We start from the raw sequence: 56,761 nt of genomic DNA on the forward strand, positions 1-56,761 counted from the left end.
TGTCGCTTGCCAGCGTGATGGGACCACCGTGTTGCCACGAGCATGGGACCACTTGGAAGTGTTATCGAGCATGGCGGACCTCGTTTCTGGGGTCAACGGTGACGCGCCCGCGTTGGCGGTAGGAGGGGCCTTCGACGACGAGGGTGTGCGCGCCTGAGGTGAGTCGATCGATGGCGGATTGGGCGAGGAGGGCGTCGGTGGTCAGGCCGAGCCATTCGGCGGGTTCTCGGTTCGACACCCAGATCGTGGCGGCGCGGCGGTGACGTTCGACGACGATCTCGTAGAAGTCGTTGGTTTGGGTGGCGTCGAGGGCCCGCAGCGCGAAGTCGTCCACGATGAGCAGGTCGATGCTGGTCAGGCGTCGGAGCTCGGCCTCGAGGGTGTTGTCGAGCCGGGCCGCCCGCAACCGGGTGAACAGTTTGTCGGCGCGGTGGAAGCCGACGGTCAGGCGGCGACGGATGGCGATGTGCCCGAGCGCGGTGGCGAGGTGGGTTTTGCCGACGCCGACGGGGCCGAGGATGAGGACGCCGGTGCCGGCTTCGGCGAACCGCAGGGTGGTCAGGTCGGACCACAGGTGCCGGTCGTAGGTGAGGTCGGGTTGGTCGTCGAAGGTGTCCAGCCGCATCGTGGGGTCCAGGCCGGCCTTGGCGGCGCGGAGGGTCGCGGAGCGGCCCTCGCGGCGGGTGACCTCGTCGGACAGGACGAGTTCGAGGAACGCGGCGTGGCCCAGCTGTTGCTGGCGGGCCAGGTGGAGCCGTTCGGGCAGGGTGTCGGCCATGCCGCCCAGCTTCAGGGCGCGCAGGGTGCGGGTCAGGTCGACGCCGACCGGGTCGACCGGCGCCGGGGGTCTGGTCATGGTGGTCATCGGTGCTCCTCCTCGAAGAGGGTGTCGGGTCCGTCGTCGCGGACCAGGGTCAACGTGGCGACCGGACCGCCGGCGGTGGGGGTCCGGTGACTGGCAGGGGTGGTCCCCTGGATGGCAGCGGGGCTGGTCCGGTCACTGGCGAAGGCCGTCGGCCGGGTGGCGAACTCGGCGGGTTGGCGGGCGAACCGGCCGCCGGGGATGGTGCCAGTCGGTAGCAGCGGCAGGGTGTCCTCGGTGGCCCGCTCCAGCATGGAGGCGATCTTGGTGACCGACACCACGTCGAGGTCCAGGGCGCGGGAGCAGGCGGCTTCGACCGGCCCGTTGCCGTAGCGGCGGACCAGCCCAAGGAGCCGGTACACCGCGCGCATCCGCGTCCACGGCAGCGGGTCGTCCAGGAGCCGCTCGGCGTAGATCCCGATACTCGACCCGTGGACCGCGCACGTGCTGATCAGGCGGGTCAGGTCCCGTAACGCGTAGCCGGACCTCTCTGCGGGCAGGTCGTCGCGGTCGGTGGATCGGCCCCCCGGCGCTTGGCGGGGGTGGGTCTTGACCAGCCGGCCCCGGTGGTACAGCTTGACCAGTTCCCGGTCGGCGCGCACGTCCAGCTGGTGGCCGAGGTAGGCGCCGGGCACCGAGTAGAGGGCGCGGGCGACCTCGACGTGGAAGTCGCGGTGCACCTTCACGGTCTTGAACACGGGCACGTCATACGCCGGCGGGACGGGCAACAGCACCCCGGCCTCGTGCTCGTCGAACACCTCCGCCGGGCGGGCCTGCAGGGTGCCGTGGATCCGCATCCCGGCCCGCTCGGCGCACCACACCGTGGCGCGTTGTTGGGCTTCCTCCAGGCTGGTGAACACCTCACCGGCCCAGAAGTTGCCGCGGACGTACTGCACCGCCCGCTCGACCTTCGGTTTGTCCTTCGGTGATCTGACGCGGGCCGGGTCGGTGCCGAACCCGGCGTGTTGGGCGTAATCGAGCCAGCCTTGGGACAGGCGCGGGTTCACCGGATCGGGGTCGGTGACGATGGCCTTCATGTTGTCGGGGATCAGCACCTTGAACACACCCTGGAAGAACGCCCACGCCGCTTCACAGCCGGCGATGACCGCCACCAACGTCTGCGAGTACGTCAACCAGACGAACAGGTGCCGCGAGTAGCAGGCGGTGAAGATCAGGGCGTGGACCTTCCGCCGGCGACCGTCTTCGCCGGTCAGGTAGCCCAGGTGTCCGAAGTCGACCTGCAGCTCGACGCCGGGCTCGCCGTCGGCGACCCGCACGGTGGTGTCCTTCACGCGGAACCCGCACCGTTCGGCGGCGAACCGGTGCAACGTCCGATACGGCACCACACACCCCTGCCGCGCCAACAGTTCGTGGACCTTCACCACCGACAACGGCTTGGCGTCCTTGCCGTCACCGGCCAACCACACCGCGATCTGCTCCTGGCGGGCTTCCAGGGCCTCCCACGCCGTCCCGTGCCCGTTCGGGCGGGCCGGACGCACCGCCGACACCACCTGAGCGACCAGGTCGTCATCGACCGCCGTGAACCCCGCGTCCCGCTGCAGACCGGCCTCCTGCGCGGCGGCCACATAGCGGCGGGCCGTCTTGCGGTCCACCCCCGCCCGCTCGGCGACTGTCCGCAGCCCGGCGCCCTCGAGCCAGCCGCGGAGTACTTCCCTGACCTCAACCACACTGACCTCCCTGAATCCCACGCCCGTAGACCTCCATGACGGCGACACCGACACGGCGATCCAACGAGCCGACCCAGGACCCACCGGCAAGACACGCCGGGTGGTCCCATGACTGGCAATCCAAGTGGTCCCATGAACCTGGCAGAAAACCCGCTACCCCGGTCCCATGCTCATGGCAGGCGACAGTCATGCCCTGACCTGCCACGGTCTGGAACCCCGACTGGATCCCGTCCTGCAGCCCCGATTCCTCGTACCCCCGCAACACCGAGCACGTCGCAACGCGCTCGGGATGGTGTCGGAGCGCACCCGCTCCATGCCGCGCGGCCTCCTCAAGAGCGGGATTCGGATCGCACCCGCGGACCGCGCCCTCGTTGACGCAGCACGACGTCGCGAGGTGGCGCCCACGTGTCGACGACGCTTGAAAACGAGGCCATAGCGACGGGGTGGTTTCCAGTGGTGGTTGCAATGGAGCTGACCAAGGGAGGTTCTGTTGTCGACTCGTCGGATCAAGAAGGGGCCGGGCCGGCGGCCATTGTCGTTGGCGCGTCGTCGGTTCATAGAGTTGCTGGCCCAGGGGTGGGCGTTGCGCGCCGCATGCCGTGAGGTCGGGGTCAGCCGCAGCACGGGGAACAACTGGAAGCACGGCAGCAAGGTGAAGTTGAAGGATGGCACGGTGAAGTTCGTGCCGCCCTTGGAGCCGTTGTCGACCCGGGTCATCTCGCCACGGTTCCTGTCGGAGGCGGAGCGGATCACGATCGCTGACCTGGCCAGCCAGGGTCTGGGGCCGACGGCGATCGCCGAGCTGATGGGACGCTCACCCTCGACGATCAGCCGGGAGTTGCGCCGCAACCTGCATCCCAGTGGCCAGTACCGGCCCTTCCATGCCCACGCGGCGGCAGCGAGCCGCCGCCGTCGGGTGCGGACCACGAAGCTGGAAGCAGACACCGAGCTGCACGCGTTCGTGTCGGACAAGCTCCACCAGAAGTGGAGTCCCCAGCAGATCAGCCGCGCGTTACGGCTCGCGCATCCCCACGATCCCGGACGGCGGATCAGCACCGAATCGATCTATCTGGCCTTGTACCGGCCCGGTGTCGGCTTGATGACCGCGCCCTCGCCGTTGCGGACCGGCCGGGACCAGCGTCGTGCCCACTGCCGTCAGGTCCGGTCCCGCCGCCGGTTCGCCCAGCCGATGATCAGCATCCACGAGCGCGGCTTCGACCCCACCGACAGGGGTGAGTCGGGCCACTGGGAGGGTGACCTGATCGTGGGCCCCCACCACCGCTCAGCGATCGGCACCCTAGTCGAGCGCCAGACCCGCTACGTCAAGCTGCTGCACCTCACGAGCCAGGACTCCCTCACCCTGTGCGCCTCACTGGCCGCGGCCCTGGGGCCGTTGCCCGCGGGACTGCGGAACAGCCTGACCTGGGACCAAGGCACCGAGATGGCCCGCCACCTTGAACTCACCCGAGACACCGGGATCCGGGTCTACTTCTGCGATGCCGCGAGCCCGTGGCAGCGTGGCAGCAACGAGAACACCAACGGACTCCTGCGCCAGTACTTCCCCAAGTCCACCGACCTGGCCCAGCACAGCGCCGGCGACCTCGCCCGCGTCGAAGCCGAACTCAACCAGCGCCCCCGACGGATCCTGGAAGACCGCACCCCAGCCGAGCTGTTCAACGCCCTGCTAGCCTCCCAGAATCACCATCCTCCATTGCGATGACTGCTGGAAACCACCGCGTCGGAACGGCCTCGTTTTCGAACGTCGTCGACACCACGAGGCTGCAGGCGCTGACGATGACGGTCCTGCAGCGCAGGATCACCACCTTCGACCGGCTCACCGCACAGATCGGAGCCTGCGGTGACGCCAACACCGGTCCCATCCAGGACGGGATGATCGCCTTCCGCGCGGGCGCTTGGTCTCCTCCGGAGGAAACACTGATCCGGGCAGTCGCAGCCGATCCGCGGCTCCCGGCCATGCACGCCAACATCCGTCTCGAGGACGCCGAAGGTCGTTTCATCGGTACTCCGGACGGCTACTTCACCGATGCCGGCGTCGTCGTCCAGGTGCACTCGCGTGAGTTCCACACGGGGGAGGACGAGAACGGGCAGGACCGGTGGGGCGTCACCGTGCGACGGGACACTGAGTACCAGACCCACGGCCTTGTGGTGGTACAGGTCATTCCCGAAGCGCTCGACGCGGACCTCCCTGGCTTCCTGGACAGGCTCGCGTTGGTCCTGGCAGCCCATCGCGGCCGCGGACCGCGTGGCGTCCGCGTGCGAGCGAGGAACTCCACGCCCGGCGCGGCCGCTCGCCTGCCTGCCTGAGTTCTGTTCGCAGCCCGAGGCGTCCGGTTGTGCCCTCGGGCTAGGCACGCCGTGGGACATTTCCGGGTGGAAGATCCCCAAGAATCCTCGGGGTTCTTCCACCCGGAAATGCATCACTCCTCCAGCGTGCGACGCAACTTGCGCCAGTCACGCCACGCGCCGATGCGTTCGATGGCGTAGCCGACGAGGAGGCCGAGGAGGACGCCGACGATGATGCCGAGCAGCGGTTGCTCCTGGAACAGTGAGCCGGCCGCCAGGCCGATGGAGACGGCGAAGACGGCCCACAGGAGTGTCGCGAACGCGTCGATGATCATGAAGCGCTTGTAAGGCAGGCGCACGTAGCCCGCGACCATGTTGATGGCGATGCGATAGCCGGGGATGAACCGCCCCGAGAGGAGCACCTCCGGCCCCTTGTGGTGGATGACGTGGTGCGCCCGCGCCAGGATCCGTCCCCCCCGCTCACCCCGGAAGATCTTCTCCAACGGGATACTGCGCCCGATCCAGTACGCCGTGTTGTCGCCCGCCCAGGCACCGCCCAGCGCCACCACCGCGAGGAGCCAGAGCTGCACCGGGCCGCCATGCGTGCTCGACAGCGCCGCCATCGCGATCACGATCGACTCGCTCGGCAAGGGCGGGAAGAACCCGTCCAGCCACGTCAGCAGCCCCGTGGCGAGGTACGTCCACCACTCCCCCGCGTGGTCGAGGATGGCGTTCTGAATGAGGTCATAGAACTCCACGGGTCAGGCGCTCATCCGATGGCGGGGATCCATGACTGCAGCATGCCAGAGCGCGCGAGACCCCCTGCGCTCGCGCGGGGGATCACCTACCGCTCCCACCCCCCAACCAACCTTTCCTGAGAGTTTCCCAGCCTTCCCTTTGCTTTTTCTCAGACTTTGCCTAGTCTGGAACGGCGGTCCGGGCCATCCGTCCGGACGTCCCGTGAAAGGAAGAACATGAAGCACAACCCCAAGCGGATGCTCGCCATCGCCGCGTCGACGGCAGTCGCCGTGGGCGGCTCCATCGCCTTCGCCCAGCCCGCGCACGCGGCCTCGGTGTGGGACGCCGTTGCCCAATGCGAGTCCGGCGGCAACTGGTCGATCAACACCGGCAACGGCTACTACGGCGGGCTGCAGTTCAGCTCCTCGACGTGGCGCGCCTTCGGCGGCGCGCAGTACGCACCCTATGCACACCAGGCCACCAAGGCCGAGCAGATCACGGTCGCGCAGCGCACCCTTGCGGTCCAAGGCCCCGGCGCCTGGCCGACCTGTTCCCAGATGGCCGGCCTGACGAAGGCAAACGGCGGCGCCACCGGCTACTCGGCACCTGCCCCCGCGAAGGCCGTGACTCCCACGGAGACGACGACCCAGAAGGCCGAACCGAAGAAGGCCGAGCCCAAGAAGGCCGAGCCCAAGAAGGCCGAGCCCAAGAAGGCCGAGCCCAAGAAGGCCGAGACGAAGAAGGCCACCGCGCCGAAGCGCGCCGCGACCGTCAAGAGCGTCGCCACGACGGGCAAGCGCTTCATCACGGTGAAGGCAGGCGACACGCTGAGCGAGCTCGCCGCCGAGCACGGCGTCAAGGGCGGCTGGCGCACGCTGTGGGAGCGGAACGCCTCCCAGATCAAGGACCCCAACCTGATCTTCGTGGGCCAGACCATCAACCTCTGACCCACGCACCAAGCGCACAGGAGGCCCCCACCGCACCCGGTGGGGGCCTCCTTGCCGTCTGGCGTGTCAGCCCACCGGACGCCGGTGGATCGACTTGTAGGTGAGGTAGGCCGCCAAGCCCTCGGGGCCGTACTCCACCCCCATCCCCGAGTCGTGGCGTCCTCCGAAGGGGGCCGCATGGTTGGACGCGAAGAAGTTGATGCCCACCGAACCCGAGTCCACACGCTCGGCGACCCGCTGGGCGTGCTCCGGATCAGACGAGAAGACGATCCCGCCCAGGCCGAACGGGGTGTTGTTGGCCAGTTCGACCGCCTCGTCCTCGTCGGTGTACTTCAGGATCGTGATGACCGGGCCGAAGATCTCCTCGCGCGCCACGCGCATCTCGGGGGTGACGTCGGCGAGCACGGTCGGCTCGATGAAGAACCCGGGCGAGCGCGTTCCGCCGCCGCTGGCGACCGTCGCGCCCTCCTCCCGTGCCGACGCGATGAAGCCGTTCACGATGTCGAACTGCGCCGCCGAGGCGACCGGGCCGAACACCGTGGCCTGATCGTTCGGGTCCCCCAGCGGACTGGCCTCGATCGTCCGCACGACCATGTCCACGACCTCGTCGTAGCGCTCGGCCGGAGCCAGGATGCGGGTGGAGATGTAGCAGGTCTGCCCGCTGTTGCGCAGGCACGAGCGGACCAGCACCGAGCTCATCGCGTCCAGGTCGGCGTCCGGCAGGACGATCGCGGACGACTTGCCCCCGAGCTCGAGCGTGACCGGACGCAGGAGTTCACCGCAGGCCGCGGCGATCCGGCGACCGACCGGTGTGGAGCCGGTGAAGGCGATCTTGTCGACGTCCGGGTGCCGGACGAGGGCGTCACCCGTCACGCCGTCGCCACTCACGAGGTTCACGACGCCGGCGGGCACACCCGCGGCGGTCGCGGCCTCGACGATGTAGCGGATGGACAGCGGTGTGGTCTGCGCCGGCTTGATCACGACGGTGCAGCCGGCCATCAGGGCGGGGGCCAGCTTGATCACGACGAGGTTGATCGGGAAGTTCCACGGCGCGATGAGGCCGCAGACCCCCACCGGGTCCCGGCGGACCACCGACTCGAAACCGCCCGCCGGGGCCGGTCGGACGTCGTCCGCCTCGAGCAGGGGGGCCAGGCCCGCGAAGTAACGCAGGATGGACGCCGCGTTCGCCGCGCCCCCCGCCGACTCACTGACCGGCTGGCCGTTCTCGCGCGTCACGGTCGCAGCGAGACCCTCGGCTCGCATCTCGACCTCGTCGGCCATGCGGCGCAGGATCTCGGCACGCTCGGCCGGACGCATCCGCGGCCAGGGCCCCGCGTCGAAGGCGTGGCGCGCGGCCGCGACGGCCGCGTCGACGTCCTCACGGCTGCCGTTGGGTGCGGTCCCCCACACCTCTTCCGTGGCCGGGTCGACCACCTCGAGCAGTTCGGTGCCGATGCTGGCGACCCAGCTGCCGTCGATGAAGTGGTCGTTCTCCCGCGTCCACTTCAGCGCATGCGCGCCGGCTGTGGTCATGCCAGCACCTCCGCGAGCAACAGGCGCCGGGAACGCTCCAGGTGGCCGGTACCCATGGCGATGCCGGCCTCGGTGAGCAGCTCGGGGATGATCTCGCTGCCCAGACGATCCATGTACGCCGACGGCGTCAGCTTGAACCAGGAGTGCGCCAGCGCGATGCCGGCATGGTCGAAGCGCCACAAGCGGTCGGCGTCCCGCATGAGCGCGTCCTCCAGGGACAGGGCCTCCGGACGGGTGTCGTGGCCGTCGATGATGGCGCACACGTCCTCGACGAACTCCTCGGGGTATCCGAGGCCGGGCAGGACCTCTCGGGCCACGTTGCAGCCCTGGCGCTCGTGTTCGAAGCGGATCTCGGCCTTGCGCCAGTCACCGCTGAAGCCCTCGGACAGGATCCGGTCCTCGTCGACAAGCGCCCAGCCGATGTCGTGCAGCAGCACGGAGACCCGGACGACGAGCGAGTCCGCCTCGGGGTGGGCTGCACAGAGCCGGTCGGCGAAGGCCATGGAGATGGGCAGGTGGATGTCGTTGTTGCGAGCCCTCACCAAGTGGTTGACCGCTCTCCAGATGGGGTCGAGGTCGTCCGGGATCGTGTCCACGACGATCGGGCTGGTGTCGATGGGGCCCGTCGCCTGGACGGGTGTGGGCGGCAGCGGCGTGCGCATGTCAGTCCTCCTCGACGGACGTGATCAGGGTCTTGAGTGCCACGGAGGCGTCCGCGGCAGCGTCGGCGGGGATGGTCGCCCGCTGGGTGAGTGCCGACTTCACGGCCATGAAGTCGAGCGGGGCGTTGATGCAGTCCGCGGCGATGAGCCGCCCCTGCCGGTAGTACAGGACGCTGTGGCGTCCCTTGGCCGGGTCCTCACGGACGACGGTGGCGTCCGCACCGTTGGACAGGCCGGCGATCTGCAGCTTGAGGTCACCCTGGTTCGACCAGAACCAGGGGATGAGCTCGTACTCCTCGGACCGTCCGGTCACGGAGTACGCCGCCACCTTGGCCTGCTCGACGGCGTTGTTCACGCTCTCGAACCGGATGCGGTCCCCCGCGGGTGCGCCCGGGACGGGGTTGGGCAGGTTGGCCACGTCGCCCAGGGCGATGGTGTGCCCGTCCGAGGCCACCGAGTGCTGGTCGACGCGGATGCCGTTGTCGCACTCCAGGCCGATCCGCTCCGCCAGCTCCGTGTTCGGGATGACGCCGATGCCGACGAGCACGAGGTCGGCCTCGAGCGTGGAGCCGTCGTCCAGTTCGACCGCGCTCACCCGGTCGCCGTGGCCGACGATGCGGGTGAGCTTGCAGCCCAACCGCACGTCGAGGCCCGCCGCCACGTGGTGCTGGTGAAGGTAGTGGGAGGTCTGCTCCCCCACCGCCCTGCCGACCAGGCGCGGGCCGGCCTCCAGGACGGTGACGTCCTTGCCCATCGACTGCAGGCTCAGCGCGGCCTCGAGGCCGATGAACCCGCCTCCGAGGACCACCACCCTCTGGACGTCCGGGACCCGGGCCCGCAACTCGAGGGCATCGTCGGCGTTGCGCAGGTAGAGGACGCCGGGTAGGTCGGCCCCCTCCACGAGGAGGCGGCGGGCACGGGCCCCGACGGCGAGCGCGAGCCGATCGAAGGGGAACGACCGACCCGACATCGAGTGGGCGACGCCGGAGCCGTCCTCGCCCTTCTCCACCCGCAGGATCCGCTCGTTGGGCACGACGGTGATGTTGTGCTCGTCCCAGTACTCCTGGCTGCGGAAGATGAGCGTCTCCTTGCCCACCTTGCCCTGCAGGTAGTCCTTCGACAGGGCGGGACGCTGGTACGGACGGTGGTTCTCCTCCCCCAGCAGGGTGATGGCACCCTCATGTCCCAACGCGCGCAGCGAAACGGCGAGCTGCACGCCCGCCTGTGACGCGCCGATGATCAGGAGCCCGTGCTCGTCGGCCATGTCAGACCTGCGTCTCGGGGGTGGTCACGTGCAGGTCCATGCCCTCGGTGACCTTGATCTGGCAGGACAGGCGCGAGTTCTCCCGGCGATCCACGGAGGTGCCGTAGAGCATCTCGTCCTCCATCTCCTCCACGGGAGGAAGGGAGGCGAACTCGGCCTCGTCCACGAAGACGTGGCAGGTGGCGCACGAGAGGGAACCGCCGCACTCGGCCACGATGCCGGGGACGCCGTTGCGCACGGCGGTCTCCATCACGGAGTCGCCCACGTTGGCCTCGATCGTGCGGCTGGTGCCCTCGGCATCGGTGTAGGTCACGGTTGACATGAGTGTTCTCCTAGATGAACTGGCGGCCACCGTCGACGACGATGGTCTGTCCGGTGATGAAGGTGCTGTCGGGGCCGGCCAGGAACAGGGCCGCGCCGACGATGTCCTCGGGTTCACTGGCCCGCTTGAGGGAACCGCGGTCCACGCCGTAGGAGGCAGCGGCCTCGCCCATGATCCCGTAGCTGGCCTCGGTGAGGGTGAAGCCGGGAGCGATGGTGTTGACGCGGACGCCGCGGCGTCCGAGCTCCTTCGCCAGGACGCGGCTGAGGCCGATGACGCCTGCCTTGGATGCGACGTAGTGGGCCCACTTCTCCGACCCGCTGTACACGGTCGCGGAGGCGAGGTTGACGATGCTGGAGCCGTCGACGAGGTAGGGGCTGCAGGCGCGGGCCATGAGCCACGGGCCCTTGAGGTTGACCGCCATGACGGCGTCCCACTCGGCGGGATCGATCTCCTCCATCGGAGTCCGGTTCAGGGTGGCGTAGATCGCGGCGTTGTTGATCAGGACGTCGATCCGTCCGCCGCCGAACTCCGCGACCCGGGCAGCCAGCGCCTCGGTCGACTCGGTCGAGGTGACGTCCACGCGGCCATGCCAGGCCGGGACGCCGTGCTCCTCGACGAGGCGGGCCGTCTCGGCGACGCCGGCCTCGTTGACGTCGGCGACCGCCACCCGGTGGCCGCGGGCGGCGAAGCCGAGCGCGAACGCCCGACCCAGCCCTCCCGCGGCCCCCGTGACCAGCACGGTGCGCTGATCAGACACCGGCGGGCTCCTCGTCGTGGTGAACCTCGAAGCGCGGCAGGTCGTCCAGGATCTCGACGGTGCCCTTGCCACCGTCGACCCGGAGCATCTGGCCGGTCCGGATGGTGGTGGACGCCGAGCCGGTGCCGGTGACGGCCGGCAGCGCGTACTCGCGGCAGACGATCGCGGCGTGGCTCATCATGCCGCCGATGTCGGTGACGGCCGCGGCGATCTTGCCGAAGATCGGACCCCAGGAAGGCGCCGTGACCGGGGCCACCAGGATCTCGCCGGGCTTGACGTCGGCCAGCTCGTCGGAGGTCATGATGACGCGGGCCGGCCCCTCGGCGATGCCCGGGGAGGCCGCCATGCCCTTCAGACCCGAGCCCTCCTCGTCGTCGGAGAGCCACTGCTCGACCTGCTCGGTGGTGATGCCCCAGAGCATGCGGGTGAACGGCTCGGTGATCGACTCCGGGGGCGTGTTCAGCGCGGGCTGCGGACGACGCGTCTTGAGCGCGTCCACGATCTTGGTGCGCTCCTCGATGATCGGTCGCCAGTGCACCTCACCCAGCGCGCGCGGGGCGCCGACGCCCCACCAGGTGATGTAGTCGAACAGGGCCTCGCGGACCTCGGTGCGGGTGAGGTACAGGATGTCGTCGTCCTCGTCCCAGAAGTTCGCCTCGACGAACAGCTTCGACAGCTCGCGGACCTTGCGCCAGAAGATGCCCATGGTCCAGTGCTCGATGTAGAAGTTGTGGTTCTCGACGTACGGGTACGCGGTGGCTGCGAGCTGGCGCTTGGCATCGAAGGCGTCGCGGGCGTCGTCATCCAGGAGGTCGCGGTACTCCTCGACGATGCGGTCCTTCTCGCGGATGAGCTCCTCGATCGGACGCATGATGTCCTGGCCCTCCTCGAGTCGGCGCAGGTAGTCCTTGATGTAGTCCAGCGGGATCTCGGGGTGGGCGTTCCAGTACTTGTCGTGCCCGTAGAAGCCGTTGCCGACGGTGAAGTTGAACCACGGGTCCTGGGCCTTCTCCCACATGGTCATCCAGACCGGGCCGGCGGCCGAGTGCGCGATGGCGCGCAGGGTGGCCTGGGCGTCCGAGACGTCCTCGAAGTGTTCGTGCAGCTCGAGCTTCTGGGCCAGCAGTGCGAGCTTCTTCAACTCGTCGTCCGGGCGGAAGAGCTCCATGTCGACGCCCTGGACCATCGTCGCGATCGACTGGTCGGGGATGTTGGGGAACACCTCCTTGCAGAAGTTGAAGAAGTCCAGGTAGGCGATGTAGCCGAGGTTGAGGAACTCGAAGTGGTACTGCCAGTTCTGGTAGGCCAGCGCGATGAGCTTCTCGAAGTTGCTCATGATGACCTCGGAGCCGTCCAGGCCCTTGCCGGTGTAGATGTCCTCGATCGGGACCTTCGTCGGCAGCGGCTTGAACTCGATGGCCTCCATCTCGTCGATCGTGGCCTTGACCTTGACGTGCCAGGCCGCCAGCAGGCGCTCCCAGTTCTGGAAGTAGTAGCCCACGCGCTCCTCGAAGTCGGGAACACGCTCGGCGATCTTGTCGGGATCCACCGACACCGGCGACATGTACAGGTAGCCGAGGTGGATGCGGAACTCGATGCCGTTGGCGTTGGGGATCATGAGGTGACGGGAGTTGACCTGGCCCAGGCACTTCACGGCGAACTCGCCGCCGATGGTCTCGAAGGGCTTGAAGACGGTCGGCCAGTGCTGGCTGTCACAGAACCAGAACTTGTCGTCCTCCTCCGCCTTCATCTCGTCCTGGAAGACCAGGTAGTACGGGTAGATCTTCTCCCAGCCTTCGGCGCCGGGCGGCGTCTCGAGGTCGGAAGGCTTCGGGAATGACTTCTTGGTTGCCATGTCGGGAGGTCCTTTCAGGAGTGGTGGAGGGGGCCGTTGACGTCAGGCCACGGGCCAGCGGGGCTCGGCCGGGGTCTTCTTGGTGCCCAGCATCGAAGCGGTGATGCTGCTCATGGAGTACTTCGGGGCCGGCGCTGCCGGAGCGTTCTCCGGCTTCGGCTTGTTGGAGTGGATGGTCTCGGGACGGGACTGCAGGAGGAGGAGGTTCTGGCCCTCGGGCAGGTCGTTGTCCAGTGCCCACTCGATGTCCTGCGGCGACTTGTAGTGCTTCTCGCACCGCTTGGCCATGAGCGCGATGGCCCGGAGCTCGTCGTCGGTGATGCAGCGGACGCTGCTGCGCTCCGGCTCGACCTCGCGCTCGACCAGGCTCTTGGTCTCCGGGTCGGGGACGAGTTCGGCGTGCTTGTCGCCGATGTGCTCGTAGACGGTGGCCAGGGTGACCTTGTCGAGCATGATGTTGTCCGGGGTGACCTGGCCCGAGACCACCATCTCACCGACGCCGTAGGAGGCATCGATGGTGATCTTCGACCGGTCACCGTTGGTCGGGTCCATCGTGATGGCGACGCCGGACCGGCCCGCGTTCACCATCTTCTGGATGGCCACCGCCATCCCGAGGCCCTCATCGGAGATGTTGTTCTTCAGGCGGTAGATGATGGCGCGCGACGTGTAGAGCGACGCCCAGCACTTGCGGACGTGGTGGGTGACGTTCTTCACCCCCGTCAGCCAGAGGTACGTGTCCTGCTGGCCGGCGAAGCTGGCGTCGGGGAGGTCCTCGGCCGTGGCCGACGAGCGGACCGCGACCGGCACCTCGCCCCCGCACTGCGCCATCAGCGCCTCGTACGCGGCGTAGGTGGCCTCGCGGATCTCCTGGGGCATCTCGTACTTCATGATCCCGTCCCGGATGCGGGCGGAGATCTCGTCGACGGTCTTGATGTCCTCGGGATCCACCCCCTTGAGCTCCTCCGCGATGGCCTCCGCGATGCCGGCGTCCTCGATGAACTTCTCGTACGAGGCGGTGGTCACGGCGAAGCCGGGAGGGACGGGCATGCCGGCGGTGGTCATGGAGACCAGCGAGCCGCACTTGCCGCCGAGCTGGGCATGGTCGGGCTCGATGCCGGCGTCGAACGGCCAGGTGTAGGTGGTGTCGATGGTCATGGGTCTCAGGACTCCCAAGTGACGGGCATGGACGTGGGGACGCGGAACGAGAGGTTCTCCAGGAAGTCGATGTCGGCCCCCTCGGCGAGGCGCAGGGTGGGGACCAAGCGGGTGATCTCCTCCGTCGCGATCTTGGCCTGCAGCTTGGCGAGCTGGTTGCCGAGGCAGACGTGGATGCCGTAGCCGAAGGACAGGTGCTCGCGGGCGTTGGGGCGCTCGATGTCGAAGGCCTCGGGATCGGTGAAGTGGCCCTCGTCCCGGTTGGCCGAGCCCATGACCAGCAGCAGCTCGGAGCCCTCGGGGATGGCGACGCCGCCCACCTCGGCGTCCTTCAGGGCCTTGCGGCGCCACGCGACGATCGAGCCGGAGTAGCGCAGGACCTCGTCGATCGCACCCGGGATCTTGCTCGGGTCCGCCACGACGGCCTCCCAGGCCTCTCGGTGCGACAACAGCACCCGGATGGTGTTGGTGATCAGGGTGGTGGTGGTCTCGTGTCCGGCGAACAGCAGGCTGTAGCAGACCGATGCGATCTCGTGGTCGGTGATGGGGTCACCCTCGGCCTGAGCGCGGACCAGGTCGTAGACCAGGCCGTCGCCGTCGGGGTGGGCGTGCGCGTTGGCCACCAGCGCCTGGCAGTCGTTCCAGTAGTCCACCAACTTGTGCGCGTAGGGGATCTGCTCGGAGTCGGTCAGGTTGCCCCACGTCATGGCGGCGCGAGCCTCGGACCACGACTTCAGCTGGTCGATGCGAGCCTGGTCCGTCGGCTCCCCGTAGAGGCTCAGGATGGTGATGGTGGGCAGGTCGTACGCGATGTCGCGGTAGACGTCGGCCGTGCGCTCCGGCTTGGCCAGCATCGTCTCGATCATCCCCACGACGTTCTCGCGGATCATCGGCTCCATGGCCTTGTAGCGACGCGGGGTGAAGGCGCGCTGCACGACCTTGCGCAGGCGGGTGTGGTCCGGTGGGACGCGCGCCGACAGGCCGGAGTAGGCGGTGAAGCCGCCCTCGGCCATGATCTTCTTCGCGGCCTCGCCGCGGTCGCGGACCGGCTTCTGCGCGTTCTCGCTGGAGAAGGTCTCCCAGTCGGTGAAGACGGCCTTCACGTCGTCGTACCGGCTGACGACGTAGAGGTTGGTCCGCTCGTCGAACATGACCGGCTCCTCGTGGCGCAACCGTGCGTAGGACGGGAAGGGATCCTTCATGTCGAACGGCTCGTACCCGTGGTGATCCACCGGGCATGCACCTGCGGGTGCGTTCTGGGTGTCGAGGTTCTGGCCCACGGTCACTCCTTCGTGTCGAGGTTTGCCTCAGCCTGTCTCCTCTTCGCCACGGCAGCAACGGTTGTCTTCCATTGAATGGAAGCGGGTGATTCGGTGAGCTCCTCGGCCAACCGGGCGACGGCCACCAGGCGCCCGGCCACGCCCAGCATCGTCGGCAGGTGACGCATCAGGAGATCTGCCTGGGTCGACTGGACGACCATCCCGATCGACACCCGGACGCGGCCGTCCTCGGAGAAGACCGGCACGGCCAGCGAGGCGGCGCCCACCCGGACCTCCTGGTTGGTGCGGGCGTACCCCTGCTTCCGCACCTCCGCCATCTCCGCGAGCAGGGCCCGGGGACGGATCCGCGTGTGCTGCGTGGGCGCCTCCAAGGGACCATTGACGTACGCCTGCTGGAACCACTCCTCCTGGTACGCGAGGATGACCTTCCCCACCGCCGTCGCGTGGAGCGGGAGCCTCCCGCCGACCCGGGACGCGCGCGGAACCCGGCGCGAGCCGTAGATCCGGTCGATGTAGAGCACTTGGCGCCCGTCGTGCAGCGCGAGGTGCACCGTCTCACCCGTCAGGGAGAAGAGGTCCTGCAGGTGCGGACGTGCCGCCTCACGCAGCGGACGGGAACTGTTCTGGGCGATCTCCCAGAGCCGGACGCCGATGGCGTACTGCCCGCTCGGATGCCGGACGAGGGCGCCGCCCTCGACCAGCTCGCCCACCAGGCGGTGGGCGGTGGGCAACGGCAGGTCGGCCTTCTCGGCGATCGTGGTCAGCGAGACGCTCGGGGCCCCCGAGCCGAACACCTCCAGGATGGCCAGCACCTTGGACGTGACCGACCGGCCCGCCTGAGCCTCTGAACGGCGCGCCATGGCTCACCCGGCCAGCGCGGCCAACCGATCGCTGACGTCGACGCGCGCGAGCGCCGCCAGCGCTCGTGCGATGCGGCGTCCGGCGTCGGTGAACAGGTGTTCGTGGACGCGCCCCTCGATCAGGGCCAGCGTCTCGTCGGCCGGGAGGCCGAACCAGCCCTGCACCGTCCGGACGCCGTGCGGGGTGAGGCGCCACAGCTTGTCCGCGTCCTTCACCAGCGCGTCCTCGAGCGAGAGCGCCTCGGTGCGGCTGTCATGGCCGTCGATGATCTGGACCACGCGCTCGACCAGCTCCGGCGGTGCCTCCAGTGATTCCAGCACCGCTCGTGCCATCGCGGCACCCTCGCGCTCGTGCAGCAGGACGAGGTCGGGGCGTCCACCGCCCGGCGCGATGGCGCTGAGCACCTCCGCCGGTGGGACACGCGACCAACCGATGTCGTGGAGCAGGATCGCGGTCTCCACCACGCGCGCGTCCGCCTCGGGGTGCTCCGCCAGCAGCGTGGTCGCCAGGGAGTGTGCGTACAGGGTGTGGACGTCGTTGTCCCTCACGTCCAGGTACGGGACAGCTGCGTCCCACACGCGTGCCGTCATGGCATCCATGACCCCATGTAACCGTGTGCGGGGGCAGGAACCAAGCGGCGGTGACCGGGTGACCGGTCACCGCCGCTCGGGCAGGGGGGCGCGACTCAGCGAGCCGCGGTGCCCTCGACGTAGTCGTCGTCGTGGCTCTTGACCCACGCCATCAGCTTGCGGAGCTCCCTGCCGGTGGCCTCGATCGGGTGCTTCTCACCGTCGGCGCGGAACTTCTTGAACTCCGGCGCGCCGGCGTCCTGGTCGTCGATGAAGCGCTTGGCGAACGCGCCGGACTGGATGTCACCGAGAACGGCCTTCATGTTCTCCTTGACGCGGGCGTCGATGACGCGCGGCCCCGACACGTAGTCACCGAACTCTGCGGTGTCGGAGACCGACCAGCGCTGCTTGGCGATGCCGCCCTCGTACATGAGGTCGACGATCAGCTTCAGCTCGTGCAGGCACTCGAAGTAGGCGACCTCGGGCTGGTAGCCCGCCTCGACGAGGGTCTCGAAGCCGGCCTGGACGAGGGCGGACGCCCCACCGCACAGGACGGCCTGCTCGCCGAACAGGTCGGTCTCGGTCTCCTCGGTGAAGGTCGTCTTGATGCCACCCGCGCGCAGGCCACCGATGGCCTTGGCGTAGGACAGCGTCAGCGGCCAGGCGTTGCCCGTGGCGTCCACCTCGACGGCCACGATGACCGGGACGCCGCGACCCTCCGAGTACTCGCGACGGACGAGGTGTCCCGGACCCTTCGGGGCGACCATGCACACGTCGACACCCTCGGGCGCCTTGATGTAGCCGAAGCGGATGTTGAAGCCGTGCGCGAAGAACAGCGCGTCGCCGGGCTGCAGGTTCGGCTCGATGTCCTCGGCGTAGATCGTCCGCTGGTGCTGGTCGGGGGCCAGGATCATGATCTGGTCGGCCTCGGCGGCGGCCTGGGCCACCGACACGACGCGGAGGCCCTCGGCCTCGGCCTTGGCGCGCGAGGACGAGCCTTCACGCAGGCCGACCCGGACGTCGACACCCGAGTCGCGCAGGCTCAGCGCGTGCGCGTGGCCCTGGGAGCCGTAGCCGATGACGGCGACCGTGCGACCCTGGATGATCGACAGGTCGGCGTCGGCGTCGTAGAACATCTCTGCCATGTGGGTTTCTTCCTTACTGGTTACTGGTCTGTGCGGGTCTGGGTTTCAGTGTGTCATCACCGGACGCCGGGACGCGCCCGGTCGACCTTGGCGGAACGGTCGGTCAGCGACTTGGAGCCGCGCCCGAGGGCCACGAGGCCGGACTGGACGAGCTCCCGGACGCCGTACGGGCGCAGCATCTCCAGCAGCGCTTCCAGCTTGTCGGGGCTGCCTGTCGCCTCGATGACCAGCGAGTCGTTGTGGACGTCCACGGTCCTGCCGCGGAACAGCTGGACGATCTCGATGATCTGGCTGCGAGCGACCGGGTCGGCCCTCAGCTTGACCAGGAGGAGCTCACGACGGACGGCCGAGTCCTCCAGCTCCACGATCTTGAGCACCTCGACCAGCTTGTTGAGCTGCTTGGTGATCTGCTCGAGGATCTCCGCGCGCTCCACGCCGACCTGCAGCGTGATGCGGCTGATCTCGGGGCGCTCGGTCGGGCCGACGGCGAGGCTCTCGATGTTGTAGCCGCGCCGGGCGAACAGGCCCGAGATGCGGGCCAGGACGCCGGGCTTGTTCTCGACGATGACGCTCAGGGTGTGCGTGTTCACAGGATCTCGTCCTCCCAGTCGGGCGCCATGTCCTTGGCGATCATGATGTCGTCGTTGCTCGTGCCGGCCGCGACCATCGGCCACACCATCGCGTCCTTGTGGACGACGAATTCGACCACGACCGGGCGGTCGTTGATCTCGAGCGCCTTCTTGATGACCTCGTCGACCTCGTCGACGGTCTCGGCCCGCAGGCCCACGGCGCCCATCGATTCCGCGAGCATCGGGAAGTCCGGCACGCGCCGGCTCTTCAGGTCGGTGTTGGAGTACCGCTCGCCGTAGAACAGGGTCTGCCACTGGCGCACCATGCCCAGCGACTCGTTGTTGATGACGGCGATCTTGATCGGGATGTCGTTCAGCGTGCAGGTGACCAGTTCCTGGTTGGTCATCTGGAAGCAGCCGTCCCCGTCGATGCCCCACACGGTGGCGTCCGGCTGGCCGACCTTGGCGCCCATCGCGGCCGGGACGCAGTAGCCCATCGTGCCGGCGCCGCCGGAGTTGAGCCAACGCCCGGGCTTGTCGAAGGGCAGCAGGTGGGCGGCCCACATCTGGTGCTGGCCGACACCCGAGGCGTAGATGGCGTCCCCGGACAGCTCGCCGATGCGCTTGATGACGTACTCGGGGCTGAGGACGCCGTCCTTGGTGGGCTCGGGGTCGAGCGCGTACTTCACCTTGAGGTTGGAGAGGTAGGCCCGCCACGCGGCGTAGTCACCGAGGTCCTCACCACGCAGCACCTGGTTGAGCTCGGCGATGGTCAGCTTCACGTCGCCCACGATCGGGACGTCGACCTTGCGGTTCTTGCCGATCTCGGCCGGGTCGATGTCGGCGTGGATGATCCTGGCGTCGGGCGCGAAGGTGTCGAGCTTGCCCGTGACCCGGTCGTCGAACCGGGCGCCGAGGGTGATCAGGAGGTCGGAGCGCTGCAGGGCGCCGACCGCCGAGACCGAGCCGTGCATGCCGGGCATCCCCATGTGGAGCGGGTGCTCGTCCGGGAACGCACCACGAGCCATCAGCGTGGTGACCAGCGGGATCTGGGTGATCTTGACGAGGTCGGCCAGCTCCTCGTAGGCCTGCGCCTTGACCACGCCGCCCCCGACGTACAGCACCGGGCGGGACGCCTGGGCGATCAGCTTGGCCGCCTCGCGGACCTGCTTGGAGTGGGGGGTCACGGTTGGCTTGTAGCCGGGCAGGTCGAGCTCGTGGGGCCACTCGAAGGGGGCCTTGCCGGTCAGGGCGTCCTTGGTGATGTCGACCAGCACGGGGCCGGGGCGTCCGGTGCCGGCGATGTGGAAGGCCTCCTTGATCGCGCCCGGGATGTCCTCGGCGCGGGTCACGAAGAAGGAGTGCTTCGTGATCGGCATCGTGATGCCGCGGATGTCGGCCTCCTGGAACGCGTCCGTGCCGACGGCCGTCGAGGCCACCTGCCCGGTGATCGCGACGATCGGGACCGAATCGAGGTAGGCATCGGCGATGCCGGTGACCAGGTTCGTCGCGCCGGGTCCGGACGTCGCCATGCAGACGCCGACGCGTCCCGTCGCCATCGCGTAGCCCTCGGCCGCGTGCGCGGCGCCCTGCTCGTGGCGCACGAGGATGTGGCGGATCAGCTCGCTCTGGCCGAGCGGGTCGTACGCCGGCAGGATCGCGCCGCCGGGAATGCCGAAGATGACGTCTACACCGACACGCTCGAGCGACTCGACGAGGGCCTGCGCCCCCGTGAGTGATTTGAGCTGGTGGTCATCAGTCATGTGATCATCCCCTTCGGTGTCGGTGTGCTGGCATGGGCGGGTAGCAACAAAAAACCCCCGCTGCCGACAAACTGGGCAGGCGAGGGAGCGCGTCGTCGAGAGTCGGGGACTCAGGCGACGCGCGTGGTAACTACGAGAGCGCTCATGTGCACGAAGGACACCCTAGCGCCAGTTCCCCATCACTTCACACCGGACGGGACGAAATGTCCGCGATCTGGGACCGGGCCGGCATCAGGGCGTGAGCGCGGCGAAGACCTCGTCCGTGTCGATGCCGTCGACCCTGTCCACCATCGCGGAGAAACCGGCGTCATCGGCGAAGCGGGGCATGAGGTGGACATGGAGGTGGAACACCGACTGTCCTGCGTCGGGGCCGACGTTCGACACGATGTTCAACCCCGAGGCCCCCAGCCGATCCATGAGGAGCCGTCCGACCGACGCGATGGTCGGGGCGAGTGAGGCGAGGACGTCGGCGTCCGTCAGGGCGTCGGGGACGTGCGTCCTGGACACCACCAGCGTGTGCCCACGCTTGAACGGTGCCACGTCGAGGAACGCGATGGCGTGCTCGTCGGCATGGACCTGCTTGCTGGGGATCTCTCCCGCGACGATCCGGCAGAAGATGCAGTCGGGGTTGGTCGTGCTGGTGGGAACCATGTCAGCGCACCTCGAATCCGGCCCCGGAGAGGCCTTCCTTGATCTGTCCCACGGTGAGTGTGCCGTAGTGGAAGACGGACGCCGCGAGCACGGCGTCCGCGCCGGCCCGGGCGGCGTCGACGAAGTGTCGCACGGTGCCCGCCCCACCGGAGGCGACGACCGGCACGTCGACGACGGCGCGGACGGCCTCGATCATCTCGAGGTCGAATCCGTCGGTGGTGCCGTCGGCGTCCATGGAGTTGAGCAGGATCTCCCCCGCCCCGCGCTCGACGGCCTCGCGGCACCAGTCGATGGCGTCCAGGCCCGCGGACCGGCGTCCGCCGTGGGTGGTCACGCCGAAGCCGGACGGTTGGGCCGCCTCACGGCGAGCGTCCAGGCTGAGGACGACGACCTGGCGGCCGAATCGCGACGCGATCTCGTTGATGGCCTCGGGACGCGCGATGGCGCCGGTGTTGATGCCCACCTTGTCCGCCCCGCTGCGCAGGAGTCGGTCCACGTCCTCGACACCGCGGACGCCTCCGCCGACGGTCAGCGGGATGAAGACGGTCTCGGCGGTGCGCGACACCATCTCGTAGGTGGTCTCACGCCCTTGCGACGAGGCGGAGATGTCGAGGAACGTCAGTTCGTCGGCACCCTGCTCGCCGTAGATGCGTGCGAGTTCGACCGGGTCGCCGGCGTCACGCAGGTTCAGGAAATTGACCCCCTTCACCACGCGGCCGTCGTGCACGTCGAGACACGGGATCACCCGGATTGCCACACCCATGGCGTCCAGCCTAACGACAAGGCCGAGGGCCGCGAGTGATCTCCCGGCCCCCGGCCGCTCGGGAGGGGGTGTGCTGCACGTGGGTGTGCGTGGCGGGGGCGGGCGGTCAGTCCTTCACCGCCCCACCGGTGGTGTTCATGATCTGGCGCTGGAAGATGAAGAACAGCACCGCGACGGGGATGGTCATGATGGCCGCCGCCGCCAGCTTCAGCGGGAACTGGTTGCCCTGACCCAGTCCACCGCCGGCGAGGCCGGCGACACCCTTGGTGAGTGTGGTCAGCTCCGGGCTCTGGGTGGCGACGATGAAGTGGCTGTACTCGTTCCATGACCCCTGGAAGCTCAGGATGACGATCGTGATCAGCGCCGGGCGCGCCATCGGCAGCACGATCGACCAGAACGTCCGGAAGGTGCCGGCACCATCGATGCGCGCCGCCTCCTCCACCGCCGAGGGGATCGACTCGAAGAAGTTCTTCATGATGAACACGCCCGCGGCGTCCACCAGCAGCGGCAGCACCATGCCCGCGTAGCTGTTGTAGATGCCCAGCTGGTTCAGCACCAGGAACTTCGGGATCAGCAGCACCACGCCCGGCACGCTCATCACGGCGATCAGCAGCACGAAGATCGCCTGCCGCCCGGTGAACCTCAGCCGCGCCAGCGCGTAGCCGGCCAGCGAGTTGAAGAACACCCGGCCCGCGGTGACGAGCACGGTCACGATGAAGGAGTTGGCCATCCACCGCGGGTAGTCGGAGTTGTTGAACAGCCGGTCGTAGGCGGCCACCGTCCACGTCGCCGGCAGCAGCGACATCGGGTTGGCGGTCGCGTCGTCGTCGGTCTTGAACGACGTCGCCACCTGCATCAGGAACGGGTAGATGTAGAACAGCGCCAACACGGCGAGCACGAGCAGTGCCACCCGGGCCGCTGAGCCCATCCGGTTCGAGCGGTGCTTCACCGACGTGGACGCCCCGGGCTCGGCCCGGCGCGGGGTTGCGGTGGTGGTCATCCGACACCTCCCCCGGTGGTCGTGGTGGTCTTCCGGGCGGCCAGCGCCGTCGCCGAGACGAGTTCGGCCCGCTTCCCGCGACGCATGTCGCCCCGGGTGGTCTTGGTGGCGTCCGCCTCGCCGAGGACGAGCCGCTGCAGCAGGGTCATCAGCACGATGATCCCGAACAGGATGAATGCGATCGCCGCGCCCTGGCCCCACTCGCCGTCGTTGAACGCCTTGGTGTAGCTCATGTACGCCGGCGTCATCGTGGTCTTCGCCGGACCACCCTTGGAGCCGATCGCGATCTGGTCGAACACCTGCCAGGTGCCGATCAGGCCCAGGGTGAGGACGGTGAAGATCGTCGGCCGCAGCAGCGGCACGGTGATGTGCCGGAACCGCTGCCAGGCGGTGGCGCCGTCCATGATGCCGGCCTCCTCGGTCTCGTCGCCGATGCTCTGCAGGGCGGCGATGAAGAGCAGCATGAAGGTGCCCGAGGTGGTGAAGATCGCCATCATGATGAAGGCGGTCATCGCCACCGAGGGTCCCTGCAGCCACTGGTAGGCCGAGATGCCCAGGAAGCCGGGTTGGGCGAGCGCGCCGGTCTCGGTGACGCCGAGCGGGGCGAGCAGCAGGCCGAGCACCCCGCGCGGGTCCTGGAACCAGTTCGGCCCGTTCACCGACAGCCAGCCCAGCGCCTTGTTGACGGTGCCGGAGGCGTTGAACAGGAACAGCCACAGGGTGGTGATCGCCACCGAGCTGGTCACCGACGGGAAGTAGAAGGCGGTGCGGAAGAAGCCCTTGCCCGTGAGGTTCTTGCGGGTCACCATGACCGCGAGGAACAGCGAGGCGACGGTCTGCAGCGGCACGACCAGCAACACGTAGTACAGGTTGTTGCGGATCGCGAGCCCGAAGTCGCGGCCGACCAGGCCGCGGCCGGAGACGATCGCCTCGTAGTTCTTGGTGCCGACGAAGTTCACCCCGCTCGACAGGGGGCTGCCGTTGCCACTCCAGTCGGAGACACTCACCCACAGCGCCATCAGCACCGGGACGGCCAGGAACAGCCCCAGGATGACGACGGTGGGTGAGACGAAGGACCAGCCGGCGAGGGGCTGGCTGTTCGCCTTCCCTCGCCGGCGCGGCGTCGCGTGGACGGTCATGGGACCTACCCGATGCCTCGATCAGCCCTCGACGACCGGCTGCAGGTTGGACTGCACCTGGTCGAGGATCGCCTTGGGGTCCTTGGTCTTCAACTGCGACAGCTCGCTGTTGAAGTCCTTGATGACGTCGGCGGCACCCACCTGCGCGGGCAGGTTCTGCGCGTACTCGGCGCCCTTGATGAAGGCGGCCATCTCGGGGTTGGCCTTGCTCCACTCGGCCTCGGCCGACTTGACCGACGGCATGACGCCGAAGCCCTTGGCGAAGGCGAGCTGCTGCTCGGGGGAGGTCAGGAAGGTGACCAGGTCGATGGCACCGGCGGTGTTGTCACCCTTGGCCGCGACGCCCCAGCAGTTGGTGTACTGCAGGGTGCCCTTGCTCTTGCCGGCGGGCAGCTCGACCGCGGCGTACTTGACGTCGGAGTAGTCCGACTTCATCGCACCGGTGATCCAGTTGCCCTCGATCACCATGGCGGCCATCTTCTTGCCCAGGGCCTCGCCGCCCCAGCCTGCGCCGAGGTCGGAGCTGTAGGCCATCCAGCCGTCCGTCATGCCCTGCTTGACGAAGGCGAGGGCCTCGACGTTGGCGTCCGAGTTCGCGGTCGCCTTGCCGTCGGTGACCAGACCGCCGCCGTTCTGGGCCAGGAAGACGCCGATGCGCTGGATCTCGGGGCCGAACGCGAGGCCGGTCACGCCGCCCTTGGTGAGCTTCTGGGAGACGGCCTTCAGGTCGTCCCAGGTCTTCGGGTAGTCGGCCTCGGTCAGGCCGGCCGCGGCCCACAGGTCGGTGTTGATGATCAGCTGCAGCGTCGAGAAGTCCTTCGGTGCGCACATCAGCTTGCCGTCGACGGTGAACGCGTCACGCAGCGCAGGGTAGAAGTCGTCCTTGTTGGCCAGGTCGTCGCCGTAGGCGAGCAGGTTGCCGGCCTTGGCATAGTTGCCCAGCCCGTCGGTGGAGACGTAGAGCACGTCAGCGGGCGAGCCGGATGCGAAGCCCTGTGCGGCCTCCTGCACCAGGTCGGTGGCCGCGATGACCTTGGCCGGGACGCCGGACTTGGTCGACCACGCCGCCACGGCCTCCTCGACGGCCTTCTTCTCGGCCTCGCCTGAGGCACCGATCAGGACCGACACCTCGTTCTTGTTCGCCTCGGCGGTCTGGCCGGCCGCGGGCGCGGACGCCGACGGGGCGGCCTTGTTGAAGCCGGAGCCGCCGCAGCCGGTCAGGGCGAGGCTGAGTCCGACCCCCACCGCGAGGGCCTGCGCGAGGCGCTTGGTGATCTTCATGGGTTCTCCTTGGTTTCCTTGGTCAGTGCTGCTCTGGGGGCAGCGCGGTGGTGTCAGAGCCGTCCGCGGCGCGGAGGATGACGGTGGGAGCGAGCAGGACGTGCTCGCCGTCGGTGGGCGCTCCCCCGCGCTCGAGTTGGGCGAGGAGGAGTCGGATGCAGTGGCGGGCGGCGTCCTCGATCGGCTGTTCGACCGAGGAGAAGCTGCGGAAGCGTGCGAGGGGGGTGTTGTCGAAACCGACCACGGGGGCCAGGGAATCGGTCGTCGGCTCGCCGTGGCGGTCGTGCCAGGCGAGCATCGCGCCGACCGCGAGGGAGTCGGACGAGCACACAACCGACCGGACGCCCCGCTCGAGCAGGTCCGTCATGGCCTGCCGGCCCAGCGCGATGTCGTCGACCCGCGCCTCCTCGTGCTGGACGCCATCGGTGCCGACGGTGGCCAACCACCCGGCGCGACGGTCGGCACCGACGCCGGAGGGGTCGGGCCAGCCGATCCACCCCACGGGGCCGTGGCCGGCCTCGAGCAGCGCCCGGGTGGCGGCCGCCGTGCCGTGGGCACCGTCGATGTCGACCCATGCGTGGGTCGCCTCGGCGTCCTCCCACGGGCGGCCGAAGGCGACGAACGGGACACCCGCGGCCTGGAGTGCGCGGGGCCGGGGGTCGCCGGCGACCGTGTCGGTGAGCACGCAACCGTCGACCACGCCGCGGTGGACCAGGTCGGTGACCGCCGCCACCTCGGACACGGGCGAGTCCGCGGTGAAGAGCAGGACGCGGTGGCCGACGGCCTGGGCGGCCGTGACCAGCTCGTGGAGGAACCGGTCGAGCACGGCGCCGTTGATGCCGTCACCGGCCGGGGACATGCGCAGCGCGACGGTCTCGGCGCGCTGGCGCCGCAGGGCGCGTGCGGCCGCCGAGGGCCGGTACCCGGCCTTCTCGATGGCCTTCTCGACCCTACGACGGGTGGCGGCGTTGACCCGCTCGGGTCGGTTGATCACGTTCGAGACCGTCTGGCGCGACACGCCACACGCCTCGGCGATCGACTCCAGCGTGGCCCTGGGCTGCTCGGGCACCTCCTTGTCACCTCCTTGTGAGGTTGATCGATCAAAATGCCTTTGACACCTAGATTTGATCGATCAAACTAGGGCAAGATTGCTCCCGGTGGACGACCGATGTCAAGAACCGCCACCGAATCGATACCAGACCTCGCAGAAGTGGGATCCATGAACCAGCCGTACCTCCACGACGCGTCCGTCGTGCTCGCCGCACCCGTCCAGTTCTGGGCCGACCGCGATGGCCAGGCCCGCAGCCACGGCATCAACGGGTTGTACGTCGGCGACGAAAGGATCGCCTCGGCGGTCACCGTGTCGGTGGCGGGCCGCGACCTCGAGCACGTCGGCACCCACGAGCCGGGCGGGGCCACGGCGTCCCACCGCTGGGTGGTGCGCACCCCCGAGCTCGGCGTGGACCCGGCGGTGACCCTCACCGTCACGCGGCAGGTGGACGCCGCCGGGTTGTCGGAGACGCTGACCCTCGCGACCGCCTCGACGCGCGCGGTGCCCCTGCAGGTGACGGTGGGCGTCACCCCGAGTGCTGCGAGCATGGAGACGGTCAAGCAGGGCGGGCGCTCGCGTCCGGTCGCGCTGGACGGGCTGACCTGGTCGTGGCGGGACGACGACACCGCGGCGACGCTGCTGCCGGGCACGGCGTCCACGACGGTCGGGCACGGCCGGATCGACCTCGCCTGGTCGCTCGTGGTGCCGCCGCGCGGGCAGACGTCGGTGACGTGGCGCATCGACGCCGCGGACACCGCGACGCCGTTCGGCGCCGCCCATCGAGAAGCGCTGGTGCCGCCCACGGTGGCCGACCCCGCGCTCGCGCGGCTGGTGCGCAAGTCGTGGGCCGACCTGAACGGGTTGATGATGGCACCGCGCGAGGCCCCCGGGGACGCGTTCCTGGCCGCGGGCGCGCCGTGGTTCTTCACGCTGTTCGGCCGGGACTCCCTGATCGCGGCGCGACTGCTCGCCGGCCACCACCCCGACCTCGCGCGCACGACGCTGCGCACGCTGGCCGGGCGGCAGGGCCGCGCCGTGGACCAGGCGACCGCCGAGCAGCCCGGCAAGATCCTGCACGAGGTGCGCCGGGCGACTCTCACACTGCACGAAGCGCACGAGGGCGCCGAGCACACGGTGCTGACGATCCCGCCGGTGTACTTCGGCACGATCGACGCCACCTGCCTGTGGGTCATGCTGCTGGGCGACCTGTTCGACGCCGGGCAGGACGTGTCGGAGTTCTTCCCGGCGCTGGACGCCGCGCTGGGGTGGCTGGCCGACTGGGCCGACTCGGACGGTGACGGCTTCCTGGAGTACCGCGACGAGACGGGCACCGGCCTGGCCAACCAGGGGTGGAAGGACTCCGGGGACTCGATCCGCTTCGCCGACGGCTCCCAGGCCGACGCCCCGATCGCGCTCGCCGAGGTGCAGGGCTACGCCCACGCCGCCGCGCTGGTCGGCGCACGGGTGCTCACGGCGCGGGGCGACGAGGAGGGCGCCGCGCGATGGCGGGCGTGGGCGGCGTCGATGGCGGAGCGTTTCCGGGCGGCGTTCTGGGTCGCGGACGCCGTGGGCCGTTACCCCGCGCTCGCGCTGGATGCGTCGAAGGTGCCCGTCGACGGCTGCGCGTCGAACATGGGCCACCTGCTCGGCACCGGGATCCTGTCGGCGGACGAGGAGGCGCTCGTCGTGGCGCGGCTGGTCTCGGACGACTTGTTCTCGGGCTACGGGATCCGCACGATGTCGACCACGAACGCCGGATTCTGGCCGCTGAGCTACCACGTCGGCTCGGTCTGGACCCACGACACCGCGCTGTGCATCGACGGCATGCTGCGTGCGGGACACCCCGACGAGGCACGCCGGGTGGCGGCCGGACTGGCGCGCGCGGCGTCCGGCTTCGACGACCGGCTGCCCGAGCTGTTCGGCGGCCACGCCGCCGGGGAGGCCTGGCCGCCGGTCCCCTACCCGGCGTCCTGTCGGCCGCAGGCCTGGGCCGCCGCCTCCGCGGCTGTGCTGGTGCGGGCGCTGGTCTAACCCCTTGCTGCATTTCCGGGTGGCAGAACCCCAAGGATTCTTGGGGTTCTGCCACCCGGAAATGCGTTCGGGATCAGTCGTCCTCCAGGTAAGCGGCATCGACGACGCCGCGACGGAGGCGTCCCATCGCCTCCCTGGCGTTCTCGCTGACGACCCCGGGCCCGGCGGCGTCGGCGACCTGCCCGAGCAGGTCGATGACCATACGCATCCAGCGGACGAAGTCGCCGGCGGTCAGTTCGGTCTCCTCGAGGATGTCCCCCAACGCCGCGCCGTTGGCCCACGCGTAGGTGGCCTCGGCGAAGCCGATGTCGGGATCGCGGCCCGCCTCCAGCTTGTGGTCGCGCTCGAGCAGGTGCACCTCGCGCCAGACGCGGCGCACCATCGTCTGGGCGATCTCGGTGGAGCGATTCGGCATCGTGGCCGGACGCCGTGCGTCGCCGCCCCGCGACTCGTAGGTCAGCGACGACAGGACCGCCGCGAGCTCGGCGGCGTCCAGCTCGTCGAAGATGCCGGCGCGGATGGCCTCGGCGGTGACGAGGTCCAGTTCGGAGTAGATGCGGGCCAGCATCCGGCCGGCCTCGGTCACCCGGTCGCCCGCCTCGTCGAGGTGGCCCAGCGCGGACAGCACGCCGCACACCTTGTCGAAGCGCTTCGCGATCGTGTTGGTGCGACGCTCGGTCTGGACGCGCAGGTCGGCGGTGTCCTTCTCCAGGCGCAGGGCCTTCTCGGCCGCACGGGCGTGCACCTCGCGATCCGCGCACGCGTGGCAGGGGTGCTCCTTGATGAGCCCGCGCAGCCGGGTGACCTCGGCGGCGATCTCGGCGTCCAGGGCGGCGGGCTGGTAGCGGGCCTGCCGCGTGTCGAGCGACCCCAGCTTGGTGTGGAACGCGGCGGCGAGGTTCCGGCGGTCCTTCGGCGAGGCGCCGTCGAAGTGCTTGGGCACCCGCATCCGCCCGGCCACGGCCGGCGGGGACGGGAAGTCGGTGAGTGACAACTTCTTGACCTGCCGCTGCTCGGTCATCACCAGCGGGGACGGGTTGGCGCGGTCGCGCCCCACTCCCGGGTCGATGACGACCGCCCACCCCTCGTGCCGTCCCGACGGCACCCCGATGATGTCGCCGGGGACCAGCGCCAGCAGCGCCGAGATCGACTCGGCGCGACGGTCCGACTTCCGCGACTTCGCCGCCTCGGCCTCCAGTCGGCCCACCTCGGCGCGCATCCGGGCGTACTCGGTGAAGTCGCCCCTGTCGCAGGCCGCGTCGGCCCAGAGCGCGGCGATCTTCTCGGTGTTGCGGGCGACCGCGCGGGCCAGGCCGACGACGGAACGGTCGGACTGGTACTGGGCGAAGCTCTGCTCCAGGAGCCCGCGCGCCTTCTCACGCCCCACCCGGGCGACCATGTTGACGGCCATGTTGTAGGTCGGGGAGAACGACGAGCGCAGTGGGTAGGTGCGTCGGGAGGCCAGGCCTGCGACGAACGCCGGATCGAAGTTGCGCTGCCACAGCACGATCGCGTGCCCCTCGACGTCGATGCCACGGCGACCGGCGCGGCCGGTGAGCTGGGTGTACTCCCCCGGCGTGATGTCGACGTGGGCCTCGCCGTTGTACTTGACCAGCCTCTCCAACACGACCGAGCGTGCGGGCATGTTGATGCCCAGTGCGAGGGTCTCGGTCGCGAACACGATCTTCACCAGCCCGCGGACGAAGGCCTCCTCGACGCACTCCTTGAACGCCGGGAGCATGCCCGCGTGGTGCGAGGCGATGCCACGGCGCAGGGCCTCGGCGAAGGTCGAGTAGTCGAGGGCTTCGAGGTCGTCGCGGCTCAGGCCGGTGGTGGCCGACTCGGCCAGGGCGACCAGTTCGGCGCGTTCGGCGGAGGTCGTGAGCCGGATACCGGAGCGCAGCAACTGCCCCACGGCCTGGTCGCAGCCGGCGCGGCTGAAGATGAAGTAGATGGCGGGGAGGAGTCCCTCGGCATCCAACTTCTCGATCGCACCGTCGCGGCGCGGGATGAGCTTGGGCGCCTCCTGGCCCCGGCCGGCGGCATTGCGGTCGATGCGGTCCAGGGTGCGCCGTCCGCGCGGGCGGCGGCTGTCGTCGCGGACGAACCGGGACTCCTCCTTGGCCAGCCTCAGCAGCTCGGGGTTCACGTCGCCGCGGGGCAGGCCGATCGCACGGTCCACCACTGCGGTGGGAGCCACGTCGTCGAACAGGTCGTAGAGGCGGCGTCCGGCCATGACGTGCTGGTACAGCGGCACCGGACGCCGTTCGCTCAGGACCACCTCGACCCCGCCGCGGACCTCGTCCAGCCAGTCCCCGAACTCCTCGGCGTTGGAGACCGTCGCCGACAGCGAGACCACCTGTACCGACGGGGCCAAGCCGATGATGACCTCCTCCCACACCGCTCCACGGAAGCGATCGGCGAGGTAGTGCACCTCGTCCATGACCACGAACCCGAGGTTCTTCAGCGTGGAGGAGTTGGCGTAGATCATGTTGCGCAGCACCTCGGTCGTCATCACGACGACGGGGGCGTCGCCGTTGATCGAGGTGTCCCCGGTCAGAAGACCCACGCGGTGGGAGCCGAACCGCTCGGCCAGGTCGTGGTACTTCTGGTTGCTCAGCGCCTTGATCGGCGTGGTGTAGAAGCACTTGCGTCCCTCGCGCAGGGCCAGGAACACCGCGAACTCCCCCACCACGGTCTTGCCGGCGCCCGTCGGTGCGGCCACGAGGACGCCGGAGCCCGCCTCCACGTGGGCGCAGCCGTCGCGCTGGTACGGGTCCAGCACGAATGGGAACGCGGCCGCGAACTCCGCGAAGGCAGGGCCGGGCTCGGGCACGGGACGGACCGGGACCATCTCAGAACTCCTTCGCGAAGATGCGCAGCGCCCCCGGGGCGGCCGTGACCGTGAAAGGGGGCAGGCCGAGGGGCTCGCCGTCGGCACTGCCGTGGAGGCCATCGCCGTCCACGACGATGGTGCGCGCGCGCAACCGCTCCAGGGCAGGGCTGGCGTAGGGCCCGCCCGTCATCAGGCGGGGGAAGAGCGCGAGCAGGGTCCGGCGCGGGACGGGGTGGACGATCACGACATCCAACAGGCCATCGGTGAGGTCGTAGTCGGGGGCGATGCGGACGCCGCCCCCGAAGATCCCGCTGTTGGCGACAGCGACGAGCATGGCGTCCAACTCGCGGGGTTCCCCGTCGATGACGAGGCGGTAGCGCAGGGGGCGGAACCTGCGCAGCTCGGCCAGCACGGCAAACGCGTAGGAGGGGGCGCCGAGGTCGATCGGAAGGGTGTTGGCACGCGCGGCGACCATCTCGTCGAAGCCCGTCGACACGACGCAGCCCACGTACGCGGAATCGCCGCGGTGGAGGTCGCCGGTCACCTTCGCCAGGTCGATGGTCCGCACGCTCCCGGCGACGACCGCGTCCACGGCGTCGCGCCATGTGGTGCCCATGCCGACACCCCGACTGAAGTCGTTGCCGGTGCCGGCCGGGATGACGCCCAAGGGCACCTCGCTGCCGGCGCAGGCGTTCAGGCCGGTGTGGGCCATGCCGTCCCCGCCCACGACGACGACGCCGTCGACGCCCGCCGCCACCGCCTCGGAACAGGCGGTGAGGGCGTGTTCGGGGGAGGACGCCATCGTGGTGCTGACCCGGAGGCCGGCCCCGCTGAGCCTGGCCTCGATGGCGGGGGTGAGGTGTCGCGCGCGACCGTGCCCCCCGGCCGGGTTGACCACCAGCGCCAGGTGGTTCATGCCCGCTCGAGTGCCTTGGCCTGCCGTGCGGCGCGGCGCTTGTCGTTGGCGTGGCAGATCGCCTCCGCGATGAGGAACAGCACCATCATCGGGATCGCCAGCCCCAGCATGGAGAAGGGGTCGCCACCGGGCGTCGCGGCCGCGGCGAACACCGCGCACCCGAAGAGGACGAAGCGGCGCGCCGACTTGAGCGCCGCACCGGAGATGATGCCGACGAAGTTGAGCGTGACCACGATCACCGGCAGCAGGAAGCCCGCTCCGAAGACCAGCATCAGCTGGATCATGAGCGTGAGAAAGGCGTCCACCGGCACGAGGTTGGAGATCTCGAACATGTCCGGGGTGAACCCGAGCATGATCGCGAAGGCCTGGGGTGCGATGAAGTACCCGAGCACGACGCCGGCCAGGAACAACGGCACCGCCGCCAGCAGGAAGAACACCGCATACCGCTTCTCCTTGGCCAACAACGCGGGCGCGATGTAGGCCCACACCTGGAACAACCAGATCGGGCTGGTCAGCACGAGCCCCCCGACGGCGCACACCATCAACGCCAGGATCAGGGGGGCGGTCACGCCGGACAGCACCGCCGTCACCTCGAGGTTGGGCCGGATGCCCTTGAGGATCTCAGTCGCCGTGCGCCATGGCTCCAGGAGGAACGTGAACAACGGGAGATAGAAGATCGCACACAGGATGGAACCCAGCACGATGACGACCACGGAGAACACCAAGCGGTAGCGCAGCTCGCGGAGGTGGTCGGCCAGCGACATCACCCCGTCGGCGGGGACCTTCGGGGGTTTGAGCCAGCCCGGGATGAGCCTGGCCACGAACGATCAGGCCTGGTCGCGCGTTTCGGGGTTGCGCTCGTCGACAACCTCCGCCTCGTGCACGTCGTCGGCGGCGATCGCACCACCGGCGGCGGAGCCACCTGCCGGGCCCTCCACGGAGCGCTCGCGCATCTCGAGGTCTTGCTCGCGCCGGCGGAGCTCCGCCTCACGCTGGGCGCGCTCCTCGTCGGCCTTGATCTGGCGCGTCTCGTCCTTGAACTCGCGCAGGGCACGGCCGGCGTTCTTGCCGGCGCCCGCCAGACGGCTCCCGCCGAAGATCAGGAGTGCGAGGATGATCAGGATGACCCACTCCCAGCCCTGCATGTTGAACGGCATTGTTACTCCTCGTTGATCGGTGTACGCGGCCCAGTGTAGGGGGCGTCGGTCAGGTGTTCCTGCCGAGTGTTCAGGGCGTCGCGGGCCGCCTCGACCGCGGACGCCGCCGCCTCGGGCGGCTCGACGCCGGCCACCGCCGGACCCAACCGCAACAGCAGGCGACGGAACCAGCCCGGGTCGGCCACGAGCATGCGCGCGCGGACGATGTCGCCCGGCAGCCGCTCGACGGACACCATCGGGTGGTACTCGGTGATCCAGTGCCCCGCCGGGTGCAGGTCGAGGGTGACCTCGGCCGCGTCGGCCCGCTGGTCGAGCCAACCGGACGCCAGCGCCGGGGCGGGTCCGTGGTCGCCCACCGGCTCGCCGGTCTCCTCCACGGCGACGATCCGGTCGAGCCGGTACGTCCGCCACGCGCCGCGGTCGCGCGCCCACGCCGTGAGGTACCCGTAACCGTCGCGGGTTCCGAGCCCCGCGGGATCGACGACCGGCTCCGTCGCCACGCCACGCGAGGCACCGTGGTACGTGAGCCTCACCGCACGTCCGGTGGTGATCGCGTCCGCCAGCTGGCCGCGGATCCCCTCCTGTCCGGCGGAGACGTCGATGGCCACCCGGTCGGCTCCCCCGCCCATGGCGGCCTCCAGCTTCGCGCGGGCCGATCGGACGGCCGGGCCCAGTTCCGCGTCCGCCATCTCCTCGATGGCGCGCAGCGCGACGATGAGGCTCAGGGCCTCCTCGGGGGTGAACCGCTGCGGCCGGGTGAGGAACTCCGCGTTCGTGAGTCGGATCCGGCCCGACTCCAGCGCGTCCATGTCGACCTCGATGAGATCGCCCGGCGCCCCGCCGGGGAGGCCGCAGAACCACAGCACCTTGAGGTCGGCGACGAGTTGCCTCTCGGTCACCTCGAACACGGACGCCGTGGCCGCGAGGTCGGCGTCCGGATGTGACTGCAGGTAGGGGACGAGCGCGAGCAGGCGCGGCACCTGGCTGGTCGACGTCATCGCCATGACGCCACCGCCGCCAAGTGGGCACGCACGGCGTCCGCCAGGGCCGGGGGGTCGAGCACGAACACGTCGGCACCGTGCCAGGCCAGGTCGCCCGCGGCGTCCGCCGACACGCGGACGCGCCACGCGCTGAAGCCGCCGGGCACGTCGACGTCCGCACGCTCGGCGTAGCGGACGAGGTCCGGCGCCGTCCCGTCGCGGACGGCCACCACCGCCTCGTTGTCCCGGCGGGCGTCCAGGGACGCGACGCGCGCCTCGACGACCGCGGGATCCGGCGCGACCACCTCTCCATCCCGGAGCACGGGGACCGACTCGATGCGGGACACCTTGAAGGCTCGACCTTCGCCTCGGGTGCGGTCGAGCCCGATCAGGTACCACGCGCCCCGGCGGTTGACCAGTCGCCAGGGCTCGACCACCCGGCGGACCCCGCGGTAGGTGAACGCCACGGGACGCGGGGCGACGACCGCCTCCCAGAGCACCTCGAACGCCGGTTCGCGTGCACCGACCGAGGGTGCGAAGGCGGCGGCGCGCTCGGCGTCGGGGTCAAGGCCGGACGCCCGGAGCTTGGCCAGCGCCCGGGCCGCCTCGCCACCCAGGCGTGCGTCATCCCAGACGGTGGAGGCCACGCCCAGCGCCGCGGTCTCGGCCGGGTCGAAATCGATCTCGGGCAGCTCGAAGTCGGATCGCCGGATCCGGTAGCCGACCTCATCGGGGAACAGCGACGAGTTGCTGCCGGTCTCGACGGGAACCCCCAGCGCGCGCAGATCGTCCTTGTCACGCTCGAAGGCACGCTCGAAGGCCGCATCCGACAGGCCGCGGTAACCCTCGACCAACTCGCGGATCTGCTCGCGTCCCAGGAACCGGCGCGCCATGAGCAGACAGATCGTGAGGTTCATGATCCGTTCGGACTTGCGCGCTGACACGCCCCTCAGGCTAGCGGCTGGAGCCCGGAATGCCGCGGAGGGGCGCGTGACCCACCCCACGATTGCGACCCTGTGGGTAACAATCTCGCCCGCAATGGTCCTGTACAGGTACCAATGTCGCCCCCTAGGGTCATGCCAACCGACGAACATGACCGGGAACGCACCCCTCGACGATGAGGATGGGAGGAACGATGGAGCTGCGCCACCTGCGGTACTTCCTCGCCGTCGCCGAGACCGAGCACTTCGGCCGAGCCGCCGAACGCCTGCACATGGCTGCGCCTCCCTTGTCCCGCGCGATCCGCCAGCTCGAGGCGGAGATCGGGGCCGACCTCTTCACCCGCGACACCCGCCAGGTGCGCCTGACCGATGCCGGACTGGTGCTGCGCCGCGAGGCCGAGCTGGCGCTGGTCGCGCTGGAGGACACGATGGACCGCGTCCGCCGCATCGGATCCGGCAAGGTCGGCGTCCTTCGGCTGGGGGTGACCGGGTCCGCGTCCTACGGTGTCCTGCCCCGGCTGGCGAGCGCGATCAAGGCGGAGCTGCCCGGGGTCGCCCTGCGCATCGAGACCGAGATGCTGACCCCCGCCCAGTCCGACGCCCTGCTCGGCAACCGCCTCGACCTCGGCGTTCTGCGGACCCCCCTGCGCGCCACCGGCATCACCACCCACGTGCTCACCGAGGAGGAGCTGGTCCTCGCGGTGCCGTCCACCCACCCGCTCGCGGCCCGCGCGGGCGTCACGGTCGCCGATCTGGCCGACGAGCCGTTCGTCACGTACGACCCCGCCGCGGGCTCCGTGGTCGACGAGGCGGTCCTCCGGACGTGCGCCGCGGCCGGCTTCTCCCCGCGGCGCGAGCACCTCGTGGGCGCGACGGCGACGGTCGTGGCGCTGGTGGCGGCCGGTCTGGGCGTCGCGCTGGTCCCCGCGAGCTCGAGCGCTCTCGCCCTCGACGGCGTGACCTACCGGCCCCTGCCGGGGACCGAGCGCGTGCCGCTCGCCCTGGCCTGGCGCACCGGTGACGACTCCCCCTTGTTGGCGAGCGTGCTCACCGTCCTGACCCGATCCCCCCTCCAGGAGACCGCATGAGCGACCTGACCATCACCGCCGTGGACGTGGTGCCGTACCGGATCCCGTACCGCAAGCCGCTTCGGTTCGCCTCGGGCGAGGTCACCCATGCCGACCACGTGCTGGTGCGCGTCCGCACCGGGGGCGGGATCGTGGGTCACGCCGAGGCGCCGCCACGCCCCTACACCTACGGTGAGACGCAGACCTCGATCGCCGCGGTCATCACGCAGCTCTTCGCCCCCGCCGTGATCGGGCTGGAGGTGACCGAGCGCGAGACGATGTGGCACCGGATGCACCGGACGATCGGCAACCCGACCGCCAAGGCCGCGATCGACATGGCCGTCTGGGACGTGCTGGGCAAGGCCTGGGGGCAACCCGTGCACCGCCTGCTCGGCGGGTTCACCGACCGGATGCGCGTCAGCCACATGCTCGGCTTCGACACCCCGGCGAAGATGGTCGACGAGGCGGCCCGGATGATCGACACCCACGGCATCCGCACGTTCAAGGTGAAGGTCGGCCGCAACCCCATCGACCCCGACATCGCGATCGTCCGCGCCCTGCGCGAGGCCTACGGCGACTCGATCGAGCTCTACATCGACGGCAACCGGGGCTGGAGCGCCACCGAGTCGGCCCGCGCCCTGCGCCTGCTGGACGACATGGGCCTGAGCTTCGCCGAGGAGCTCAACCCCGCCGACGACGTGCTCGGTCGCCGCTGGCTCGTCAGCCGGTGCCCGGTCCCCTACATCGCCGACGAGTCGGCGACCCGCCCCGCGGAGGTGACCCGCGAACTGCTCGGCGGGTCGGCGACCGCCGTCTCCATCAAGACCGCCCGGACCGGATTCACCGAGTCCGCGCGGGTCCTGCACCTGGCCGAGGGCCTGGGCGTGGAGGTCGTGATGGGGAACCAGATCGACGGCCAGCTGGGCACCGCCTGCACGCTCGCCTTCGGTGCCGCGCACCGGGCCACCAGCGCCCGGGCCGGCGAACTCTCGAACTTCCTCGACATCTCCGACGACCTGCTGGTCGAGCCGCTGACGATCAGCGGCGGTGAGATGGTCGTCTCGACCGAACCGGGCATCGGCGTCCGGATCGACGAGGACAAGGTCGACCGCTACCGCATCGATCGCTGAATCAGACAACCCACCACCAGATCAAGCACCGATCAAGGGAGATGACCACCATGACCGACACCCGCACCGAGTTCGACGCCAAGGCCGCGGAGTCCGGCGCCGGAGCCACCGCCGCCTTCCGCAACAAGCAGCAGACCACTCTGGAGGTGCCGAAGGAGCGCGTGTCGCTGCTGGCCACCGAGGTGCTCACGGCCATCCACGACACCATCCGCCGCCACAAGGTGACCTACGCCGAGTACGACGCCCTCAAGAGCTGGCTCATCTCGGTCGGTGAGGACGGCGAGTGGCCGCTCTTCCTCGACGTGTGGGTCGAGCACGTCGTCGAGGAGGTCGCCACGGAGCACCGCCAGGGCAACAAGGGCTCCATCGAGGGCCCCTACTTCGTGCCGAACGCACCCGAGTGTGGCGCCAAGGGCACCATCCCGATGCGCGAGGACGAGCCCGGCACCCCGCTGGTGTGGAAGGGCCAGATCCGCTCGACCGACGGCACCCCGCTCGCCGGCTCGGTCCAGCTGTGGCACGCGGACGGCAACGGCTTCTACAGCCAGTACGCCCCCGGCCTGCCCGAGTGGAACCTCCGCGGCACGTTCAGCACCGACGCCGACGGCAGGTTCGAGATCACCACGGTGCGCCCCGCGCCGTACCAGATCCCCACCGACGGCGCCTGCGGCAAGCTCATCTCGGCGGCCGGCTGGCACGCCTGGCGTCCCGCCCACCTGCACGTCAAGGTGAACGCCCCCGGCCATGAGGAGATCACCGCGCAGCTCTACTTCCCCGGCGACGAGCACAACGACGACGACATCGCGTCGGCCGTCAAGCCCGAGCTCGTGCTGGACATCCAGGCCGCCGACAACGGCGAGGTCTGCGAGTACGACTTCGTGCTCGATCCCGCACGCGCCTGATCGCACCGGCCGCGACCGAACCCGCCAGGGGTGTGGGTGGTGCCCCGTGCATCACCCACACCCCTGGCGCATGCCCCCGCGACGGCGCACGGTCTAGGGTGGACGCCGCAGCGGGAGAGGGAGGGACGCCATGGCCGGACGGTTCGCGCCGAGCCCCACGTCCGACCTCCACATCGGCAACCTGCGCACCGCGGTGGTCTCGTGGCTGGTCGCCCGACAGGCAGGGGTGCCCCACCTGATCCGCGTCGAGGACCTCGACGCGACCCGCGTGCGGGCAGCGCCGGAGGTGGCTGCGCGGCACCTCGCCGACCTCGCTGCGTTGGGCATCCTCCCCGACGGGGAGGTCGTGTGGCAGTCGGAGCGGTTGTCCTTATACGAGGAGGCCCTCGCCACTCTCCCCACCTACCCGTGCTTCTGCACCCGCCGCGAGATCGCGGAGGCGTCCTCGGCGCCGCACGACGGCGGGCACCGCCCCTACCCCGGCACCTGTCGGGACCTGACCGCCGGAGAGCGGGCCGCCAGGGCCGCGGTGCGGCCGCCCGCACTGCGCGTCGATGCCCGGGACGCCGTGGTGCCGGTCCGCGACCGCTGGGCGGGCGAGGTGACGGGACGCGTGGACGACTTCGTCGTGCGCCGCAACGACGGTGCCTTCGCCTACAACCTCGCGGTGGTGGTGGACGACCTCGCCCAGGGCGTGACGCAGGTGGTCCGCGGAGACGACCTGCTGGCGAGTTCCCCCCGGCAGGCATGGCTGGCGCGCGCCCTCGGCGGCGCCGAACCCGAGTACGCCCACGTCGGGCTGGTGGTCAACGGGTCCGGTCAGCGGCTGGCCAAGCGGGATGGCGCCGTCACCCTCGCCGACCTGACTGCGGCGGGGTGGACGCCCGCGCGCCTCCTGGCGGTACTGGGCCATTCCCTCGGCCTGTGCTCCGCCGGGGAGGACGTGGACCTCGGCGTCCTGGCGGAGCGTTTCGATCCCGCCGTTCGGCCGGACCGTTGGGTGTGGCACGGCCCCCGACAAGCGGGGCCGGGGCGCGTCGGCTAGGACGTCAGGCGCCTCAGGAGGCGGCCGACGGCCGTGGCCGGCACCTGCTCCCCGGTGGCGAGGTACTCCAGCACGTGGTCGTAGTGCTGCGCCTCGGCCATGACGTCGAAGGCGCGGGGGCTGCCGACGCTGAGCACGATGTCCCCCGATCGCAGCGCGGTGTCGTCGTCCGGCAGCAGGATGGTCTCGTCGCCGCGCAGCAGCATCACGGGCACCGCCGCCACCCTCCGCTCGCGGTCGTCCGGGTCGCGGTAGAGGTCGCCCAACGCCACCGCCACCCCGTGCAGGCGCCGCTCGACGGCGGGCGTGTCGTGTTCCCCCACCGCGAGGCGCTGGCTGTCGGGCGAGTGCCGGCCGACGGTCTCGACCAGGCGATCGAGGAGGGCCTCGGCGTCGTCGTCCGGCATGTCCCACACGTGCGTGATGAAGTCCCAGAAGGAGGGGGTGATGACGCGGGCGAGGGCTTCCTGCACCGTCAGGTGGGCCGGCACGAACACCGAGTCGGGGACGAAGGCGCGCAGGAGGGGGTCGTTGCGCTGCGAGCGCTGGCGCACCGCCAGGAAGAGGTCGGGGTCGACGAGGCGTGCATGGCCGGCCATGGCGAGGTTGATGGCGTCGTCCGAGCCGCCCGCGATCAGGCCGACCGCACCCGTGACGTCCGGGGCGCCGTCCACCGGCCACACGAGGCTCGCCGACAGGCCGGCGTCCTCGAGGTCCTGGACGATCTCAGGCCCGAAGTGGTCGTCCGAGGCGACGATCCACAACCCATCGGGGAACTCCTCCGCCTCGGCGCTGAGCAGGGCCCCGGGCGCGGCGATCAGCCACGTGAGGAGCCGGTAGGTGGACGGGCGTCGCAGGCGCATGACGAGGTAGTTGCCGTACCGCTCGAACGGGTTGACCACGGCGTTCGCGCCGAACTCGTGCATCGCCTTGCCGGTGTCGCGCCCGTTCGCCCGCGAGATCACCGGGACGTCGTGGCGCAGCAGCGTGACGGCCATCACGATCGAGAGGTTGACCCCGTCGTCGTCGGTGAGCGCGAGGACGCCGACGCAGTGCTTGCGGCCGAGTCCGGCCAGTCCCAGGACGGCGGGGTCGCGGGCGTCGCCCACCAGGCCGGGGATGTCGTGGGCCAACTGGGCACCGGCGAGCGCATCGATGGAGTCGGCGTCGGCGGCCACGACGACGCAACTGCGTCCCAGGGCGTCCAGCGACTCGGCGGCTGCCCGGCCCATCTGGCCGTAGCCGACCAGGATCAGGAAAGGACGCTGCAGCCGCTCCACGCGCCGGACGAACGCCTGCCTGTCCAGTGCCGAGCGGAAGGAGGGCTCCCGCAGCAGGCCGAGCAGGGTGGTGAGGGCGTAGGCCCACGTCACGACGGAGGCGAAGATGCACACGGTCACCCACAGCCGCTGCCCCCGGGTCAACGCGTACGGGACCTCGCCGAAACCGATCGTGGTGGCGGTGTAGGCCATGAAGTAGAACGCGTCGAACACCGACATGCGGAAGGGCTCGCCCTTGTCGTCGACACCCGGGATCGCGGCCAGCCCGGCGACGGACACCGTGAAGACCAGCACCACGACGATCAGAGGCGTGCGGAGACGGCGCAGCGCCAGGAACAGGGCATCGGTGGCCTGGGCCGGCGCGGGGACCCGCACGAAGCGGCGCCGCAGCGTCCGCGACCCACCCACGGGGTGTGGGGGTTCGGGCGACGTCGAGGGCAGCGTCATGGGCGCAGCTCAGTGGCGCCGGAAGTTCGCCGTCTCGATGACCATGAGCACCACCGAGACGACGTTGGCCAGCACGGCACCCAGTGCGAGCGACACCACGCTGGACATCGAGTGGGTGGAGATCGGCTCGGTGAGGATCTGGGTGTACCAGATCCACGCGACGGTGGCCGCGATCAACTGGATCGTGGCGACCAGGCTGGCCGCGAGGTGGATCGCCCCGATCTGCGTGCGGTCACCGAACTTGAGGATCGCGGCGATGACGTTCACCACGACTGCGGCATACAGCTCGAGCACGTTGTGGTGTTCGGGGTTGCCGATGTCCCCGGTCACGTAACCGAAGTTCAAGGTGGCGGCCAACAGCACGAAGAAGCCGAAGACGACCTTCTCCAAGTTCATGCCGCCACCCTAGCCCCACCGAGTTTCGCCGGCGGGCGGCGCGCGGTCAGGCCTTGGAGGCGAACAGGACGTCGATGACGTAGACGATCGTGTCCCCGGCCTCGATGGGCGGGTTCTGGCTGGCCTTGGCGTAGCCCAGTGCCGGCGGGGCGACGAGGACGACCCGGGAGCCGATGGGCTGACCGACGACGCCCTGCTGCCAGGCGGGGATCGTCTCGTCGATGTTCCCCGACACGGGGGCGTCGAACTTGTCCTCGACCATCTCGCCCGACTTCCACGACCACGCGCGGTAGCGGACCACGACCGTGTCGCCGGCCTCGACGGCGGGCTGGACGCCCCGGATGACCGGCTCGGCCACCAGCTCGGACGGCGGGGCGCTGCCGGTCGGGATCGTCAGGGTCGGCTTTCCGCCCTCATCACCGAGGGTGACGGGCAGCTGGGGCGTCTCGGTGGTACCGGACGGCTCCTGGGCCGACACGGCGATGACGTCGACGAGGAAGACGAGGGTGTCGCCCACCTCGATCGCCGGCGGGTTGCCACCCGCGGCGTCGTACCCGTCCGGCCCCGGCATGGCGATCAGGAGGCGCTGGCCGGCTCTCGCCCCGGTCAGGCCCTTGGTGAAACCGGGGACCACCTGGTTGAGCGGGAAGGGAGTGGGGGCGCCACGGTCCCACGAGGAGTCGAACTTCTCCCCGGTGCGGCCGTTGATGCCCACGTAGTGCACCGTGACGGTGCTGTCGGCCGCAGCCACCGGGGCGGCCGCATTCCCCTCGACGAGGGTCTTGGTGCGCGTCTCGTCGATCGCGAACGGCGCCGGGACGGTGACTTCGGGTGCCGCACCGGCGGCGCCGGTCACCTTGATGCCGTCCAGGTTGTCGGACGCCGGGATCGGCTCGCCCGTCGGGGTCGGGGTGGGCTCAGGCGTGACGCTGGCCGTCGCCGTGGGCGTCGCGTCCGGGGTCGGCGTCGACTGGGGCGCACCACCGCAAGCGGCGAGGGTGAGGGAGAGCGCCAGCGCCGAGGCGCCGAGGACGAAGCGGGACGGGCGTCGGGTCAGGTGCACCCGGCCATGCTAGCCGTCCGCCGGAGGCGGGACGAAGCCGCCCAGGGGGCGGAGGCGCGGCTCGGTCCGCATCCGCTCGGCCAGAGCGGACGCCGCGGGCGTGAGCGCGTCGAAGGGATCCTCCAGCGCCAGGCCGACCGGCTGTGGGTGTCGTCCGTCCGGACCGGGCAGGTCGTGCACCGCGAAGTGCGACCAGTCGACGGTGTGGTCGCGACGGGCGTCCCGGGCGGCTTCGAGCAGGGCCCCGCGCACCCGGGCGCGCGAGGCGCTGGGGGCGACCCGCGTGGCGGCGGCCACGGCGGCGTCCGTCGTGTGCCGGATCCCGTGGCGCTCCTCCCACCGGGCGGCCAGCCCGCGGGGACGGCCGTCCGGACCGGTGCCCTGCTCGTGCCAGCGCAGGTCGAGGGCGTCCAGTCGCGGGTCGGTGTCGGCCAACCCGTGGCGGTCGCGCCACGCCGCGATGGTGCGGCGCTTGGCGTCCCACTCCGCGCCACTGGGGCGTCCGGCGTCGAGGGCGTCGAGCATGTCCCGCCACGCGCGCCAGCCGGCGCCGGTCTCGTCGGCGTCCGAGGCCAGATCCTCGGTGGCGGCGAGGTAGGTGCGCTGCAGGCCGCGCGCCGTGACCCAGCCCCCGTCGGTGGCCGGGACCCCGGCGTCCGGGTCGCGGTTCCAGACGCGCAGCGCGGGCAGCGGCTCGGCCGGGCCGGCCGGGGGCGTCCCGCCGGCCTCGGCGCGGCGCAGCACGAGCTCCGTCGTCACGACGACGAGCCACATCGGGTGCTCCAGACAGTTGGTGTCCCCCGAGATGACGTGCAGGCGACGGTGTCGCCCGGGGTCGGCATGGGGCTCGTCGCGGGTGTTGATGAGAGGCCGCGACCGGGTGGTCTGGTTGGAGACCACGTCGGCCAGGACGTCGCCGCGCTGGGCGAGCGCGAAGCGTCCGCGGCGCCAGTGCCCCGCCCCGCCGACCAGCAGTCGCGACACCAGGAACGGCACCAGCCAGTCGCTGAGCACGCGGGGGTCGGTGGCGCGGTCGACGAGGTAGTTCTCGTGGCTCCCCCACGTGTTGCCGAAGGGGTCGACGTTGTTGCGCAGCAGCCGGAACGTCGTGTCCCGGCCCTCCTCGGCCTCCAGCGTGGCCGCGGCGTCGGCCAACTCCAGCAGGAGTGCGTCACCGGCCCGCTGCGCGGTGACGAGGTCGGACGCCGACGTGCACTCCGGCGTCGCGTACTCGGGGTGCGCGCCGATGTCGAGGTACAGGCGCCCGCCCGCTCGGTGGAAGAGGTTGGTCGTCGCGTGGTCGCGGGCGATCGGCGCGAACAGCCGGGCGCCGGCCTCGTCGGCCGGGAGGCGTCGTCCGCCCCCGGTCACGGCGAGGCCGTACTCGGTCTCGATCCCGTAGATGCGCCGGCGCGCCACTACAGCTTGACGGCGTCCAGCAGGGCGCCGAGCTCGTCGCGGGTCAGGTCGCGGATCTCGCCGGAGGCCAACTGCCCCATCTTGACCGGCCCGATCTGCGTCCGCGCGAGCGTCCTCACGGGGTGACCCACCGCGTCGAACAGGCGGCGGACGACCCGATTGCGGCCCTCGTGGATCGCCAACGTGATCATCGTGCGCTGATCGGTGCGGATGCCCAGCTTGACGTTGTCGGGATTGACCCACCCATCCTCGAGGCGGACGCCCTTCCCGATGCGCTTCAGCGTCGCGTTGTCGACGAAGCCCTCGACCTCGGCCACATAGGTCTTGGTGAGCTCGTAGCTGGGGTGCATCATCCGCTGGGCGAAGTCGCCGTCGTTGGTGAGCAGCAGCATGCCCTCGGTGTCGGTGTCGAGTCGTCCGACGTGGAACAGCCTCTCCCGGGAGTAGCGGCCCAGGAAGTCGGCGACCGTGGGGCGTCCCTCGGGGTCATCCATCGTCGAGACGACGCCGCGCGGCTTGTTCAGCACGGCGTAGATGTGCCGGCGTGGCGGCGGGATGCGGCTGCCGTCCACGCGGATGACGTCGTGCTCCGGATCCACCCGCCTGCCCTGCTCGGTGACCAGCTTGCCGTTCACCTCGATGCGGCCCTCGGCGATCATGATCTCGGCCGCCCGTCGCGAGGCGATGCCGGCTTGCGCAAGCGCCTTCTGCAGCCGGATCCCCTCCTCCTCAGCCCCCATCACGAGGGCTCGGAGAGGCGGTCGAGCTCCTCGTCGGCCGGAACCTCGTCGGCCGTGACCTCCTGGTGGTCACGCTGCTCGTGTTCGGCGGCCTCGGCGTCGGCCCACTCGGCCGCCTGCTCGGCGCTCGGGATCTCGGTGTTCTCGCTCATGGCTCCATCATCCCGCGACAGCGGCGTCTCGGCCAGCCCGGCCAGTTCGGCCTCGAGCAGGGACGCCTCGGGCAGGTGGGGCGCGATCGGGGGCAGTTCGTCCAGCGAGGTGAGGCCCATCTTCTCCAGGAACAGCGGGCTCGTGCGCCAGAGCATGGCCCCGGTCTCCTCCGAGTGACCCGCCTCCTCGATGAGCCCGCGGGTGGCCAGCGTGCGCATGACGCCGTCCACGTTCACGCCGCGGATCGACCCGACACGGCTGCGCGAGATCGGCTGCAGGTAGGCCACCACGGCCAGGGTCTCCAGCGCCGCCTGGGAGAGCTTCGCCTGCTGCCCCTCCAGCACCCACGCCGCGATGAGGTCGTGGTGCTCGGGCCGGGTGTAGAACCGCCAGCCGTCACCGACCTGCCGCAACTCGAACCCGCGTCCGGTCTCGTCATAGAAGGTCACGAGCTCCTCCAGCGCCTCCCAGACCACGGGTGTCGGGACGTCCAGGGCCTGCGCCAGTTCGGCGGCGCCCATCGGCTCGGTCGCCATCAGGAGCAGCGCCTCCAGCGGGGCGGTCACCGTCGTGTCACGCATGTTTCTCCTCCACCTCGTCGGACGCGGCGGGCGCGTCCCGCTCGGGTCCCTCGTCGAACTCGGCCGAGATCGCCAGTTCGCCCTCGGAGCTACCGGTCCACCGGACGGTGAGCTCCCCCAGCGGCGCCAGTTGCTCGAAGATCACCGCGCGCTCCCTGGCCAACTCCAGCAGCGCGAGGAAACGTGCCACCACCACGAGCCGTTCCCCGGCGTCCGCCACCAGCGCACGGAACGTGGCGGTGCCCGCCCTGCGGAGCCGGCCCACGATGATGTCGGCCTGCTCGCGCACGCTGACGGTCGGCGCGTGCAGGTGCGTCAGCGAGACGGCCGGTTCCTCCTTCGGCTGGAGCGCGCGGGCGGCCAGCCAGGCGAGTTGCTCGCCGCCGAGGGGGATCTCCACCTCGGGGAGGAGGCGGGTGTAGGCGTCCTCGAGCCCACCCGGCCGTGCATGGCGCAGTGCCTGGTCGGCGAGCCGCTCCCCCATCAGGCCCGCCACCACCTTGAAGGCGCGGTACTGCAGGAGCCGGGCGAACAACAGGTCGCGGGCCTCCAGCATGGCCAGGTCCTCGGCGTCCTCGACCTCGCCCTGCGGCAGCAGGCGCGCCGCCTTCAGGTCGAGCAGGGTCGCCGCCACGACGAGGAAGGAACTCGTCTGGTCCAGGTCCCAGGAGTCACCCAACGCCCGGATGTGGGCGATGAACTCGTCGGTGACCCGGCTGAGCGCGACATCGGTGACGTCCAGTTTGTGGCGGGTGATCAGCTGCAGGAGCAGGTCGAAGGGGCCCTCGAAGTTGTCCAGTCGGAGCGTGAAGGCCGCCGGCTCCGTCACTGGGCGAGCCGGCGGACGACGTCGGCGTCCGCGGCCTGGTCGGCGACGGACGCCAGAGCCGAGGCGATGGCCGCCCGAACGATCCGGCCACGGTCGACCGCGAGCCCGTGCTCCGCGCGCAGGTGGAGGCGCAGGTGTTCCAGCGCCAGCAGTTCTTCGCTGCTGACATAGACGGTGATCTTCTCGTCGTGACGGACGCGCCCGGTGTGCTCAACGTCCCCGGCGGCCGCCTTCGCCGGACGCCGACGCGGCGGCTTGGCCTCGGGGATGGGATCCGGCTTGGGCTCGAGTTGCCGGACGGCGTCCACCTCGCGCGCGAGGTCCGCGGTCGAGCGGAAGAGCTCGGACGCCCCGGGCAGGCCTACGCGTCGGGGCATCGGGCGAGCACCTCCCGGGCGAGGCTGCGGTAGGCGGCCGCTCCGGGGCTCGAGCTGGCATACGTGGTGATGGGCTCGCCCGCGACCGTGGTCTCGGGGAACTTCACCGTGCGCCGGATGACGGTGTGGAACACCTTCTCGCCGAACGCCTCGACCACGCGCTCGAGCACCTCGCGGCTGTGCAGGGTGCGACCGTCGTACATCGTGCCGACGATGCCGAGGATCTCCAGGTCGGGGTTCAGCCGCTCGGTGACCTTGGTGATCGTGTCGGTCAGGAGCGCGACCCCGCGCAGGGCGAAGAACTCGCACTCCAGCGGGATCAGCGCGTGATCGGCGGCCGTCAACGCGTTGACCGTGAGCAGCCCGAGGCTGGGCGCGCAGTCGATGATGATGACGTCGTAGCTGTCCTTGACCGGGCGCAGCACACGGCGCAGGGTCTGTTCGCGCGCGACCTCGGAGACCAACTGGACCTCGGCGGCCGACAGGTCGATGTTGGCCGGCAGCAGGTCGAGGCCGTCGACGTCCGTCTCGAGGATCACGTCCGCGATGTCGACGTCGCGCACCAGCAGCAGGTTGTAGATGCTGTTGTCGAGCGTGTGGGGGTTCACGCCGAGGCCCACCGAGGCGGAGCCCTGGGGGTCGAAGTCGACCAGCAACACCTTGCGCCCGGTCTCGGCCAGGGCCGCGCCGAGGTTGATCGTGGTGGTGGTCTTGCCGACACCACCCTTCTGGTTGGTCATCGCGATGACGACGGCCTTCTTCGGGCCCGCCTTGGGCGCGCGTGGCTCGGGGAGATCCGGCCAGGGGCGCCCGGTCGGGCCCCGATCACCGCTGTCGGTGTCGGCTTCGTCCTCGAAGAGCGCCGGGTTGTGGCTCACGATGGTCCTTCCGTGTGGTCGTCACCGGCGACCTTACGCCCAAAAGGCGACAAAGTGACTTCGGCACGCGGTTCGCGGAACCCGCGACCCCGGCGGACGCAGGACGGCCCGCCCCAGGGGCGGGCCGTCCGAGAGGAAAGCAGGTCAGGCGATGACGCCGAAGCCCTGGTCCCACCCGAACTTCTCGCCGGCGGCGAGGGAGATCTGCAGGAACCCCATGGCCTCGAGCTCACGAGCACGCTTCAGCGAACCGGCGTCGATCACCCGGACTCCGCTGCCCTCGACGGCCCGGGTGAACTCGGCCTTCGCCTCCGCGTCGTCACCGGCGACCAGGATGGTCGTGGTGAGCGGGCCGACGACGCCGGAGGCCAGGGTGCCGGCGAAGGTGGTGTTGAAGGCCTTGAGCACGCGCGAGCCGGGCAACTGGGCCTGGATCTCGGCGGCGGCGGAGCTGTCGGCGGGGACGACGAGGCCGTCGAAGGTGTCGAAGTCGACGGGGTTGGTGATGTCGACGACGATCTTGCCCGCGAGCTGCTCGGAACGGGCGGCCAGGATGCCGGCCACGGAGGGGTAGTAGACCGCGAGGACGACGATGTCGCCGTCGACCGCCTCGGCGGGGTCGTGACCGACGAAAGTCACGTCGTTGCCGGCCTTGGTGAGGACGGACGAGATGGCCTGGCCCATGTTTCCTGAGCCGATGATGCTGATGCGTGCCATGGCGGCACTCCCTTTCCTGAGATGGTGTGCAACAGCGTACGTCCGGCTTTGTTGAACCGTCAACCATTGGGTAGCATTGTTGCCATGACCGACGTGCGATGGCTGAACGAGACCGAGATCGAGACCTGGCTGAAGTTCCGGGCCGTGGTGGAGCTGTATCCGGGGCCGCTGGATTCCCAATTGCGCCGGGACTCCGGTTTGACCCACATGGAGTACCAGGTGCTGGCGATGCTGTCCGAACAGCCGAACTTCACGCTGCGGATGACCGGGCTGGCGAGCCGCTCGAACTCCTCGCTGACCCGCATGTCGCACGTGGTGACGCGCCTGGAGGGCCGTGGCATCGTCGCTCGCAGCGCCTGCAGGGACGACGGCCGTGCCACGAACGTCACCCTGACCGACGAGGGCCACGCCCTGCTCGTCGCCGCCGCCCCGGGCCATGTCACCCAGGTCCGCGAGTCCTTCCTGGACGCGCTGAGCCCTGAGCAGCTCCAGCAACTCGACACCATCTCGGACGCCATCCTCGATCGGATCGACCCCGACGGCCGGATGACCGCCCGCTGACGACGTGGTTCAGCCTCGCGCGCGCGGGTGTGAGCTGAGGAAGACCTCTCGCAGGTGCTCGACGGTCACGAGCGTGTAGATCTGCGTGGTGGTCACCGAGGCGTGGCCCAGGAGTTCCTGGACCACCCGGACGTCCGCACCGCCGTCGAGGAGGTGCGTGGCGAACGAGTGCCGCAGCGTGTGCGGGCTCACCGGCACCCCGAGGTGCGCGCCCTCCGCGCACGCGGTGAGGATGTTGAACGCCGACTGCCGCGAGAGCCGTCCGCCGCGCGCGTTCAGCAGGAGCGCCGGGCCGGGCCTCGCCGCCCTGGCGATGTAGGTCGGGCGCCCGCGCACCAGCCACTCGCCGATCGCCGTCCTGGCGTACGAGCCCAGCGGCACGATCCGCTCCTTGCGTCCCTTGCCGAACAGGCGCAGGCCGAGGTCGGGGTCGTCCAGCTGGGCTGACACGTCGTCCACGTCCAGCGCGCAGACCTCGGAGACACGGGCCCCGGTCCCGTAGAGCAGTTCGAGCACCAGGGCGTCACGCAGCCCGGCGGGCGTCGTGCGGTCCGGGACGTCCAGCAGGGCCTGCACCTGGTCGACCGACAACGCCTTGGGCAGGCGCTTGCCCTGCTGGGGCGGGGAGACCCCGGCGGCCGGGTTGTCGACCGCGTCGCCGTCCCGCACGGCGAACGCGTGGAACCCCCGCACCGCCGCCACCGCTCTCGCCACGCTGGACGCCGCCAGGGCCCGCCGATCCGCTCCCCCGGCCCGCAGCCACTCGGCGAAGGCCCGCACGTGGTCGGCGCGGACGTCGGGCACCGAGTCCACGCCCTCACTGCCCAGGAACGTCACGTACCGGGCGAGGTCGCGCCGGTAGCCGGACACGGTGTGCACGGACGCCCCCACCTCGGCCTCGAGGTGGTCCAGGTAGGCGGCCACGGCCCGCTCGAGTCCGCTCAACGCGGCCGCGTCTGTCCGCCGAGGGCGTGGATCCGGGCGTCGCGGGACTCCTTCGCCTCCCGTGCCGGCCACGGGCTGTCGGCGGGACGGAGCGCGTCCACCCTGCCGGTGCGCAGCGCGCCGTGGGCGGCGAGCGCGCCGACGACCATCGTCGGGTTCTGGATGCGGCCGTCGTAGATCGCCTCCACGAGCTCGTCCAGGGCGATCAGGCACACCTCCATGTCGGCCTCCTCGTGCTCCACGGTGAAGCCTTCCGGACGCCCCACGTGCGTGAGACCGCGGGCGAGGAAGACCCGCAGGGTCTCCTGCAGGCAACCGGGCGACGTCATGTAGTCGACCAGGATCCGCCAGTCGGACGCCGCCAGCTCGACCTCCTCGGCCAGTTCGCGCTGTGCGGTGGCCAGCCAGGACGCCTCTCCCGCGTCGATGAGCCCCGCCGGCGGCTCGATGAGACGGTACCCGACCGGGTGCCGGAGCTGCCGGACCACGACGACGCGCTCGGCATCGTCCAGGGCGATGATGCCGACCGCGCCCGGGTGCACCAGGTAGTCGCGCTTCATCAGCTCACCCGCCGGGGTCAGGACTTCGTCGCGGACGAAGTCGGAGACGATGCCGCCGCCCAGCAACGTGTGGGACCGTACCGGCCAGGACAGGGGCTCGTCGGTGACCTCGTCACCGGTCAGGACGCGCAGGGTGGACATCCTGCTCATCCCACCAGGCGCTGGCTGCGCCGGTACTCGATCGCGGCCGACACGAGCGCCGCGAACAGCGGGTGCGCCTTGGTCGGGCGCGACTTCAGCTCCGGGTGGGCTTGGGTGGCCACGTAGAAGGGGTGCCGCTCACGGTCGAGTTCGACGAACTCGACCAGCGTGCCGTCCGGCGACGTGCCGGTGATCGCCAGCCCCGCCTGCTCGATGCGGTCGCGATAGGCGTTGTTGACCTCGTAACGGTGGCGGTGACGCTCGGCGACCTCCGTGGTGCCGTACGCCTCGGCGACCAGCGACCCCTCGCGCAGCACGGCCGGGTAGGACCCCAGCCGCATCGTGCCGCCCAGGTCACCGCCCCCCTCCACGAACGCCTGCTGCTCCGCCATCGTGGAGATGACCGGGTGCTCGGTGCGGGGGTCGAACTCGGTGGAGGCCGCCCCCGGCAGGCCGGCCAGGTTGCGTGCGGCCTCCATCACCATGCACTGCAGGCCCAGGCACAGGCCCAGCGTGGGGATCCGGTTCTCGCGCGCGAACGTGAGCGCGCCGAGCTTGCCCTCCACCCCCCGGATACCGAACCCACCCGGCACGACGACGGCGTCCACGTCGCGCAGGTGTCGGGCCGCCCCCTCGGGGACGGCGCACTCGTCGGAGGGCACCCAGCGGATCTCGGCCTTGGCCCAGTTGTGGAACGCCCCGGCCCGGAGCGCCTCCGTGACGGACAGGTAGGCGTCCGGCAGCTCGACGTACTTGCCCACCAACGCGATCGTCACCTCCTCACGCGGGTGACGGACGCGCTGCAACAGGTCGTCCCAGCGGCGCCAGTCGACGTCGCGGAACTTCACCCCCAGGCGGCGGACGACGTAGGCGTCCAGCCCCTCGTTGAACAACACGGTCGGGATCTCGTAGATGGACGAGGCGTCCGGGCACGAGACGACCGCTTCCTCGTCCACGTCGCACATGAGGGCGATCTTGCGCTTGATGGGGGGCGGCACCTCGCGGACACAGCGGGCCACGACGGCGTCCGGGGTGATGCCGACCTGGCGCAGGGCCGCGACCGAGTGCTGGGTGGGCTTGGTCTTCAGCTCGCCGGACGGCCCGATGTACGGCACGAGGGAGACGTGCAGGAAGAAGCAGTTCTCCCGGCCCACCTCGCGGCGCACCTGACGCGCGGCCTCGAGGAACGGCAGCGACTCGATGTCGCCCACGGTGCCGCCGATCTCGTGGATGACCACGTCGGTGTCCTCACCGGCCATCGCCCGCATGTCGTCGCGGATCTGGTTGGTGATGTGCGGAATGACCTGGACGGTGTCACCGAGGTAGTCGCCGCGGCGCTCCTTGGCGATGACGAGCGAGTAGACCTTGCCGGTGGTGACGTTGGCGTCGCCGGTCAGGTCGACGTCGAGGAACCGTTCGTAGTGGCCGATGTCGAGGTCGGTCTCGGCACCGTCCTCGGTCACGAACACCTCGCCGTGCTGGAACGGGTTCATGGTGCCGGGATCGACGTTGAGGTACGGGTCGAGCTTCTGCATCGTGACGCGCAGCCCTCGCGCGACGAGCAGGGAGCCGAGGCTGGACGCCGTCAGGCCCTTGCCGAGCGAGGAGGCGACTCCTCCGGTGACGAAGATGTGCTTGGTTTGCTTCGCGTTGCCCACGGACCTCCAGCATACGTGCGCGCGGGGTGGATTTTTCACCCCACCTCCGGTTCGATCAGGTCATGGACGTCGAACTGGCCGAAATCCGGGACTTCCTGGCGGGGCACGAACCCTTCGACACGCTGCCGCCGGCGGTGCTCGATGAGCTGCCCGGGCAGCTGACGGTCAGGTACTACCGCCGCGGGACTCCCGTGGTGAGCCTGGGGCAGCGCAACGACCACCTGTTCATCCTCCGCTCGGGCGCGGTCGACATCATCGACGCCCAGGGCGCCCTCGTGGAACGCAACGACCCCGGTGGCAGCTTCGGCGTCTCGTCGGTTCTGTCGGGGGACCCCAGCCTCTACACGCTGCGCGCGCACGAGGACTCGCTCTGCCTGCTGCTCCCCAGTGACGTCTTCCACGCCCTCATGGGCGAGCACCGTGAGTTCGCCGACTTCTACCTGCGGCGGCAGGCGGGCCGCCTGCGTCATGCCGTCGAGGCCACCCACGCCGAGGGAGCCGGCTCGGCGATCCTGCGAACGCGGGCGAGCGAGATCATCCGCCGGGCCCCGGTCACCATCAGTCCGAACCACACGATCCGCGAGGCCGCCGAATCGATGACCGAGCACCGGGTCTCGGCGCTGCTGGTGACCGAACCCGCCGACGGTGACCCGCCCGGCCGGCTGGTCGGCATCCTCACCGACCGCGACCTGCGCGGGAAGGTCATCGCCCAGGGGCGTCCGATCGACGACCCGGTGGGCACGGTGATGACCCCCGACCCGGTCACCATCCACCCCGACACCCTCGCGTTCGAGGTCCTCGTCCTGCTGGCCCGCCGCGGCTGGCACCACCTGCCCGTCGTGGAGGGCGGACGGCTGCTGGGCATGGTCTCCTCCGGTGACCTCATGCGGCTCGAGCAGGCCAACCCGAGCTACCTCGTCGGGGAGGTCGAGAACAGGACGGACGTCGCGGGCCTCGTCAAGTGCGCCCGGCGCATCCCGCAGGTGGTGATGCACGCCGTCGGCCAGGACGCCACAGCCGAGGACGTCGCGCGCGTGGTGACCGCGATCACCGATGCCCTCACCCGCAAGCTCATCGAGATCACCGAGGCCGAACTCGGCCCGGCCCCGGTGGCGTACTGCTGGGTCGCCCTCGGTTCGCAGGGCCGCCTGGAGGCCGGCCTCCAGTCCGACCAGGACAACGCGATCATCATCGATGACTCCGCCACCGACGAGCAGATGGAGTGGTTCGCCCAGCTGGCCGACCGGGTCGTGGACGGGCTCGAGCAGTGTGGCTTCGAGCGGTGTCCCGGCGGGATGATGGCGACCAACCCGCAGTGGCGTGTGCGTCGCTCCACCTGGGGATCCCACTTCGCCGGGTGGATCAACGCTCCCCAGCCGGACGCCCTGCTCAACGCTCAGACCTTCTTCGACATGCGCCCGGTCCACGGGGACCAGCGGCTGTACGAAACGCTGCAGGCGGCGGTGGTGCAGCGCGCCCCCCAGGCGAGCCGCTTCCTGGCCCACCTGGCCAAGCAGGCGCAGCGCTTCGAGCCGCCGATCGGGTTCTTCCGCGACTTCGTCCTGGCCGACTCGGGTGAGCACGCCAACACCCTCGACATCAAGGCGGGCGGCATCGCGCCGATCGTCCAGATGGCGCGGCTGTTCGCCCTCGCCAAGGGCGACACCGACCTCAACACGCACGACCGCCTCCGGCAGGCCGCGAAGTCCGGCGCCCTCTCGGCGGACAAGGCGGACGACCTCGCCGACGCCTTCGAGTTCATCAACTACGTGCGCCTCCACCACCAGGTCCGCCAACTGAAGGACGGTGACGTCCCGGACAACCACGTGTTGCCGGCGGCGCTCAGCTCGTTCGAACGGCGTCACCTGCGGGAGGCCTTCACGATCATCCGATCGATGCAGAAGGCGCTCGCGTTCACGTACCGCACCGACGTCACCTCGTGATGTCCGGGCTGTTCAGCTTGTCGGTGGAGCGGCGCCGCGCCCGCGCCGCGGCACGGGCGTCCGGACCGCTGGCGGCGTTCTACCGCGTGCCGGTGCAGCCGCGGACGACGCCGGCGTCCCACCTGCGCCTCCTGGCGCTCGACGTCGAGACCACCGGCCTCGACCCCCGGAGGGACACGGTGCTCAGCGTCGGCTGGGTGCCGGTCGACGGGGACACGATCACGTTGGCGGGGGCGGGCCACCTCGTGCTGGCGGCGGGCGCCGAGGTCGGCCAGTCGGCGGTGTTCCATGGCATCACCGACGACCAGGTCGCGGCGGGGACCCCGGTCGCCGACGCCGTCGCGCAGGTGCTGGAGGCGCTGGCGGGCCGCGCCATGCTGGCCCACTTCGCCACGATCGAGACCCGATTCCTGTCCCTCCTGTGCGAGCGGCTGTACGGGGCACCGTTGGTCACCCCCGTCGTGGACACCCTCGTGCTGCACGACCGGTTCATCAACCGCGGCTTCGACGACGAGGCGCGCGCGGGAGAACTGCGCCTGTGGAACGCCCGCACGCGCTACGGGCTCCCCCGCTACCCGGCCCACAGCGCCCTCACGGACGCCATCGCGTGCGCAGAGCTGTACCTGGGGCACGTCGCCGAGGCGTCACTGGAGCGACCCCAGACCCTGGCCACCCTGAGTGCCTGACCGGGTGATCGAGCAGGGAACTGGTTCCCTGGCGTTCGCCGGCCCGTAACCCAACCCACGGACACCGGTCACACGCCCTGACTACCTTCGGCGCACGTGACCACATCCACGTCGACGGCGGACGCCATCGCCCCCACCCCCGGGCCGCCACGGCGCAAGCAGGGCTGGAGCTGGCGCGAGATCGCGCTGGCGCTGGCGCTGGTCGCCCCCAACCTTGCGCTGTTGGCGGTGTTCACCTACCGGCCGCTGCTCGACAACTTCCGGTTCTCCCTCTACGACTGGAACATCAGCTCGCCGAGTGCGCGCTTCATCGGCCTGGGCAACTACGTCGAGTGGTTCACCTCGTCCGACACCGGCACGATCGTGCTGAACACCGTCATCTTCACGGTGGCGGCGGTCGTCGGGTCGATGGTCCTGGGCCTGGCCCTGGCGCTGCTGCTCGACCAGAAGCTGTTCGGGCGGGGCACCGTCCGCTCGCTGGTGTTCATGCCGTACGTCATCTCCGGGGCTGCCATCGGTGTGGCGTTCCAGTTCGTGTTCGACCCGAGCTTCGGTCTGGTGCAGGACGTCCTGGACCGGTTCGGCCTCGCCGCCCCCAACTTCTACCAGGTCCCCGGCTGGGCACTGTTCATGGTGACGGTCACCTACATCTGGAAGAACCTCGGCTACGTCTTCGTCATCTACCTGGCAGCCCTCCAGGGCCGCCGCAAGGACCTCGACGAGGCCGCCGAGATCGACGGCACGTCGGCCGTGCGCCGCTTGTTCCGGGTGACGCTGCCGCAGCTGCGCCCGACGACGTTCTTCCTGTCGGTCACCGTGCTGCTCTCGAGCTTCCAGGTGTTCGACATCATCCAGGCCATGACCAACGGTGGCCCGCTCGGGATCGGGACGACGACGATGGTCTATCAGGTGTACCAGGAGACCTTCACCAACGCCCGGGCCGGGTACGGCGCCACGGTCGCCTCGATCATGTTCTTGGTCGTGCTCGTGGTCACGCTCGTCCAGGTCAAGTTCCAGGACAGGCAGGACTGAGGCCATGAGCACCGAGACCGCACCCGTGGCGACCCCCGTGACCCCACCGACCCCGGAGGCCGCCTCCGAGGGCCCGTCCCGCCGCATGAACCCCTCCCGGAAGTCGGCCGGGGCGCAGGTCGCCGGCTACCTCGCCCTGGCGGTGACCGTCGCCATCATCGCGGTGCCGATCTACTTCATCCTCGTGACGTCGGTGAAGACGCACCCGGACATCTACTCCGACCCGGTGACGTGGTGGCCGACCCCGTTCGCGCCCGAGAACTACGCGTACCTGATGGAGAAGGTGCCGTTCCTCACCTACCTGCGCAACTCGATCATCATCACCGGCGTGCTGACGCTGCTGGAGGTCGCGCTGGGCGTGCTCTCGGCCTACGCGTTCGCCTTCTTGCGCTTCCCGCTGCGCAACACGCTGTTCCTGGTCGTCATCGCCGCCCTCATGGTGCCGAACCAGATCACGATCATCAGCAACTACTCGCTGGTGGCGAACCTGGGCTGGCGCAACACCTTCCAGGGCATCATCGTGCCGCTGGCGGGCGTCGCGTTCGGCTGCTTCCTGATGCGCAACCACTTCCTGAGCCTGCCGAAGGAGATCATGGAGGCGGCCCGGCTCGACGGCACCAGCTTCTTCCGGACGCTGTTCCGGGTGGTGCTGCCCATGTCGTGGCCGACGGTCATCGCGTTCACCCTCATCACGATCGTGACCGAGTGGAACCAGTACCAATGGTCGTTCCTGATGTCCGACACGGACGCCGTCATGCCGCTCCCCGTCGGCCTGACCCGCCTGCAGCAGAACGAGGGCCTCACCAACTGGGGCCCCGTCATGGCCGGCACGGTCCTCACCGTCCTGCCCATCCTCGTCATCTTCCTGATCCTCCAGAAGCGGATGATCAAGGGCCTCACCGCCGGCGCCGTGAAGGGCTGACCGGCAGCACACCGAACCGGACGCCGTGGCGTCCGACCTGCACCACACCACCTCAGAAGGGAAACACCATGCTGAACCGACGCGCCTTCCTCGGCCTGACCGGGGCCGGGATCGCGGCCGCCGCCCTGGCCGGCTGCGCGGGCCCCGGCACCGCTCCCGCTGCCGCGCAGCAGGGCTCCACCGGCCCGCTGCAGTTCTGGTCCAACCACCCCGGCTCCTCCAAGGAGGTCGAGCAGACGATCATCGACGCCTGGAACGCGGCCAAC

General features: G+C 70.1%; 55 protein-coding genes (1 of these 55 cut by a window edge). 14 read left to right on the forward strand and 41 right to left on the reverse strand.

What is annotated here, in order from left to right; all coding sequences use genetic code 11:
• Window positions 1-61 precede the first annotated feature (61 nt).
• Both istB and istA read right to left on the reverse strand, forming a co-directional pair.
• Window positions 62-865, reverse strand: a complete 804-nt coding sequence (gene istB / locus AC5YDA_RS12485) for an IS21-like element helper ATPase IstB (protein ID WP_496189084.1) — start codon at window positions 863-865, stop codon at window positions 62-64.
• The gene (gene istA, locus AC5YDA_RS12490; protein WP_496192733.1) at window positions 862-2,571 is read right to left on the reverse strand and encodes an IS21 family transposase; all 1,710 of its coding nucleotides are present in this window, start codon (window positions 2,569-2,571) and stop codon (window positions 862-864) included. Before istA ends, istB begins: the two co-directional genes overlap by 4 nt.
• A gap of 469 nt (window positions 2,572-3,040) precedes the next feature.
• Between istA and AC5YDA_RS12495 the strand changes: the two genes are divergently transcribed.
• Together AC5YDA_RS12495 and AC5YDA_RS12500 are read left to right on the forward strand one after the other, a co-directional pair.
• Window positions 3,041-4,270, forward strand: coding sequence for an IS30 family transposase (locus tag AC5YDA_RS12495; RefSeq protein WP_496189519.1), 1,230 nt, complete (start codon window positions 3,041-3,043; stop codon window positions 4,268-4,270).
• Entirely contained in the window at window positions 4,267-4,875 is a 609-nt protein-coding gene (locus AC5YDA_RS12500; RefSeq protein ID WP_496189520.1) for a hypothetical protein, read from the forward strand. The genes AC5YDA_RS12495 and AC5YDA_RS12500 overlap by 4 nt, the downstream gene beginning before the upstream one ends.
• A 113-nt stretch (window positions 4,876-4,988) precedes the next feature.
• Here AC5YDA_RS12500 and AC5YDA_RS12505 read toward each other — a convergent pair whose 3' ends face one another.
• Window positions 4,989-5,612, reverse strand: a complete 624-nt coding sequence (locus AC5YDA_RS12505) for a DedA family protein (protein WP_496189521.1) — start codon at window positions 5,610-5,612, stop codon at window positions 4,989-4,991.
• Window positions 5,613-5,828: 216 nt separating this feature from the next.
• Here AC5YDA_RS12505 and AC5YDA_RS12510 point away from each other — a divergent pair, with 216 nt between their 5' ends.
• Entirely contained in the window at window positions 5,829-6,539 is a 711-nt protein-coding gene (locus tag AC5YDA_RS12510; protein WP_496189522.1) for a transglycosylase family protein, read from the forward strand.
• 66 nt (window positions 6,540-6,605) lie between these two features.
• Here the strand turns inward: AC5YDA_RS12510 and AC5YDA_RS12515 are convergent, their stop codons facing one another.
• The 19 genes from AC5YDA_RS12515 to AC5YDA_RS12605 form a co-directional block, all read right to left on the reverse strand.
• A complete protein-coding gene (locus AC5YDA_RS12515; protein ID WP_496189523.1) occupies window positions 6,606-8,072 on the reverse strand; it encodes an aldehyde dehydrogenase family protein in 1,467 nt (488 codons plus the stop codon).
• Window positions 8,069-8,734 carry an HD domain-containing protein gene (locus AC5YDA_RS12520; protein ID WP_496189524.1) on the reverse strand — a complete coding sequence of 222 codons (666 nt, stop codon included), beginning with the start codon at window positions 8,732-8,734 and terminating at the stop codon, window positions 8,069-8,071. Before AC5YDA_RS12520 ends, AC5YDA_RS12515 begins: the two co-directional genes overlap by 4 nt.
• Window position 8,735: 1 nt before the next feature.
• Complete coding sequence (locus AC5YDA_RS12525; protein ID WP_496189525.1) at window positions 8,736-9,998, reverse strand: NAD(P)/FAD-dependent oxidoreductase; 1,263 nt, start codon at window positions 9,996-9,998, stop codon at window positions 8,736-8,738.
• Between the two features lies 1 nt (window position 9,999).
• A complete protein-coding gene (locus tag AC5YDA_RS12530) occupies window positions 10,000-10,320 on the reverse strand; it encodes a 2Fe-2S iron-sulfur cluster-binding protein (protein WP_496189526.1) in 321 nt (106 codons plus the stop codon).
• 10 nt (window positions 10,321-10,330) lie between these two features.
• On the reverse strand, window positions 10,331-11,080 hold the full coding sequence (locus AC5YDA_RS12535; RefSeq protein ID WP_496189527.1) for an SDR family NAD(P)-dependent oxidoreductase: 750 nt from the start codon (window positions 11,078-11,080) through the stop codon (window positions 10,331-10,333).
• On the reverse strand, window positions 11,073-12,935 hold the full coding sequence (locus AC5YDA_RS12540) for a PEP-utilizing enzyme (RefSeq protein ID WP_496189528.1): 1,863 nt from the start codon (window positions 12,933-12,935) through the stop codon (window positions 11,073-11,075). Before AC5YDA_RS12540 ends, AC5YDA_RS12535 begins: the two co-directional genes overlap by 8 nt.
• 42 nt (window positions 12,936-12,977) lie before the next feature.
• Window positions 12,978-14,090 (reverse strand): PEP/pyruvate-binding domain-containing protein, encoded by a 1,113-nt coding sequence (locus AC5YDA_RS12545; protein WP_496189529.1) that lies wholly within the window; start codon window positions 14,088-14,090, stop codon window positions 12,978-12,980.
• A 5-nt stretch (window positions 14,091-14,095) separates the two neighbouring features.
• Window positions 14,096-15,370 (reverse strand): cytochrome P450, encoded by a 1,275-nt coding sequence (locus AC5YDA_RS12550; protein ID WP_496189530.1) that lies wholly within the window; start codon window positions 15,368-15,370, stop codon window positions 14,096-14,098.
• Window positions 15,371-15,372: 2 nt separating this feature from the next.
• Window positions 15,373-16,230, reverse strand: a complete 858-nt coding sequence (locus AC5YDA_RS12555) for an IclR family transcriptional regulator (RefSeq protein ID WP_496189531.1) — start codon at window positions 16,228-16,230, stop codon at window positions 15,373-15,375.
• A 3-nt stretch (window positions 16,231-16,233) separates the two neighbouring features.
• Window positions 16,234-16,830, reverse strand: a complete 597-nt coding sequence (locus AC5YDA_RS12560) for an HD domain-containing protein (RefSeq protein WP_496193041.1) — start codon at window positions 16,828-16,830, stop codon at window positions 16,234-16,236.
• Between the two features lie 86 nt (window positions 16,831-16,916).
• Complete coding sequence (gene ilvC / locus AC5YDA_RS12565; RefSeq protein WP_496193042.1) at window positions 16,917-17,945, reverse strand: ketol-acid reductoisomerase; 1,029 nt, start codon at window positions 17,943-17,945, stop codon at window positions 16,917-16,919.
• A 56-nt stretch (window positions 17,946-18,001) separates the two neighbouring features.
• The gene (gene ilvN, locus AC5YDA_RS12570) at window positions 18,002-18,535 is read right to left on the reverse strand and encodes an acetolactate synthase small subunit (protein WP_496189534.1); all 534 of its coding nucleotides are present in this window, start codon (window positions 18,533-18,535) and stop codon (window positions 18,002-18,004) included.
• Entirely contained in the window at window positions 18,532-20,277 is a 1,746-nt protein-coding gene (locus AC5YDA_RS12575) for an acetolactate synthase large subunit (RefSeq protein WP_496189535.1), read from the reverse strand. The genes ilvN and AC5YDA_RS12575 overlap by 4 nt, the downstream gene beginning before the upstream one ends.
• A 231-nt stretch (window positions 20,278-20,508) precedes the next feature.
• Window positions 20,509-20,928 (reverse strand): HIT family protein, encoded by a 420-nt coding sequence (locus AC5YDA_RS12580; RefSeq protein ID WP_496189536.1) that lies wholly within the window; start codon window positions 20,926-20,928, stop codon window positions 20,509-20,511.
• A gap of 1 nt (window position 20,929) precedes the next feature.
• Window positions 20,930-21,691 carry an imidazole glycerol phosphate synthase subunit HisF gene (gene hisF / locus AC5YDA_RS12585; protein WP_496189537.1) on the reverse strand — a complete coding sequence of 254 codons (762 nt, stop codon included), beginning with the start codon at window positions 21,689-21,691 and terminating at the stop codon, window positions 20,930-20,932.
• Window positions 21,692-21,797: 106 nt separating this feature from the next.
• Complete coding sequence (locus AC5YDA_RS12590) at window positions 21,798-22,691, reverse strand: carbohydrate ABC transporter permease (RefSeq protein WP_496189538.1); 894 nt, start codon at window positions 22,689-22,691, stop codon at window positions 21,798-21,800.
• Window positions 22,688-23,830, reverse strand: coding sequence for a carbohydrate ABC transporter permease (locus AC5YDA_RS12595; protein WP_496189539.1), 1,143 nt, complete (start codon window positions 23,828-23,830; stop codon window positions 22,688-22,690). Before AC5YDA_RS12595 ends, AC5YDA_RS12590 begins: the two co-directional genes overlap by 4 nt.
• A 21-nt stretch (window positions 23,831-23,851) precedes the next feature.
• Complete coding sequence (locus AC5YDA_RS12600; protein ID WP_496189540.1) at window positions 23,852-25,111, reverse strand: sugar ABC transporter substrate-binding protein; 1,260 nt, start codon at window positions 25,109-25,111, stop codon at window positions 23,852-23,854.
• Between the two features lie 22 nt (window positions 25,112-25,133).
• Window positions 25,134-26,180: a LacI family DNA-binding transcriptional regulator gene (locus AC5YDA_RS12605; protein WP_496189541.1), complete on the reverse strand. Its 1,047-nt coding sequence runs from the start codon at window positions 26,178-26,180 to the stop codon at window positions 25,134-25,136.
• Between the two features lie 150 nt (window positions 26,181-26,330).
• On the opposite strand from AC5YDA_RS12605, the gene AC5YDA_RS12610 reads away from it, so the two are divergent.
• The gene (locus AC5YDA_RS12610; protein ID WP_496189542.1) at window positions 26,331-28,193 is read left to right on the forward strand and encodes an amylo-alpha-1,6-glucosidase; all 1,863 of its coding nucleotides are present in this window, start codon (window positions 26,331-26,333) and stop codon (window positions 28,191-28,193) included.
• Between the two features lie 73 nt (window positions 28,194-28,266).
• Here AC5YDA_RS12610 and AC5YDA_RS12615 read toward each other — a convergent pair whose 3' ends face one another.
• From AC5YDA_RS12615 to AC5YDA_RS12640, 6 genes are read right to left on the reverse strand one after another with little or no spacing between them, the layout of a single operon-like run.
• Window positions 28,267-31,047, reverse strand: coding sequence for a DEAD/DEAH box helicase (locus AC5YDA_RS12615; RefSeq protein ID WP_496189543.1), 2,781 nt, complete (start codon window positions 31,045-31,047; stop codon window positions 28,267-28,269).
• Between the two features lies 1 nt (window position 31,048).
• Window positions 31,049-31,945 carry a diacylglycerol/lipid kinase family protein gene (locus AC5YDA_RS12620; RefSeq protein WP_496189544.1) on the reverse strand — a complete coding sequence of 299 codons (897 nt, stop codon included), beginning with the start codon at window positions 31,943-31,945 and terminating at the stop codon, window positions 31,049-31,051.
• A complete protein-coding gene (gene tatC, locus AC5YDA_RS12625; RefSeq protein ID WP_496189545.1) occupies window positions 31,942-32,766 on the reverse strand; it encodes a twin-arginine translocase subunit TatC in 825 nt (274 codons plus the stop codon). The genes AC5YDA_RS12620 and tatC overlap by 4 nt, the downstream gene beginning before the upstream one ends.
• Before the next feature lie 6 nt (window positions 32,767-32,772).
• Window positions 32,773-33,102, reverse strand: coding sequence for a twin-arginine translocase TatA/TatE family subunit (locus AC5YDA_RS12630; RefSeq protein ID WP_496189546.1), 330 nt, complete (start codon window positions 33,100-33,102; stop codon window positions 32,773-32,775).
• Window positions 33,103-33,104: 2 nt separating this feature from the next.
• A complete protein-coding gene (locus AC5YDA_RS12635) occupies window positions 33,105-34,100 on the reverse strand; it encodes a helix-turn-helix transcriptional regulator (RefSeq protein ID WP_496189547.1) in 996 nt (331 codons plus the stop codon).
• On the reverse strand, window positions 34,097-35,026 hold the full coding sequence (locus AC5YDA_RS12640) for a helix-turn-helix transcriptional regulator (RefSeq protein WP_496189548.1): 930 nt from the start codon (window positions 35,024-35,026) through the stop codon (window positions 34,097-34,099). Before AC5YDA_RS12640 ends, AC5YDA_RS12635 begins: the two co-directional genes overlap by 4 nt.
• A 191-nt stretch (window positions 35,027-35,217) precedes the next feature.
• Here AC5YDA_RS12640 and AC5YDA_RS12645 point away from each other — a divergent pair, with 191 nt between their 5' ends.
• From AC5YDA_RS12645 to gluQRS, 4 genes are all read left to right on the forward strand, one after another.
• Window positions 35,218-36,111 carry a LysR substrate-binding domain-containing protein gene (locus AC5YDA_RS12645; protein ID WP_496189549.1) on the forward strand — a complete coding sequence of 298 codons (894 nt, stop codon included), beginning with the start codon at window positions 35,218-35,220 and terminating at the stop codon, window positions 36,109-36,111.
• Window positions 36,108-37,220, forward strand: coding sequence for a mandelate racemase/muconate lactonizing enzyme family protein (locus tag AC5YDA_RS12650; RefSeq protein WP_496189550.1), 1,113 nt, complete (start codon window positions 36,108-36,110; stop codon window positions 37,218-37,220). Before AC5YDA_RS12645 ends, AC5YDA_RS12650 begins: the two co-directional genes overlap by 4 nt.
• A 50-nt stretch (window positions 37,221-37,270) precedes the next feature.
• On the forward strand, window positions 37,271-38,122 hold the full coding sequence (gene catA, locus AC5YDA_RS12655) for a catechol 1,2-dioxygenase (protein ID WP_496189551.1): 852 nt from the start codon (window positions 37,271-37,273) through the stop codon (window positions 38,120-38,122).
• 130 nt (window positions 38,123-38,252) lie between these two features.
• Window positions 38,253-39,167 (forward strand): tRNA glutamyl-Q(34) synthetase GluQRS, encoded by a 915-nt coding sequence (gene gluQRS / locus AC5YDA_RS12660; protein WP_496189552.1) that lies wholly within the window; start codon window positions 38,253-38,255, stop codon window positions 39,165-39,167.
• On the opposite strand, the gene AC5YDA_RS12665 is transcribed toward gluQRS, so the two are convergent.
• From AC5YDA_RS12665 to AC5YDA_RS12710, 10 genes are all read right to left on the reverse strand, one after another.
• Entirely contained in the window at window positions 39,164-40,894 is a 1,731-nt protein-coding gene (locus AC5YDA_RS12665; RefSeq protein WP_496189553.1) for a potassium channel family protein, read from the reverse strand. The genes gluQRS and AC5YDA_RS12665 overlap by 4 nt on opposite strands.
• A gap of 9 nt (window positions 40,895-40,903) precedes the next feature.
• Window positions 40,904-41,290: a DUF6394 family protein gene (locus tag AC5YDA_RS12670; protein WP_496189554.1), complete on the reverse strand. Its 387-nt coding sequence runs from the start codon at window positions 41,288-41,290 to the stop codon at window positions 40,904-40,906.
• A 46-nt stretch (window positions 41,291-41,336) separates the two neighbouring features.
• The gene (locus AC5YDA_RS12675) at window positions 41,337-42,353 is read right to left on the reverse strand and encodes an FKBP-type peptidyl-prolyl cis-trans isomerase (RefSeq protein ID WP_496189555.1); all 1,017 of its coding nucleotides are present in this window, start codon (window positions 42,351-42,353) and stop codon (window positions 41,337-41,339) included.
• Between the two features lie 9 nt (window positions 42,354-42,362).
• Window positions 42,363-43,772, reverse strand: a complete 1,410-nt coding sequence (locus tag AC5YDA_RS12680) for a proteasome accessory factor PafA2 family protein (protein ID WP_496189556.1) — start codon at window positions 43,770-43,772, stop codon at window positions 42,363-42,365.
• The gene (locus AC5YDA_RS12685; RefSeq protein ID WP_496189557.1) at window positions 43,772-44,512 is read right to left on the reverse strand and encodes a pseudouridine synthase; all 741 of its coding nucleotides are present in this window, start codon (window positions 44,510-44,512) and stop codon (window positions 43,772-43,774) included. Before AC5YDA_RS12685 ends, AC5YDA_RS12680 begins: the two co-directional genes overlap by 1 nt.
• Entirely contained in the window at window positions 44,512-45,246 is a 735-nt protein-coding gene (gene scpB, locus AC5YDA_RS12690; protein ID WP_496189558.1) for an SMC-Scp complex subunit ScpB, read from the reverse strand. Before scpB ends, AC5YDA_RS12685 begins: the two co-directional genes overlap by 1 nt.
• A complete protein-coding gene (locus AC5YDA_RS12695) occupies window positions 45,239-46,075 on the reverse strand; it encodes a segregation and condensation protein A (RefSeq protein WP_496189559.1) in 837 nt (278 codons plus the stop codon). The genes scpB and AC5YDA_RS12695 overlap by 8 nt, the downstream gene beginning before the upstream one ends.
• Window positions 46,072-46,452: a hypothetical protein gene (locus AC5YDA_RS12700; RefSeq protein ID WP_496189560.1), complete on the reverse strand. Its 381-nt coding sequence runs from the start codon at window positions 46,450-46,452 to the stop codon at window positions 46,072-46,074. Before AC5YDA_RS12700 ends, AC5YDA_RS12695 begins: the two co-directional genes overlap by 4 nt.
• Window positions 46,437-47,330 carry a ParA family protein gene (locus AC5YDA_RS12705; protein WP_496189561.1) on the reverse strand — a complete coding sequence of 298 codons (894 nt, stop codon included), beginning with the start codon at window positions 47,328-47,330 and terminating at the stop codon, window positions 46,437-46,439. Before AC5YDA_RS12705 ends, AC5YDA_RS12700 begins: the two co-directional genes overlap by 16 nt.
• Window positions 47,331-47,474: 144 nt before the next feature.
• Complete coding sequence (locus AC5YDA_RS12710) at window positions 47,475-48,047, reverse strand: NADPH-dependent F420 reductase (protein WP_496189562.1); 573 nt, start codon at window positions 48,045-48,047, stop codon at window positions 47,475-47,477.
• 84 nt (window positions 48,048-48,131) lie between these two features.
• Here AC5YDA_RS12710 and AC5YDA_RS12715 point away from each other — a divergent pair, with 84 nt between their 5' ends.
• The gene (locus AC5YDA_RS12715; RefSeq protein WP_496193043.1) at window positions 48,132-48,608 is read left to right on the forward strand and encodes a MarR family winged helix-turn-helix transcriptional regulator; all 477 of its coding nucleotides are present in this window, start codon (window positions 48,132-48,134) and stop codon (window positions 48,606-48,608) included.
• 9 nt (window positions 48,609-48,617) lie between these two features.
• Here the strand turns inward: AC5YDA_RS12715 and AC5YDA_RS12720 are convergent, their stop codons facing one another.
• From AC5YDA_RS12720 to pyrG, 3 genes are read right to left on the reverse strand one after another with little or no spacing between them, the layout of a single operon-like run.
• Entirely contained in the window at window positions 48,618-49,553 is a 936-nt protein-coding gene (locus AC5YDA_RS12720) for a site-specific tyrosine recombinase XerD (protein ID WP_496189564.1), read from the reverse strand.
• Window positions 49,550-50,254, reverse strand: a complete 705-nt coding sequence (locus tag AC5YDA_RS12725; RefSeq protein ID WP_496189565.1) for an NUDIX domain-containing protein — start codon at window positions 50,252-50,254, stop codon at window positions 49,550-49,552. The genes AC5YDA_RS12720 and AC5YDA_RS12725 overlap by 4 nt, the downstream gene beginning before the upstream one ends.
• Window positions 50,255-50,259: 5 nt before the next feature.
• Window positions 50,260-51,912, reverse strand: a complete 1,653-nt coding sequence (gene pyrG / locus AC5YDA_RS12730; RefSeq protein ID WP_496189566.1) for a CTP synthase — start codon at window positions 51,910-51,912, stop codon at window positions 50,260-50,262.
• Window positions 51,913-51,974: 62 nt separating this feature from the next.
• On the opposite strand from pyrG, the gene AC5YDA_RS12735 reads away from it, so the two are divergent.
• The 5 genes from AC5YDA_RS12735 to AC5YDA_RS12755 all read left to right on the forward strand — a co-directional run.
• A complete protein-coding gene (locus tag AC5YDA_RS12735) occupies window positions 51,975-53,855 on the forward strand; it encodes a putative nucleotidyltransferase substrate binding domain-containing protein (protein ID WP_496189567.1) in 1,881 nt (626 codons plus the stop codon).
• The gene (locus AC5YDA_RS12740) at window positions 53,855-54,541 is read left to right on the forward strand and encodes an exonuclease domain-containing protein (RefSeq protein WP_496189568.1); all 687 of its coding nucleotides are present in this window, start codon (window positions 53,855-53,857) and stop codon (window positions 54,539-54,541) included. Before AC5YDA_RS12735 ends, AC5YDA_RS12740 begins: the two co-directional genes overlap by 1 nt.
• 96 nt (window positions 54,542-54,637) lie before the next feature.
• On the forward strand, window positions 54,638-55,573 hold the full coding sequence (locus tag AC5YDA_RS12745; protein WP_496189569.1) for a carbohydrate ABC transporter permease: 936 nt from the start codon (window positions 54,638-54,640) through the stop codon (window positions 55,571-55,573).
• A gap of 4 nt (window positions 55,574-55,577) precedes the next feature.
• Entirely contained in the window at window positions 55,578-56,495 is a 918-nt protein-coding gene (locus tag AC5YDA_RS12750; protein ID WP_496189570.1) for a carbohydrate ABC transporter permease, read from the forward strand.
• A gap of 68 nt (window positions 56,496-56,563) precedes the next feature.
• On the forward strand, window positions 56,564-56,761 hold the start of the coding sequence (locus tag AC5YDA_RS12755; RefSeq protein WP_496189571.1) for an ABC transporter substrate-binding protein. The gene runs 1,107 nt beyond the window's last position; only the first 198 of its 1,305 coding nucleotides appear in the window; the start codon lies at window positions 56,564-56,566; its stop codon lies beyond the right edge, outside the window.

The organism is Propioniciclava sp. LT294, from assembly GCF_059516005.1.

Coding starts and splice junctions, on each gene's coding strand:
- AC5YDA_RS12600 (WP_496189540.1), bottom strand. CDS start 25,111: ATGAAGATCACCAAGCGCCTCGCGCAGGCCCTCGCGGTGGGGGTCGGA.
- gluQRS (WP_496189552.1), top strand. CDS start 38,253: ATGGCCGGACGGTTCGCGCCGAGCCCCACGTCCGACCTCCACATCGGC.
- AC5YDA_RS12645 (WP_496189549.1), top strand. CDS start 35,218: ATGGAGCTGCGCCACCTGCGGTACTTCCTCGCCGTCGCCGAGACCGAG.
- AC5YDA_RS12575 (WP_496189535.1), bottom strand. CDS start 20,277: ATGACTGATGACCACCAGCTCAAATCACTCACGGGGGCGCAGGCCCTC.
- AC5YDA_RS12545 (WP_496189529.1), bottom strand. CDS start 14,090: ATGACCATCGACACCACCTACACCTGGCCGTTCGACGCCGGCATCGAG.
- AC5YDA_RS12615 (WP_496189543.1), bottom strand. CDS start 31,047: ATGGTCCCGGTCCGTCCCGTGCCCGAGCCCGGCCCTGCCTTCGCGGAG.
- AC5YDA_RS12520 (WP_496189524.1), bottom strand. CDS start 8,734: ATGCGCACGCCGCTGCCGCCCACACCCGTCCAGGCGACGGGCCCCATC.
- AC5YDA_RS12700 (WP_496189560.1), bottom strand. CDS start 46,452: ATGCCCCGACGCGTAGGCCTGCCCGGGGCGTCCGAGCTCTTCCGCTCG.
- AC5YDA_RS12650 (WP_496189550.1), top strand. CDS start 36,108: ATGAGCGACCTGACCATCACCGCCGTGGACGTGGTGCCGTACCGGATC.
- AC5YDA_RS12590 (WP_496189538.1), bottom strand. CDS start 22,691: ATGACCACCACCGCAACCCCGCGCCGGGCCGAGCCCGGGGCGTCCACG.
- AC5YDA_RS12685 (WP_496189557.1), bottom strand. CDS start 44,512: ATGGGGGCTGAGGAGGAGGGGATCCGGCTGCAGAAGGCGCTTGCGCAA.
- hisF (WP_496189537.1), bottom strand. CDS start 21,691: ATGGGTGTGGCAATCCGGGTGATCCCGTGTCTCGACGTGCACGACGGC.
- AC5YDA_RS12710 (WP_496189562.1), bottom strand. CDS start 48,047: ATGGCACGCATCAGCATCATCGGCTCAGGAAACATGGGCCAGGCCATC.
- scpB (WP_496189558.1), bottom strand. CDS start 45,246: ATGCGTGACACGACGGTGACCGCCCCGCTGGAGGCGCTGCTCCTGATG.
- ilvC (WP_496193042.1), bottom strand. CDS start 17,945: ATGGCAGAGATGTTCTACGACGCCGACGCCGACCTGTCGATCATCCAG.
- AC5YDA_RS12595 (WP_496189539.1), bottom strand. CDS start 23,830: ATGACCGTCCACGCGACGCCGCGCCGGCGAGGGAAGGCGAACAGCCAG.
- AC5YDA_RS12635 (WP_496189547.1), bottom strand. CDS start 34,100: ATGACGTCGACCAGCCAGGTGCCGCGCCTGCTCGCGCTCGTCCCCTAC.
- AC5YDA_RS12620 (WP_496189544.1), bottom strand. CDS start 31,945: ATGAACCACCTGGCGCTGGTGGTCAACCCGGCCGGGGGGCACGGTCGC.
- AC5YDA_RS12530 (WP_496189526.1), bottom strand. CDS start 10,320: ATGTCAACCGTGACCTACACCGATGCCGAGGGCACCAGCCGCACGATC.
- AC5YDA_RS12725 (WP_496189565.1), bottom strand. CDS start 50,254: ATGTCCACCCTGCGCGTCCTGACCGGTGACGAGGTCACCGACGAGCCC.
- AC5YDA_RS12750 (WP_496189570.1), top strand. CDS start 55,578: ATGAGCACCGAGACCGCACCCGTGGCGACCCCCGTGACCCCACCGACC.
- AC5YDA_RS12580 (WP_496189536.1), bottom strand. CDS start 20,928: ATGGTTCCCACCAGCACGACCAACCCCGACTGCATCTTCTGCCGGATC.
- catA (WP_496189551.1), top strand. CDS start 37,271: ATGACCGACACCCGCACCGAGTTCGACGCCAAGGCCGCGGAGTCCGGC.
- AC5YDA_RS12515 (WP_496189523.1), bottom strand. CDS start 8,072: ATGACCACAGCCGGCGCGCATGCGCTGAAGTGGACGCGGGAGAACGAC.
- AC5YDA_RS12735 (WP_496189567.1), top strand. CDS start 51,975: ATGGACGTCGAACTGGCCGAAATCCGGGACTTCCTGGCGGGGCACGAA.
- AC5YDA_RS12715 (WP_496193043.1), top strand. CDS start 48,132: ATGACCGACGTGCGATGGCTGAACGAGACCGAGATCGAGACCTGGCTG.
- AC5YDA_RS12540 (WP_496189528.1), bottom strand. CDS start 12,935: ATGGCAACCAAGAAGTCATTCCCGAAGCCTTCCGACCTCGAGACGCCG.
- AC5YDA_RS12500 (WP_496189520.1), top strand. CDS start 4,267: ATGACTGCTGGAAACCACCGCGTCGGAACGGCCTCGTTTTCGAACGTC.
- AC5YDA_RS12740 (WP_496189568.1), top strand. CDS start 53,855: ATGTCCGGGCTGTTCAGCTTGTCGGTGGAGCGGCGCCGCGCCCGCGCC.
- AC5YDA_RS12665 (WP_496189553.1), bottom strand. CDS start 40,894: ATGACGCTGCCCTCGACGTCGCCCGAACCCCCACACCCCGTGGGTGGG.
- AC5YDA_RS12670 (WP_496189554.1), bottom strand. CDS start 41,290: ATGAACTTGGAGAAGGTCGTCTTCGGCTTCTTCGTGCTGTTGGCCGCC.
- AC5YDA_RS12630 (WP_496189546.1), bottom strand. CDS start 33,102: ATGCCGTTCAACATGCAGGGCTGGGAGTGGGTCATCCTGATCATCCTC.
- AC5YDA_RS12560 (WP_496193041.1), bottom strand. CDS start 16,830: ATGGATGCCATGACGGCACGCGTGTGGGACGCAGCTGTCCCGTACCTG.
- AC5YDA_RS12555 (WP_496189531.1), bottom strand. CDS start 16,230: ATGGCGCGCCGTTCAGAGGCTCAGGCGGGCCGGTCGGTCACGTCCAAG.
- AC5YDA_RS12610 (WP_496189542.1), top strand. CDS start 26,331: ATGAACCAGCCGTACCTCCACGACGCGTCCGTCGTGCTCGCCGCACCC.
- istB (WP_496189084.1), bottom strand. CDS start 865: ATGACCACCATGACCAGACCCCCGGCGCCGGTCGACCCGGTCGGCGTC.
- AC5YDA_RS12525 (WP_496189525.1), bottom strand. CDS start 9,998: ATGGCCGACGAGCACGGGCTCCTGATCATCGGCGCGTCACAGGCGGGC.
- AC5YDA_RS12510 (WP_496189522.1), top strand. CDS start 5,829: ATGAAGCACAACCCCAAGCGGATGCTCGCCATCGCCGCGTCGACGGCA.